Genomic DNA, 55,221 nt, shown 5'->3' with positions numbered 1-55,221 from the left:
TGCTCGTAAAGTCCTCGCCACTTTGTACGGTGATGGGGAGTAACCGCTGATTGCCGGCGGATGTTGAATTTTTTCTGGCAGCCTTCGACAGACGGCGAAGCTGGGCTATAACTAATCTGCTTTTCGCAAGTCATGAGGTAGAACATGAGCGACGATGATCTGGAAAACGACGACCTCGAAGTAGGTGACGAAGACGAGACCGAAGAAGGCCTGGAAGCGGCGGCTGAAGACGTCGCCGACGACGATGGGGCCGATGTACCGGCGCCAACCGCCAAAGGCAAGGCCAAGGCGGCGGTTTCGGTCGACGAGTTGCCGAGCGTAGAGGCCAAGAACAAGGAGCGTGATGCGCTCGCCAAGGCCATGGAGGAGTTCCTGGCCCGAGGCGGTAAAGTGCAGGAAGTGGAGGCCAACGTTGTTGCGGATCCGCCCAAGAAACCGGACAACAAGTACGGCAGCCGCCCGATCTGAGCATCTGCTTCTTGCTTGCTGAAAAAGCCCGCCGTCGCTGCGGGCTTTTTCATGGGCTATAAAAATCTTCAGGCCAGGCGCCGCGGCTCGCTCCCACAATTTGAGTTCTTGTGGCCACAAAACAGGCGGTTCAGGGTTGGCTATGCCACCCCGCCAGCAACCCCGGCAGCTCGGTCAGGCTGCGAATCTCTGCATCCGGTACATGCTCGGCATCCCAGGTTTTACCCGTCGGATTGAACCAGATTGCCCGCAAGCCGGCCTGTTGGGCGCCGGCGATGTCGTCACCCGGATGATCGCCAATGTGCACGGCGGTTTGCGCCGTGGCGCCGCCGCGTTGCAAGGCTTCGTGGAACAGCCGGGCGTCAGGCTTGGCGATGCCGATGTCCTCGGCGCACAGGGCGAACTTGAAATAATCCGCCAGTCCCAGGCGACGTACATCGGCGTTGCCATTGGTGACCACGCCGAGGGCGAAATGGTTGGCCAGAATTTCCAGGGTAGGCTGCACCTCGGGAAAGATTTGCAGTTGGTGACGGGCGTGCAGGAATGTTTCGAACGCTTCGTCCGCCAGCTCCGAGGCTTGCCACTGGTCATAACCGGCGTCCTGCAAGGCACGGAACAGCACTCGTCGGCGCAGTGCGCTGATGCGGTGCTTCAGGCCGGGCTCCTCGCGCAACACTTGCTCGCGAATGGTAAAAAGATGCTCCACCGGCACGCTGCCCAGGTTCGGGGCGTTGTCGGTCAGCCACTGGCGTAAGATGGCCTCGGCACTGGCGATCACCGGGGCGGTGTCCCATAGGGTGTCGTCGAGGTCGAAAGTGATGAGCTCGATGGTCATGATTCGTCGCCCTTGATTCGTTTGGCCCTTGGGTGGGCACTGTCATAGACCGTTGCCAGGTGCTGGAAGTCCAGGTGGGTATAGATCTGGGTGGTCTTGATGTCGGAGTGGCCGAGCAGTTCCTGGACGGCGCGCAGGTCCTGGGAAGACTCCAGCAGATGGCTGGCGAAGGAATGCCTGAGCATGTGGGGATGCAGGTTCTGTCCCAGTTCGCGTTCACCGGCGGCCTTGACCCGCACCTGGATCGCCCGCGGGCCGAGACGCCGGCCTTGCTGGCTGACAAATACCGCGTCGTCGGCCGGGTTGGTCAGCGCCCGCAACGGCAGCCACAGCTCCAGGGCCTCACGGGCTTTGCGGCCAACGGGCAGCAAACGTGTCTTGCTGCCCTTGCCCAGCACCTGGACCATGCCATCGGCCAGGTCCAGTTGATCCAGGTTAAGCCCCGTCAGTTCGGAAAGCCGCAGGCCGGAGGAGTAGAACAATTCGAGAATCGCCTGGTCCCGTCGCGCCAGGAAGTCATCCTCGACAGCGCCTTCCAGCAATTGCAGGGCCCGATCGGTGTCCAGGGTCTTGGGCAACCGGCGTTCGCCCTTGGGCGGTGCCAGGCCGGTGGCGGGGTCGTGATCGCACAGCCCTTCGCGGTTGAGGTAGTGGTACAGGCCTCGCACTGCTGACAACAGTCGCGCCAGGCTGCGGGAGGATTGCCCTTGTTGATGAAGGCGGGCGACCAAGCTGCGCAGGCGCTGGATGTCCAAGGCTGCCCAACTGCCGATGTTTTGCTTCTGGCACCAGGCCAACACTTTTTCCAGGTCGCGGCGATAGGCCGACAGCGTGTGGGGCGACACCTGGCGCTCACTGCGCAGGTGTTCGCAGTAGGCGTCCAGCTGCCGTTCCATCATCAGCGTACCGAGCGCAGTGAACCAGTCATGCGCGGCAGGACCCGGCCGGTGACTTCGGCGATGTAGCTTAAAAACAACGTGCCCACCGAGCTTTTGTAGTGTTGCGGATCACGACTGGCAATGGCCAGCACGCCATGTACGCCCTGGTGGGCGATGGCGACGACAGCGGTGGAGCCGATCTGCTTGCGCTGTTCTTCGCCGAAGAGGAAGTCCAGCTCATGTTCGCGCAGGCTGCCGCTGACGCTCTTGTTCTCCGTGAGCAAGCCGCCGATGGCTGTCTGTGCATCGGCGTGGGTTACCCAGCGCCCCACTGGCATGGCGTTATCGCCAAACAGGATCAGGCTGACAAAAGGCACCTGGAAATCCTGGCGCAGACTGTCTTCGACACTCATCACCAGGTCTTCGAGGGTGTTGGCATCCATGAGCGCCAGAATCAAGCGACGGGTCTTGTCGAAGAGCCGATCGTTATCCCGAGCTACGTCCATCAGGTGCGAAAGACGATGGCGCATTTCGATGTTGCGCTCGCGCAGAATCTTCATCTGATGCTCGACCAGCGACACGGTGTCGCCGCGGCGGTGGGGGATGCGCATCGTCGCCAGCAGTTCTTCATGCTCGACGAAGAAGTCCGGGTGAGCCTCCAGGTACGCGGCCACGGCTGCGGCGTCCGGATGGCTGGGGGATTCGTCGGGCTGCGGGGCTGGAACCTGTGGCTTGTCGGTCATGGGTTTGACTCACTCAAAGACGAACTTGTCCTTCGTATACGCGTACTGCCGGGCCGGTCATCAGCACCGGTTGGCCGGGGCCTGCCCATTCGATGGACAAGCGTCCACCGGGCAGGTCGATCAGTAAAGGCGAATCCATCCATCCCTGACTGATCGCGGCGACTGCCGCCGCGCAGGCGCCGGTGCCGCACGCCTGGGTTTCCCCGGCACCGCGTTCCCAGACGCGCAACTGCGCACGGTGGCGATCGATGACCTGCAGGAAACCGACATTCACCCGCGCGGGGAAGCGCGGATGATTTTCGATCTTCGGCCCCAGCTCATGCACTGGCGCGCTGTTGATATCGCTGACTCGCAAGACGGCATGGGGGTTGCCCATGGATACTGCCGCCAGTTCCACCGTGGTGCCGTCGACCTCCAACTGATAGCTCAAGGCCTGGGCCGGCGCTTCGAACGGAATGTCCTTCGGTGCCAGGCGCGGGGCGCCCATGTTGACGCCGATCTGGCCGTCGTTGCGCACATCCAGTTCGATGATGCCGCTTTTAGTCTCGACGCGAATCTGCCGTTTGGCGGTCAGGCGCTTGTCCAGCACGAATCGGGCGAAGCAGCGGGCGCCGTTGCCGCACTGCTCGACTTCCGAACCATCGGCGTTGAAGATCCGGTAACGGAAGTCCACGTCCGGGTTGTTGGGCGCCTCGACGATCAGCAACTGGTCGAAACCGATACCGGTGTGCCGGTCGCCCCATTGTTTGGCATGCTTGGGCAGAATGTGCGCGTGCTGGCTGACCAGGTCGAGGACCATGAAGTCGTTGCCCAGGCCGTGCATCTTGGTAAAACGCAGCAGCATGGTTTTACTCCGGCAGCAGGCTTTCGCCGGCAAACAACTCGGCTACCGTCTCGCGGCGACGCACTTCAAACGCCTGATCACCGTCCACCAGCACTTCGGCGCAGCGGCCGCGAGTGTTGTAGTTGGAACTCATGACAAACCCGTAGGCCCCGGCCGAATGCACGGCCAGCAGATCGCCTTCTTCCAGCGCCAGCTCCCGACCCTTGGCCAGGAAGTCGCCGGTTTCGCAGATAGGGCCGACAATATCGTAGCTGCGGGCGGCGGTAGCGCGAGGGCGCACCGCGGTGACGTCCATCCAGGCCTGGTACAGCGCCGGGCGGATCAGGTCGTTCATCGCCGCATCGACGATGGCGAAATCCTTGTGCTCGGTGTGCTTGAGGTATTCGACCCGGGTCAACAGCACGCCGGCATTGGCAACGATGTAGCGGCCCGGCTCGAACATCAGGGCCAGGTCGCGACCGTCGAGGCGTTCACGCACCGCCTTGACGTAGTCGGCCACCAGTGGCGGCTCTTCGTCGCGGTAGCGCACGCCGACGCCGCCGCCCAGGTCGATGTGACGCAGGTAGATGCCGCAATCGCTGAGGCGGTCGACCAGCGCCAGCAGGCGGTCGAGGGCATCGATAAAAGGTTCGAGGGTGGTCAGTTGCGAACCGATGTGGCAATCCACGCCCAGCACTTCCAGGTTCGGCAGTTGGGCCGCGCGTACGTACACATCCTCGGCGTCGGCAATGGCGATGCCGAACTTGTTTTCCTTGAGACCGGTGGAAATGTACGGGTGCGTGCCGGCATCAACGTCCGGGTTCACGCGCAAAGAGATCGGCGCGCGGACACCCATCTCGGCGGCGACCAGTTGCAGGCGCTCCAGCTCATCGGTCGATTCGACGTTGAAGCAGTGCACCCCCACTTCCAGGGCGCGGCGCATGTCTTCACGGGTCTTGCCGACGCCGGAAAAAACGATCTTGTCGGCGCTGCCGCCAGCGGCCAGCACGCGTTCGAGCTCACCACCGGAAACGATGTCAAAGCCGGCACCCAGGCGTGCCAGGACGTTGAGTACACCGAGGTTGGAGTTGGCCTTTACGGCGAAACATACCAGGTGCGGCATGCCGGCCAGAGCATCGGCGAAGGCCAGATACTGGGCTTCGATGTGTGCACGGGAATAAACGTAGGTTGGCGTGCCGAAACGTTCCGCGAGTGCGGACAAGGCAACCCCTTCCGCGAACAGCTCCCCGCCACGGTAGTTAAAAGCGTCCATGGCGTTCCCTTAATAAGTGGTGTGGGTATCGTGCGCGTGGGACTTGGATTGCGACGACTTGGCCTGTTCTTCAGGGGATTTGCTGTCGTCGGGCAGGTACAGCGGACCTTTTTGACCACAGGCTGTCACAAGGCAAGCAACCGCGACGAGCGCAGCAAGGGAAGAGATCAGGCGCTTCATGGCGAAATCCTTGAAAATGCGTTAATTGCGCCGGAGTATACCGGCCACCCGGCAGCTTGCCTATGCAACGGGGTTCCCGTCCGGCGCCGGGAGGCTTTTCCCAAAGCCGGCTGTCGTCGGTCGGTATATCCTTTGCAATCGCCGGGAAGCGTCCGTATCTTGCGGCGCTTGAGCATGAGCAGACATTTTCGAGGTTGCCGCAATGAGTTTGACTGAAGCCCGTTTCCACGATCTGGTCGATGCGACCCAGCAAACGCTGGAGGATGTATTCGACGAAAGCGAGCTGGACATCGACCTGGAAAGCTCCGCCGGGGTGCTGACCGTCAAGTTCGAAAATGGCAGCCAGTTGATTTTCAGCCGCCAGGAGCCGTTGCGGCAGCTGTGGTTGGCGGCGGTGTCCGGCGGTTTCCACTTCGACTACGACGAGGAAAGCGAGCGCTGGATGTGCGACAAGAGCGAAGAGCAATTGGGCGAGATGCTCGAGCGCATCGTCAAGCAGCAGGCCGGGGTGGAACTGGATTTCGAAGGCCTTTGACAGCGTGAGCCAGAACACTCCGGCGCGCCCGCCCAAACCGCTCTACAGCAACGTCAGCCCCGCAGTGCCCTCTCCGTGCACCAGCGTGTGCAAGTTGGATGAGCAGAAGGTCTGCCTCGGTTGTTTCCGTCATGTGGAGGATATCCGCGAATGGCGCTCGGCCGATGATGAGCGCCGTCGGGTGATCTGTGCCGAGGCGGCTAAACGCAAATCTCTGGTGTAATCGCCCGCTGTGTGGGAGCAAGGCTTGCCCGCGATGAAGACGACGCGTTCTTCCTGAAATCGAGGCGCCTGTTTCGCGAGCAAGCTTTGCTCCCACAATCCCCGCGCCACAGTAATTCTGCTCCCCATGACAATGGGTAGATTTGGCCCGGGTTGTTTATTTATTGAGCTGTGATAGTGTCCAGCTACGCCTCAACTCATCGAGGCCCGTGAAAACCCCGTCTTTTTGTGGCGGGGTTTTGCTTTTTTCGTGCAGAACAAAGGAGTCTGCCTGAATCATGACCGTACCTTCCATCACCCTTACACGTCTGGACGTACAGCGTCTGGAGCGCCTGATCGATAGCCTTGATGAAACGCTGCCGGGCGTGATTGCGTTGCAAACCGAACTGGATCGTGCCGACACCGTGGTAGGCCACGATGAAGTGCCCGCCGATGTCGTGACCATGAATTCGCGTGTGCACTGCCGCGAAGAAAGCAGCGGCAAGGACTATCACCTGACCCTGGTTTATCCACAGGACGCCAATGCCGACGAAGGCAAGATATCAATCCTTGCCCCGGTAGGCAGCGCACTGTTGGGCCTGAAGGTTGGCCAGCACATCGACTGGCCGGCGCCGGGCGGCAAGACGCTGAAACTGACATTGCTGGCCGTGGAGTACCAGCCGGAAGCGGGCGGCGATTTCCACCTCTAGGCGCTTCAGACCAAGGCCAGCGCCTCGTTCAGGGCGCGTTCCAGGTCAGCCTTGTAACGCAGGTACAAATTACTTGAGCAGGCCCCATCACCCACAAGACCCGAGAGGTCCAGGTCGGTGATGTAGCAGCGATAGCGTTCGGCCTCGCGGCGCTGTTCGACGATCTCCCTGGCGACCACGCGGAACAGCTGGTCGCCATGTTCCAGCTCCGAAAACTCCCGCTGATCGCAATACAGGGTGACGTGCACCTGCCCATGAGTGGCTTTGCCGATGATTGCCTGCACGTCATAGAACGGCTTGTTCACTGGCGTTTGCGGCGCCTGCCGCGCCTCGATCCGCCGTGCCCGCCCGCTGCCCGAGGGCAGGAGCTGGTAGTACAGGGTTTCCAGGGGCAATGGCTGGGTGGCATCCATCGGCAGTAACGCGTCGCGGCGGTACAGCACCGATTGCAGGAAGCGCTGCAGCGGCAGCAGCAGGCTGTGGTCGTCGTGGTAAGGCAGGCGTTGCTGCCACAGGGCATTGAGCTCATCGAGCACGTACAGCTCAGCGTCGTCCTCGTTGACCCGGTAGAACACCTGAATGCACTCGGGCTGCCCCATGGGCAGGATCAGCGCCAGGTCATGGTCCTCCAGAGCCATCGGATCCAGATGCAGAGGGCTGTAGGCCGTCAGCTCCTCGCCCAGGTAATCCATCAGCGCCGACAGGCTGCCCAGGGCCACGTGATTGACCTGGCCCGGCACCAGCTCCAATACGTGGTAGTGCTGCTGGACCTGGAGCAGATAGCGGTGGTTGAGCCTGCTTAGTAGCAGGGTCTGGGCCGTTTCGATGACTTCCTCGACCCGGCGGGCAATGAACTGCGCGCGGTTGTGGCAGAAACAGCGTACCTGCAAACGCGGCTGGCGCTGCGTGACGGGCAGGTCATTGAGGTAATCGCGCAGGCAGTCGAGCAGGGCATGCTCGCCGTCGAAGCGGTTGACCAGCACCTCGTTCCAACTGTTGAGCGTGACCTGATCCAGGGTCAGCACCAGGTTCTCCCGAACCCCGGCGTAGCTCAGGGAGTCCGTGCGCTCGGTGGTCATCAGGATATTGAGGTCGCGATGATGCTTGAGCGGATCGACGCCGACGTTAACCAGTATCAGCACTTCGCTGGGCACGCTGGCGCGCAACAGCTGTTCTTCATCTACCGTGCTCAGCGGCAGGGCGATGGACTGTTGCAGGCTGCCCAGCAGGTTGAACAGCTCAAACTCACTCAGGTCGCTGCTACCTGGGTGCAGCGCAAGGCGCGTACTGCTGTCGATCACACCGTTGCGATGGCACCAGGTCAGCAACTCCAGCAACTCGCGGCAGCGTTTGATCGGTGCGAAGTTTTCCCACTCCAGGGCGTTGAGGCTGCCGTTGTACAGGCCCCACTGGTTCTGCCCGGGTTCTTTCTTGTTCGGTGACTGCACCAGCGTCAGGGTGTCTTCGGCCAGGTCCGGGGCGATGCCGGGGTTGATGAACTCGACTTTGTCGGCCTTGCGTTCGAATGCGGCATACAACCGCCGGCCCAGGACGTTGAGGTCGCGCTTGTTGATCAGGCTGACGGTTTTTTCGGTGCGGGCAAACTGGGTCAGGAAGCGGTAGCTGTAGGTCAGTTCGTTGACCAGCGCCCGCCGTTCGTTGCTGACCTGACGCACTTTCCACTGGCTGCGGCTGTCCAGCAGCGCCAGTTGCCGTGGGTCCCAGCCCCATTCCCGGGCCAGACGCTCAAGCAGAACCCGTTGCCAGCCAGTGCTGCGCCCCTGGCCGGTCAGCTTGCGATTGACCTTCAGGTAAAGCGCCCTGCGCACCAGCTCCAGGCGTTCGGATTCACCTCGGGCGTTGAGGTACTCCTCGATACGACGGTAAACCACCATGTAGGGATCCAGCTCTTCCAGGTCCAGGCGGTTGGCGAACACCGCCTGTTTGAAGCGCAGGCTCAGGCAGCGAACGTCCGGGTGTTCGCTGGCGTAGACTTCGATCAGCAGCAGCTTGAGCACTGATTTGTAGGGCGACTCGATGCCCTTGAACAATTGCCAGAGGCCGGCGCCGATGAATTCTCCCGGCGGGATATAGGCCAGGTGCCCCAGGTTGAGCGTTTCATCGGCGCGGATGAAGCGTTTGGAAATCAGCGTGTGGGTGTACTGCTCATAGTTTTCTTCTTCATACACCGGCACCAGCCACCAGATCGGCGTGCGTCCGGCCAGCCAGATCGCCGTGCGGTAGAACTCGTCCAGCAGCAGGTAATGCTGGGTTGTACCGCAATCGTCGGAACTGAGCTGAGTGTCCCGGTCGCCGCGGACAAAGCGCGCCGGGTCGATCAGGAAAAAATGCGCTTCAGCGCCCTGGGTCGCCGCCCAGGTTTCCAGCAGCAGACATTTTTTGCGCAGTTCGGCCAGTTCGTCCTCGCTCAGGTCCGGACCATGGCAGACCCACACATCCATGTCGCTTTGATCCGCTTGGGCGAGGGTGCCGAGGCTGCCCATCAGAAACAGACCGAGAATCGGTCGCGGCGGATTGCTGCCGTGGCGCGGCTTGTAGGAGAAAGAGCGGGTCAGCCGCTGGGCTTCGGCGAGGACGCTGGCGTCGGGCTCGTAGTTGGACAACCCGGCAGGCGTGCTGCCAGAGACATAGCCGGGCAGTAACGGGTGGTTGACGTGGAAAAACAACGGCAACAGCGTCAGCACGCTTTGCTGGCGGGTCGACAGACCTTCCAGGGCGCGATCCATCCGTACGCTGTTGAGCTTGAGAAAACGTGCGCGCAACTGGCTCAGGACCTTGCGGTCGATTCCCTCGTCCAGATCGGGGCGTATTTCGTGATTGCGGGTCATGTCAGCTCAAACCGGCTCGCGGCGTCGAACGTGGGAGATCACAGGTGGTGGCAGTTTAGCGCCCGAACCCGGGATTTCTTAAGCTGAATGTATGTTTTTGACGTCAGAATTTTTACACAGTGCGCCAGGGCGCCTGCGGAAACCTCGATGAAGGAGATTTCCGTGGGCGACAGGAGGAATCAGGCGGCTTCTTTTACGACGTTGAGAATGGTCAGCAGGCTTTGCACATGCTCGGCGGCATCCCGGCCCAGGCTGGTCAGGTAACCACCGTCGGACTGGGTTATCAGGTCTTTTTCGAACAGGCGTTTAGCGGCAGCGATGGCAGAGGGGGCAGCGGTCTGATGGATTTTCAGGCCTTCCTGGGAACTGTCCAGGTTGAAGAGTGCAAGGATTTCCAGTTCGGCAACCAGCTCAGGGGTAAGCGACATAAGGACTCCAGACTTTCTAGGAATTTGGTCGACAGCGTCACTAAAGTGAGCGCACTCGGCCGAGCTGTCCAGTGTCAGCGTCATGCTTTTTTTGTTTTGGGTGACCGCAGGCGTAATTCGTTGTGGCGAGGGAGCTTGCTCCCGCTGGAGCTCGAAGCGGTCCCAATAGCTTGATGGCTGCTGCGCAGCCGAGCGGGAGCAAGCTCCCTCGCCACAGTCGGTGAGACCTTATTTCTTTTCTGGCGGCAACTCGGGAAGAGCGCGCAACGCCGTTTCGTACCACTGGGTATCGAACGCACGGTCTTCTTCGAGGATCGCGTCAATTTCCACTGCCAGCACATGGGCCATCAGGTTGAGAATTTCTTCGCGCTCGTAACCCACCAGGGTCAATTTATTGAAAACGGCCTTGGCCGCTGGCGGGTTGTCATTTTCGATCTGGTTTTCGATGGCCTGGATCAGCGTGTTCTCGACGAACTCTTCTTCGTCGTTGTCGATGTCGGTTGGCTCGCTCATGGCAGGCTCCTTGGAGAAAGGTCGCCAGTTTACCTGCATTCAGCGCAGTGATGCGCCTGGCAAGAAACGGCTCGGCGGTCTATAACGCAAGGCTGCCAACCCCGCACGGCCTGGAGGCTTTGTCATGCTCAAGCTTTATGGTTTTTCCGTCAGCAATTATTACAACATGGTCAAGCTGGCGTTGCTGGAGAAGGGCCTGCCTTTCGAAGAGGTGCCGTTCTACGGCGCTCAGACCCCCGATGTGCTGGCCATCAGTCCACGGGGCAAGGTGCCGGTGCTCAAGACCGAGCAAGGGTTTATCAACGAAACCAGCGTGATCCTCGAATACATCGAACAAACCCAGCCGGGCAAAGCCCTGTTGCCCAGCGACCCGTTCGAGCGTGCCCAGGTGCTGGCTTTGTGCAGGGAAATCGAGTTGTACATCGAGCTGCCGGGACGGGCTTGCTACGCCGAGGCGTTTTTCGGCATATCGGTACCCGACGCCATCAAGGAAAAGACCAAGACCGAATTGCTGCTCGGGTTCGCCTCGCTCGGCCGTCACGGCAAATTCTCGCCCTACGTGGCGGGTGACAGTCTGAGCCTGGCCGATCTGTATTTCCTCTACAGCGTATCGCTGGCGTGCCAGGTGGGCCGGAAAGTGTTCGATATCGACTTGCTGGCGGATATGCCGGCGGCCAAGGGGCTGATGGAGCGGCTGGAGCAGAACCCGAATGTGCAGCGGATTGCGGCCGACAGGGAGGCAGAGATGCCAGCGTTTTTGGCGATGATTGCTGCCAAGAAGTGAGTTTTGTGGTGTTTTGAAGTGAGTCATCGCGAGCAGGCTCGCTCCCACATTTGATCTCCCTGTGTTCACACATGTGCGTTCACTGAAGATCCACTGTGGGAGCGAGCCTGCTCGCGATGCTTTCGGCTTTTAACGGCTGGCGAGCATCGCCTGGCCGCGCACCACGGCAGCCTTCACCTGGGCAGGCGCTGTGCCGCCGATGTGGTCGCGGGCATTGACCGAACCTTCCAGAGTCAGCACGGCAAACACGTCCTGCTCGATCTGGTCACTGAACTTGCGCAACTCGTCCAGGCTCATCTCCGCCAGGTCCTTGCCGTTGTCCACGCCGTACTTCACGGCATGGCCGACGATTTCGTGGCAATCACGAAACGGCAGGCCACGGCGTACGAGGTAATCAGCGAGGTCGGTGGCGGTGGAGAAGCCGCGCAAGGCCGCTTCGCGCATCACTGCATGCTTGGGCTTGATCGCCGGGATCATGTCGGCAAAGGCCCGCAGCGAATCACGCAGCGTATCGGCGGCATCGAACAGCGGTTCCTTGTCTTCCTGGTTGTCCTTGTTGTAGGCCAGCGGCTGGCCCTTCATCAGGGTCAGCAGGCCCATCAGCGCACCGAACACCCGACCACTCTTGCCGCGTACCAGCTCCGGCACGTCGGGGTTTTTCTTTTGCGGCATGATCGAACTGCCGGTGCAGAAGCGATCCGGCAGGTCAATGAACTGGAATTGCGCGCTGGTCCACAGCACCAGTTCTTCGGAGAAGCGCGACAGATGCATCATCGCAATGCTCGCGGCGGCGCAGAATTCGATGGCGAAATCGCGGTCCGAAACGTTATCCAGCGAGTTGCCGCCCACGGCGTCGAAACCCAGCAACTGTGCGGTGTATTCACGATCGATCGGGTACGTGGTGCCGGCCAGCGCGGCGCTGCCCAGGGGCATGCGGTTGGTGCGCTTGCGGCAGTCCACCAGGCGCTCGTAGTCGCGGCTGAGCATTTCGAACCAGGCCAGCATGTGATGCCCAAACGTTACAGGTTGAGCGGTTTGCAGGTGCGTGAAGCCCGGCATGATGCTCTCGGCCTCGCGCTCGGCCTGCTCCAGCAAGCCTTTTTGCAGACGGGTGATCTCGCCCAGGATCAGGTCAATCTCATCGCGCAGCCACAGGCGAATGTCGGTGGCCACCTGGTCGTTTCGGCTGCGGCCGGTGTGCAGCTTCTTGCCGGTCACGCCGATGCGATCGGTCAGGCGCGCTTCGATGTTCATGTGCACGTCTTCGAGATCGACGCGCCAGTCGAACTGGCCGGCCTCGATTTCAGCCTGGATGGTTTTCAGGCCATCGATGATGCTGTCGCGCTCGGCATCGGTCAGTACGCCGACCTTGGCCAGCATGGTGGCGTGGGCGATCGAGCCCATGATGTCGTGGCGATACAGGCGCTGGTCGAAGTTGACGGAGGCGGTGAAGCGGGCGACGAAGGCGTCGACGGGTTCACTGAAGCGGCCGCCCCAGGACTGATTGGTCTTGTCAGTGCTCATGAATTCGCTCGTGATCGGCTGTGGAAAAAGTAGCGGTTAAAGGCTGCGGCGGATGATAGCAGGGTTGCCGGGACTGGCGCTGGCACTGGTCGGCAGGTTTTTTGCGCACAAGCCGAGCATTTAATGGGTTTTTTGCACAACGATATTTTTCGATTGAGCAATATCGGCGCGGCAACCGTCTACAGTGGACTGTAGGACTTTTACTTTTTCATCCACGGAGCATTGGACGAATAGAAGAGGGGGGCTCGTATTGGTCAGATGGAGTGTTAACAATTCCTACGACGGCGCCGTGCGACAACAGGCCTCAAGCATCGATTGGCAGGCGCGGGTAAAGATAGGTAACCGCCTCGCGGCACTTTTTGGCCCTCGAACGAGTCTTAGCGTGGATCGCGGTGACGGATGTCACTTCCCCTGTCTACGCTATCCTTGTGCGAGACTCACGCAGGAATCCAGCGCAATATGAATGTCCTGATCGTTGATGACGAACCACTGGCCCGTGAGCGCCTGAGCCGAATGGTTGGCGAACTCGAGGGTTACAGTGTCCTGGAGCCGAGCGCCACCAATGGCGAAGAGGCGTTGGCCCTTATTGATAGCCACAAGCCGGATATCGTGCTGCTCGACATTCGCATGCCTGGCCTGGACGGTTTGCAGGTCGCGGCGAAGTTGTGCGAGCGTGAGTCACCGCCCGCGGTGGTGTTCTGCACCACTCGGGACGACTTCCCGCCGGAGGTGCTGCAGGCCGGCGCCGTGGGCTATCTGATCAAGCCGGTCACTGCCGAGGCGCTGGTCGAGGCCTTGCGCAAGGCCGAGCGGCCCAACCGCGTGCAACTGGCGGCGTTGACCCGTCCGGCCGCCGAAAGCGGCAGCGGCCCGCGCAGCCACATCAGTGCGCGCACTCGCAAAGGCATTGAACTGATCCCATTGAATCAGGTGGTCTACTTTATCGCCGACCATAAATACGTGACCTTGCGTCACGAGAGCGGCGAGGTGCTGCTGGACGAACCACTCAAGGCTCTTGAAGACGAGTTCGGTGAACGCTTCGTGCGCATCCACCGCAACGCCTTGGTGGCTCGCGAGCGTATCGAGCGTTTGCAGCGCACACCCCTTGGGCATTTCCAGTTGTTTCTCAAAGGCCTCAATGGCGACGCGCTGATTGTCAGCCGGCGGCACGTGGCCGGCGTGCGGAAGATGATGCAACAGCTTTAGCTTGAGGTTCCAAGGCGTCCAAGCCGTTTAGCGCGTTCCATTTCCAGGACATTGACGGCCAGGGAGGCCTTGGGGTCGTGATTCAAGTCAAAGCGAATTTGACTGAGCTGTTATTATCCGCCGTATCTTTTAAGTACGGATTGATCCATGTCCCCTCGCGAGATCCGCATCGCCACCCGTAAAAGTGCCTTGGCCCTCTGGCAGGCCGAATACGTCAAAGCCCGTTTGGAAGAGGCCCATCCCGGCCTGATCGTGACGCTGGTGCCCATGGTCAGTCGCGGCGACAAGCTGCTGGACTCGCCGCTGTCGAAAATCGGCGGCAAGGGCCTGTTCGTCAAGGAGCTGGAAACCGCGCTGCTGGACAACGAAGCCGATATCGCCGTGCACTCGATGAAAGATGTGCCCATGGACTTTCCGGAAGGCCTGGGCCTGTTTTGCATCTGCGAGCGAGAAGATCCACGCGATGCGTTCGTTTCCAACACGTTTGCAGGCCTCGACGCCCTGCCCGCCGGGAGCGTGGTCGGCACCTCCAGCCTGCGTCGCCAGGCGCAGTTGCTGACCCGCCGCCCAGACCTGCAAATCCGCTTTCTGCGGGGCAACGTCAATACCCGCCTGGCCAAACTCGATGCCGGTGAGTACGACGCAATTATCCTTGCCGCCGCCGGCCTGATCCGCCTCGGTTTTGAAGATCGCATCACGTCGGCCATCAGCGTCGATGACAGCCTGCCGGCCGGTGGGCAGGGGGCGGTGGGTATCGAATGTCGCAGCGCCGACAGCGAGATCCATGCCCTGTTGGCACCGCTGCATCACGACGACACCGCCACCCGGGTCTTCGCCGAGCGCGCCCTCAACAAACACCTCAATGGCGGTTGCCAGGTGCCGATCGCCTGTTACGCCGTACTCGAAGGCGAGCAGGTCTGGTTGCGCGGTCTGGTGGGTGATCCGAACGGTGGCCGACTGCTCAGTGCCGAGGCCCGGGCGCCGCGCCGCGATGCCGAAGCGCTGGGTGTCCGGGTAGCCGAAGACCTGCTCAGCCAGGGTGCCGACGACATTCTCAAGAAGGTCTACGGCGAGGCGGGCCACGCGTGACGGGCTGGCGGCTGCTGCTGACCCGGCCGGTCGACGAGTCGTCGGCCCTGGCGGCTGTCCTGGCCGAGGCCGGGATCTACAGCAGCAGCCTGCCGTTGCTGGATATCGAGCCGCTCCCCATGTCCGACGCCATGGGGGAGACTTTTCAACGGCTGGACCAGTACTGTGCCGTGATTGTGGTGAGCAAGCCCGCCGCACGTTTGTGTGTGGAGCTGCTGCGCCAATATTGGCCCCAGCCGCCAGACCAGCCATGGTTCAGCGTGGGGGCGGCGACCGGGCAGATCCTTATCGATGCCGGCCTCACTGTGTTTTATCCCGACCACGCCGATGACAGCGAAGCCTTGCTGGAGCATCTGGTGTTACGCCAGGCTATCACCCGACCCAATCCCAAGGTTTTGATTGTGCGTGGCGAGGGCGGGCGCGGCTTGCTGGCGGAGCGCTTGCGCGAGCAAGGTGCTAGTGTCGATTATCTGGAACTGTACCGGCGCAGCCTGCCGCATTACCGAGAAGGTGAGTTGGCGGCAAGGGTCAAAGCGGAACGCTTGAACGCGCTGGTGGTCAGCAGTGGGCAGAGCTTCGAGCATCTGCAGCGGTTGGCTGGCGATGAGTGGCCCGCGCTGGCGCGGTTACCGTTGTTCGTTCCAAGCCCAAGGGTTGCCGAGATGGCCCGTGCCGCCGGGGCCCTGACAGTTGTGGATTGCCGTGGCGCCAGTGCTGCGGCTTTGCTGGCGGCGTTACGGGATCAGTCCGTGCCGTTTTCTAATGCAAAGGATGGATACGTGAGCGAAACAGCCTTGCCAAAAGATCAAGACCAACCCGCGATCGATACGCCGGTTGAAACCCCGGCTCCGAAGGCGCCGCGTCGCGGCAACGGGCTGGCCATTGTCGCGTTGTTGTTGGGAGCCGCCGGCGTGGCCGTTGGTGGTTGGGGCGTGTGGCAGGTGCGTCATCTGCAAGCCAATAACCAGCAGCAGGCCAGTCAGGTTCAGGCGCTCAATGATCAGGCCCAGACCCTCAAGCTCAATGAGCAACGCCTGAGTGAGCGTCTGGCTCAATTGCCTGCGGCGCAAGAGCTGGAAGAGCGTCGGCGTCAGGTCGCCCAGTTGCAGGGTGATCAACAACGACTGAACCAGCGCCTGGAAACCGTGCTCGGTGCCAGCCGCAAGGACTGGCGCCTGGCCGAAGCCGAACATCTGCTGCGCCTGGCCAGCCTGCGTCTTTCCGCCCTGCAGGACATCAGCAGTGCCCAGGCCCTGGTCCAGGGTGCTGACGAAATCCTGCGCGAGCAAAACGACCCTGGCTCATTCGCCGCTCGCGAGCAACTGGCCAAGACCCTTGCTGCGTTGCGCAGTACCGAGCAGCCGGATCGTACCGGGCTGTTCCTGCAGTTGGGGGCCTTGCGTGACCAGGTGCTGCAACTCACGGAGCTGGCACCCGAATACAAGGATCGTGGTGAGTCGTTGCTGGGCTTGACCGCCGATGGCGATGGCGCCAGCCGCTGGGCGCAGTGGTGGGACCAGATATCGCGCTATATCCGTATCGATTTCAACGCGGATGAGAATGTCCGTCCGCTCTTGGCCGGGCAGAGTCTGGTGCAGGTGCGCCTGGCCTTGAGCCTGGCCCTGGAGCAGGCGCAATGGGCCGCTCTCAACGGCCAGGCCCCGGTGTACACCCAAGCGCTGGCTCAAGCGCATGATGTGCTCAAGAACAACTTCAACCAGGACAACCCGCAAAGCAAAATCATGCTTGAGCGCGTGGCCGAGCTGGCCAGGCAGCCGGTGACGGTTGCAACCCCGGATCTGACAGGGACCCTGAGCAGCGTTCAGGCCTATCTGGAGCGCCGCAACCTGAACGCCGAAGAGTCGGTCAAGCCGCTGGCCAAACCTGATGAGCAGGAGGCCACGCCATGAAACGCCTCTACGTGATTATGTTCGTGGTCATCGCTGTCGCTGCCTTGCTGGGCGTGGCGATCGCCGAACATTCGGGTTACGTGCTGGTGGCATACAAGAACTTCCGATACGAGGCCGGCCTTTGGGTCACCCTGGCGCTGGTGGCGGTGCTCTGGCTGGTGTGGCGGGGCGTGAGCGCCTTGGTTGGCCTGGTGACGACCTCCACTGGCGTGGTCAACCCATGGTCGCGCCGCAACCGCAGCCGGCGGGTGCAGGTGGCCATCGAGCACGGGCAACTGGACCTGGCCGAAGGTCGCTGGGCCAGTGCCCAGCGCCACCTGCATCGCGCCGCTGAAGCCGAGCGCCAACCGTTGCTGTATTACCTTGGCGCCGCCCGTGCGGCCAATGAGCAAGGTCTTTACGAGCAGTGCGACAGCCTGTTGGAACGTGCCCTTGAACGTCAGCCCCAGGCTGAGCTGGCGATTGCCCTGACGCACGCACAATTGCAGATGGATCGCGGCGACACCGACGGTGCATTGAACACGCTGCAAGCCATGCATGATCGCCACCCACATAACGCCCAGACCCTGCGTCAGTTGCAACGTCTGCATCAGCAGCGCGGGGATTGGTCTGCGGTGGTCCGGTTGTTGCCGGAGCTGCGCAAGGACAAAGTCCTGCCGCCGGCTGAGCTGGCTGAACTGGAGCGTCGGGCCTGGGGCGAAAACCTCACCCTGGCGGCCCACCGTGACGAAGACGGCAGTGTCGGGTTGCAATCGCTTAACCGTGCCTGGCAACAACTGTCGTCCGCACAACGCCAGGAATCGGCGCTGGTGTTGGCCTATGCCGAGCAACTGCGGCAACTCGGGGCGCAGGCCGAGGCCGAAGAGGTGCTGCGGGCGGCGCTCAAACGTCACTATGACAGTCACCTGGCGCGCCTGTACGGGTTGGTCCGCGGCAATGATCCGGGCCGCCAACTGCAAGCGGCAGAAGGCTGGCTCAAGGATCACCCGAACGACCCTGGCCTGCTGCTGACACTGGGCCGCCTGTGCCTGCAAAACAGTTTGTGGGGCAAGGCACGGGATTATCTGGAAAGCAGTTTGCGCCTGCAGCGCAATCCCGAGGCCTGCGCCGAACTGGCGCGACTGCTGGCGCAACTGGGGGATGCCGAGCGCAGCAACCAGCTCTTCCAGGAAGGCTTGGGGTTACTGGATGAGCGCTTGCTGGCCGCGCCACTGCCGGTCCCGGCTCAGGTTTTGGCCACTTGAGAGAGAGTGAGTCGTTCTTGAGGGTTGTATGAATCATTGTGGCGAGGGAGCAAGCTCCCTCGCCACGTGTTTATTGATGCCCCTAATGGCGTTAGCAATGCCTTCGGTAAAGTCCTACAGCAAGCTGCGCTTAATCTTCTCTTGCTTGTCGGGAATTCCCTACACCCCTGGTGAAGTGTCTGCACGGCCCCGCCTTGAAAGGCCGGCGGCCTTTCCTCTACCGTAACGGCCTGTCTCTTCTGTTACGGAACCGCCATGTCTTTGGCTTGCTCACGCTTCTTGTTTTTCATGGCTTTCATCGCCGCCGCTCTGGTTTTTGGTATCGCCAGTTACCTTGAATATGCGGTAGGTCTGACGCCTTGCAGCCTGTGTGTTTTGCAACGGTTGTGCCTGATGCTGTTTTTGATGAACTGTCTCGCCGCATGCCTGCATGGTCCTGCTCAGAAAGGCAGCATCTGCTACGGGGCGATGGGACTGGTTTTCGCGTCGAGCGGGTTGACGCTGGCATGGCGTCAGGTTCTGGTGCAAGGCGACTCGCTGGAGCAGTTGCCCGATTGTATCGATCACCTCAAGGCAGTGAGTTCGTGGTGGGGCGCTGTACATCGTGTACTCGAGGGGGCGATCGACTGCGCGAGCATCACTTGGACCCTGTTCGATCTGAGTCTTCCCGAATGGAGCCTGTTGTTTTTTCTCGCCGTGTCTTTTGTGATGTCCTATCTGTTGCTGCGCCTTGTCTGGAACGCTCTGATACGACCGCTCAGCGGCACAACGTCGCAACTGGTCCGGGTCATGGATTAAACACTTGTATGAACTTTATCTCCTGCGTACCTTGAAGCGGTTGTCGTGCGGGCATAATCTGGCCCGCACGTGTTATCGGATTTATGCCGCTCGATCATGTTGTGTCTGGCTTGTCCCTGATCATTTCAGGCGGTGCGCAGGCTGCGAGGGGCATGACTCACAAGGGAAGAAATCACCATGCTCGAAAGTTGTCAGAATGCTCAGGAACGCTGGGGTGGGGTGCATCTGCTGATCGACCGCTGGTTGCAGGAGCGTCACGAACTGGTTCGGGCCTATGATGCTCTCGGCGACAGGCCTGAAGCGCTGAGTGAAAGCCGCAAGCCGTTGCAGGAGTTCTGCGGTGTGCTGGTCGACTACGTGTCTGCCGGTCATTTCGAGATATACGAACAACTGACGAGTGAGGCCAAGGCCTTCAACGATAAACGTGGCCTGGAGCTCGCCGAGCAAATCTACCCGCGTATCGACGTCATCACCGAAAAACTGCTGGCCTTCAATGACCTGTGTGATGAAGGCAAATGCGTAGCGGAAAAATTCAAGGAACTGGGTGGCTTGCTGCACGAGCGTTTCGAACTGGAAGACTGCCTGATCGAAGTGCTGCACAACTCCCACAAGGAAGAAGCGCCGGCCCAGGCTTGAGGATTTTTGCAGAATCAAAAGAACGGTGCGCATTGCGCACCGTTTTTTTTTGGAGTCAACTTCAGGTCGTCGCGCCCAGCAACTCGATTTCAAACACCAGCGGCGTGAACGGGGGGATGACATCCCCGGCTCCTTCGGCGCCGTAGGCCAGGGTCGAAGGAATGACCAGTCGCCATTTTGCGCCTACCGGCATTTGCGGCAATGCACTGCGCCAACCGTCAATCACGCTGTCGAGACTGAACCACTGCGCTTGTCCGTTGGAATCAAACACGGTGCCGTCTGGCAATCGACCGACATACAACACCTGGACCTTGCCGTGAGGGCCGGCCTTGGCGCCATTGCCGGGCTTGAGTTCGGTCAGCAGAATGCCATCTGCCAGTTGCTGAGCACCGGGCCGGGCTTTTTCCTCATCAAGAAATTTCTGCTCGGTTTTCAGTGCCGCTTCGATCTGCGGTGTCGCCGGTGACGACGTCAGCCGTGCCTGATGGTCGGCCAGTATCTGTTCGATGCGCTCATCCTTGAGGGCCAATGGTTTGCCCAGATAAGCCTGTTGCAGACCCTCGACCAACGCCTGGATCTGCAGGTCGGGCACATCCTGGCGCAGACGTTCACCCAGGCTTGCCCCCAGGCTGTACGCCAGGTCATGAGCGTCGTTTGCGCTGGTTTTTTCTGCGGCCTGAGCCATGGAGCAAACCATGCAAAGGAATAAAAACAAGTGACGCGACATGTAGTGTTCTCCGGCCTCGAATGGAGGGGATTATGCCAGTGCCGATATCCGCAAAGGTGGTTTGCCCCGGCAGTGGGGTAGAAGATTTTTCGTCCCTTGCAACGCAACGTCTTGTGTACTGTCAACATGCCCTAGCGGCGGTTGCAGCAGAGGTCTAGTATGAGCCGCACTCACGTCAGTCAGGAGGTAAACCATGTCGGCCACCAAGAAGCCAGTAAACACTCCGTTGCACTTGCTCCAACAACTTTCGGGCAGTCTGCTCGAGCATCTGGAAAACGCCTGCTCCCAAGCCCTGGCTGATGCTGAAAAACTGCTCGCCAAACTGGAAAAACAACGCGGCAAAGCGCAGGAAAAACTGCACAAGTCGCGCACCAAACTGCAAGACGCGGCCACCGCTGGCAAGGCCAAGGCACAAGCCAAGGCCAAAGACGCTGTGAAAGAACTCGAAGATCTGCTCGATGCCTTGAAGGATCGTCAGTCCGAAACCCGCGCCTATATTCTGCAACTCAAGCGTGATGCCCAGGAAAGCCTGAAACTGGCCCAAGGCGTCGGTCGTGTGCAAGAAGCCGTGGGCAAGGCACTGAGCCTTCGTGCTGCCAAGCCTGCCGCTGCCGCTGTATCGGCCAGAAAACCGGCCGCTAAACCTGTCGCGACAAAAACACCGACCAAAGTAGCTGCCAAACCGGCCGCAAAAGCGCCGGCCAAAGCAGCGAGCAAACCAGCCGCTAAACCGGCTGCGAAAAAACCGGTTGCTGCCAGCGCGGCAAAACCTGCTGCGAAAAAAACCGCCGTTAAAGCTGTCGCCAAGCCGGCGGCCAAAGTGGCGGCCAAGCCAGCCGCTAAACCTGTCGCCAAGCCAGCTGCTAAACCGACCGCTAAAACAGCCGCCGCCAAACCCGCAGCGACAAAAACCGCCGCGGCTAAACCGGCTGCCAAGCCAGCTGCTACAAAAACGGCTGCTGCCAAGCCCGCCGCCAAACCGGCTGCCAAGCCAGCCGCTGCCAAAGCGCCCGCCAAAGTTGCAGCTAAACCCGCTGCCAAGCCAGCCGCTGTCAAAGCACCTGCCAAAGCTGCGGCTAAACCGGCTGCCAAGCCGGCTGCTGCCAAACCCGCCGCGAAGCCTGCCGCCGCCAAGCCTGTGGCCAAGCCTGCTGCGAAACCCGCCGTGAAAACGCCTGCTGCCGCAAAACCTTCGACTGCTCCGGCGGCCAAGCCTGCGACATCGACTCCGGCTCCTGCAGCGACCCCTGCGCCAACCGCCAGCACTGCGACCCCGGCGCTGAACCCGAGCGCCGCCCCGGCGCCGAGCAGCAACACCCCAACCCGCGCTTCCTAAGTGCTGGACGCCGCGACGCGCAGCTGATGCAGCGCGTCGCGGTTCCCTTGGTCGGCGCCCGCCACGAGTCCTTGCAGCCATTGCGCTGAATCTTTGGGTTGTTCCCCAGGCCAGTCCCTGGTCGCAGTCTCCAGTCGCTCCAGCAATCGTCGCTCGGCTTCCAGTTCCAGTCGCTTGACCTGCTCGCGCAGGCTATCGAGTGCCGTGTCTTGAAGGGCGCGGGCTTTCCATTGGCTACGGAGCGTGCGCAAGGGCTGAACGACGTCCGTGTCCCAAGGGCCGACCCATTGCTGAAGCTGTTGCAGTCTTTGTTCAGTGCAGGCTACCCCGCGCTGTTCCAGCCACAGCCCGCAAAGCAGCAGGCAGACATTGGCGCCGGCGCCCTGCAGCGCCAGGCAGGTTTGTTCCACACCAGGCTTGGCGTAGAGGTCGAGGGAAAAGCTCCATAGATCAGAGGACATCGTGCTACTCGCGCCAGTTGCGAGCGAAGCTGGTAGACTCCGCCGCCATTATGATTCGACTTCAGAACCTGACTTTACAGCGTGGCCCGCAACGTCTGCTAGAAGACGCCGAGCTGACCCTGCACGCCGGCCACAAAGCTGGCCTCATCGGTGCCAACGGCGCCGGCAAATCGAGCCTGTTCGCCCTGCTTCGAGGTGAACTGCACCCGGACTCGGGCGATTGCCTGCTGCCCGCCGATTGGCGTATCGCCCACATGCGCCAAGAGGTCGACACCCTTGAGCGCCTGGCGGTGGACTACGTGCTTGACGGCGACCTGCGCCTTCGTCAGGTCCAACGCGACCTGGCGGCGGCCGAGGCGGCACACGATGGCGCCGCACAGGCCCGTCTGCACGCGGAGCTCGACAGCGCCGACGGCTACACCGCCGATGCCCGCGCACGCAAGCTGCTGGCAGGCCTTGGGTTTACCAATGAGCAGATGGACCGTCAGGTTGGGGATTTCTCCGGTGGCTGGCGGATGCGCTTGAACCTGGCCCAGGCCCTGATGTGCCCTTCGGACCTGCTGCTGCTCGATGAGCCCACCAACCACTTGGACCTCGACGCCATCATCTGGCTCGAAGACTGGCTCAAGAGCTATCCCGGCACATTGCTGCTGATTTCCCATGACCGCGATTTCCTCGACGCGGTGGTGGATCATGTCGCCCATGTCGACCAGCGCAAGCTCACCTTGTACCGTGGCGGCTACAGCGCATTCGAGCGGGCCCGTGCCGAACGCCTGGCCCAGCAACAGCAGGCCTACGAGAAGCAGCAGGCGCAGCGTGCGCACATGGAAAGCTACATCGCCCGGTTCAAGGCCCAGGCCACCAAGGCCCGTCAGGCCCAGAGCCGGATCAAGGCACTGGAGCGGATGGAAGAACTGTCCGCGGCCCACGTCGATTCACCGTTTGATTTTGTTTTCCGCGAATCGACCAAGATTTCCAGCCCGCTGATCGACCTGTCGGATGCGCGTCTGGGCTATGGCGACAAGACCGTGCTGGAGAAGGTCAAGCTGCAGCTGACCCCTGGTGCGCGGATCGGCCTGCTGGGCCCGAACGGTGCTGGTAAGTCGACCCTGATCAAGAATCTCTCCGGCGAGCTCGAGCCCCTGGCCGGGCGTCTGACCCGGGGCGAGAACACCGTGGTCGGTTACTTCGCCCAACATCAGCTCGATTCTCTCGACGCCAAGGCCAGCCCGCTGCTGCATTTGCAGCGTCTGGCACCGAACGAACGCGAGCAGACCCTGCGTGATTTCCTCGGTGGTTTCGACTTTCGTGGTGCGCGCATCGATGAGCCGGTACTGAATTTTTCCGGTGGTGAAAAGGCTCGCCTGGCGCTGGCATTGATCGCCTGGGGCCGGCCGAACCTGTTGCTGCTCGACGAACCGACCAACCACCTCGATCTGGAAATGCGCCTGGCCCTCACCATGGCCTTGCAGGAATTCAGCGGCGCGGTGCTGGTGGTGTCTCACGACCGGCATTTGCTCAAGAGCACCACGGATAATTTTTTCCTGGTGGCCGACGGCAAGGTCGAAGAGTTCGACGGTGATCTGGAAGACTATGCCCGTTGGCTGGTGGATTACCGTCAGCGCAACGCACCGGTCAGTACCACGCCGGTTAACCCGGACAAGACCGACAAGAAAGCCCAGCGCCAGGCCGCCGCCGCATTGCGTCAGCAGTTGGCGCCTCACAAGCGTGAGGCCGACAAGCTCGAAGTCGAACTGGGCAAGCTGCATGAAAAACTGCAAAAGATCGAAACCAGCCTCGGCGACAGCGGTCTCTACGAAGCGGCGCGCAAGGATGAGTTGCGCGATCTGCTGGCCGAACAGGCCAGGCTGAAGGTTCGGGAAGCGGAGCTTGAGGAGGCGTGGATGCAAGCCCTGGAACTGCTGGAAAACCTGCAAGCGGAGCTGGAGGCATTGTCCTGATGGAAGCCTTGGCTTTGCCGATACCCGTCATGTGGGTCGAGCCGATCTGGCTCGGTGTGCAAATACTGCTGATCCTGCTGGCCGGCTACATCGCACAGCGTTGCGTGGCGCGGGCCCTCACGGGCCTTGCCGAGCGCTACCCGTTACCGTCCCAGTTGGTGATCATCCTGCGGGGTGTGCTGCGCTGGCTGATCATGGGCAGCGCGGTGCTGGTGGTGCTTGAACGCCTGGGCGTCTCGGCCACGGTGCTGTGGACCGCGCTGTCGGGGTTCGTCGCGGTGGCGGCGGTGGCGTTCTTCGCCATCTGGAGCGTACTGTCCAATCTGTTGTGCGCCATTTTGATCTACACCGTCGGGCCGTTTCGTCTGGGCGATGTAGTTGAGCTGGTGGAGTCCACCGACAAGCCCGGCATCAAGGGGCGGGTGGTGGCCATCAACCTGCTTTACACCACCTTGATCGAACCCGAGGAACTCGGTACGGGCAGTTCCATGGTGCAAGTGCCCAACAGCCTGTTCTTCCAACGTTCAGTTCGACGCTGGCGCGGCAACGAGGCGTTTCCGGTCGGCGGGTTCGTCGAATAAGCGGGTCTCGATTGTTAAATATCTGTGGTCAACCGTCCGGCGGCGCATTAGCTTAGTGGTTTCAACGAATCTGAGCCGAGGTGTGCAATGGTGCTGGAGACATGGCTGGCGTTTTTCGCCGCTTGCTGGGTGATCAGTCTTTCGCCGGGTGCTGGTGCCATCGCATCGATGTCCAGCGGTCTGCAATACGGTTTCTGGCGCGGCTACTGGAATGCCCTGGGCCTGCAATTGGGTCTGGCGTTGCAAATCGTGATTGTCGCCGCCGGTGTCGGCGCGGTCCTCACCGCATCGGCGACCGCGTTTTATGCGATCAAGTGGTTTGGTGTGGCCTATCTGGTTTATCTGGGCGTCAAGCAGTGGCGAGCCATCCCGGGCGATCTCAGTGATGACGCGGCCGTGCGGCCTATCGGCAAGCCTTTGGCGCTGGTGTTTCGCGGTTTTCTGGTCAACATCAGCAACCCCAAGGCATTGGTGTTCATGCTTGCGGTATTGCCTCAATTCATCGACCCGCATGCCCCGCTGATCAAGCAATACCTGATCCTGGGCGTGACGATGGTTTGCGTCGACCTCATCGTCATGGCCGGGTACACCGGGCTGGCATCCAAAGTCCTGCGCCTGCTGCGCACTCCGAAACAGCAGCGTCGAATGAACCGCACCTTTGCCGGGCTGTTCATTGGTGCGGCGGGGTTGCTGGCGACAATTCGCAAAGCCTCGGTCTAACCTGCCGGTTCCAATGTGGCGGGGATAAATCTCCTCGCCACAAAATAATCGCTGAACCGCTTAGCGCAAAATGACCGGCGCGGTATCCCGTGGCAGGTTGTTGCGCGGCGCAGGCTCGCCGGCTTGTTCGTAGTTCGGCCCGCCAAGTTGTTCGCTCAGTTGCCGCGCTACGTCCTCACCCAGGGCCTTGGACACCTCGCGCACGACTCGCGGGCGGTTGAGGTTGATGCGTACGTCCCGGTGATTCAGCAGCTTGGTGTCCTGGCCTTCACCCATGGCGGTGAAGGCCGAGGTGATTTCGTAGGTTTTGGTGTTGATCAGGCTGAAGTCCGCCACCAGGGTCAAGGCGAGCACCGCCGAGTAGCTGTTGGTATTGGCCAGTTCATTGATGTCGCGGGTGAAGTCGATGTCCGATACGGTGCCGAACAGCACGTAATCGGCGCCCTTGAAGTGCCCGGCCTTGATTCGCTTGATCACGTCATAGACGTCGCCCGTGGACGAAGCGGTGTGGGGCGTGCCTTGCACGAGCTGGAACATCCCGCTGCGCAGGATTTCGCCCTTGATGTCGCCGGTGAACTTGCGCAGTTCGCCCTGCTCGATATAGCTGGTGGTGGCTTCCATCTCGTCGTAGCTCGACGAAGCGCTGGCGCTGTAGGGGTTCGCCTGGAAGTTGCTCTGGGCCGAAACGGTGTGGATGTATTCCTCCACCCGTTGCTGGTACGCCAGGTCAGTGACCGCGACTTTCGGGGCCGCCTGGGCGCCGAACGCGCAGGCCAGGGCCATGATGCCGATCCATGTGCGCATGGTTTAGCGCTCCGTGGTCTTGCGGATTTCTTTCTCGTCCATCCACTCGGCCAGACCGCTTTCGACGTCGATCAATTGCAGGCTGAATTTGTAGAAGACGTCCTTGTAGTCGCTGCTGCGCTTGACGATCGAGCTGATGGAGCCTTCGAGGCGGTATTTGGCCGCGATCATGTTGCCGGTCTTGGCCACGGTGCTTTTCTTGTACAGGCCGCTCTGGTTTTGCAGCTTGAGCTGGTCAACCTGGCTGTCCATGGCGTTGTTGTCGCTGGCGAAACGTGCCGCACCGGTCTTCATCAATTGGGTCTTGATGCTGGTGGTGATCTCGCGGGTGTCGATGTACTCGCTGGTCTTGTTCTTCACGTCATAGACCTGAACCACCGGGCGGCCCTGCAGAATGCCGGACTGGGCCAGGGAGCGGGTCATGGACTCGGCGATCATTTGCAGATCGGTGGAACCGAATTCGTTGGTCACGGTTTCCACGGCCTTGGTGTCGCCGTAGCTGATGTTCTTGTTGCCCAGGACCGGAGAGTTGTTGGCACAGCCGCTGACCAGCAGGGCGGCAAGGGCGAGGGATGAAATGCGTACAAACATGGGAGTGCTCTCGAAAGCTGAAAAATTAGGGTTAACGCGTGGTGCCAGTCAGTAGAGCCTTTTGTGGGAGCGAGCCTGCTCGCGATAGCGGTCTGTCAGCCAAGCGCATTGCTGGTTGATGCATTGCTATCGCTAGCAAGCTCGCTCCCACAGGTGTGTGGCTCAAGGCGTATTGATTTCCAATCGGAAATCCACAGCCTTGGGGGTCGGTGCGATAGCCGGCAGGAAACTGGTTTGTTCGCCGTACAGCGTCAGGCTTTTCCAGGTTTCTTCCTCGGCAACCGGAAAGCCTTCCGGTCCCAACCAGGCAAAGCGGTAGTACATCGTCTTGTTGTTGAAGCTGGTGTTGCTCAACTGCACATTGACGGTCAGGTAGCCGTTTTCCCGGGCCACGCGCATGGCGCCGACCACGATGTTTTTCTGCTTGCCCATGGCCACGACTTTGCTGGCGGCGCTGCCCGGCTCCGGCGGCGCAGGGGTGGCGCAACCGGCCAGCAAGGCCAGGACACCGAGGGTGATCAGTTTTAAACGCATTTGAACAAGACTCCGTTCTTAAGGTTGCTTGATGCTGGCGACGGCGGTCGGGTTGGTGCTCGGGATCACCTGGGCGGCCAGGCCACCGGCGAAGACCTGATTGCCCACCGCCCGCAGGCTGATGACCTGGTAACGCTGATCGACGGTAACCTTGACCACCGAACCGCCCACCGCGCTCGGCAAGGTGACGTGGTGTTCACCTTTTTTCAGGCGCAGACGCACCACTTGGGTGTAGTCCGGCAGGGTGCGCCAGGTCCGGGTGTCCGCGCCTTCCAGCACGGCCGAGGTCAGGCCCACCGCGAGGCCGGCCAGGGGATTGGTTTCGTTGATCTGTTTTTGCGCCACGCCACGGGTGATCGCGCGCACGGTTGTGCGCAGGATGATGCCGGGCATGTCGTCGCGCAGGGCGCGGCGGGACATGGCTGTGGTGCTGTTGAGCTGGGTCAGGTCCAGTTGACGACCGTCGACACCGATTTGAGTGAACGTGGCGGTGGAGGTGTCAGGCTTGATCAGGGGAAATGACAGTGGCGTGATCACCACATTGCCGCTGATGGGCAGGGGCAGGGGAATGCGGATCGAGTCCCGTGACGGCGCCAGGCCGCTCTGCACCACAATCAGGATGTCGCTTTCATCCTTCTTGCCAGCGGGCTTGTCGAGGTTGATCAATGCCTGCTCCAGCAACGGCGTATTCGGACGCAGTTCGGCGGCTTTGCGATAACCCGGAGCGGCCAGGTCTTTTTCGCCCAAGGCTTCATAGACGAACCCGGCCAGGTAATGGCTGAACGCACTCTGATAGCTGTTTTTCAGGCTGATCACTTCCGGCGCGTCGAGGCTGGCCACCGGGTAGCCCTGCAGGTCCTTGTACTCGGTCTTGACCCCTTGCTTCTCGGCGTCTTCCTCGCGCTTGAGGTATTCCTTGTCCCGCAGGTCGGCAATCACCGCTTCGCGCTCGTGGGTTTTCTTGATCTGCATCCGCGCGCCGTCGAAGTCGTTCACGGCCAGCTGGTTCAGGGCCATCTGCGTGGTTAGCATGACCTTTTCGTAGTCATAGCCTTCGTAGCGTCGAACTTTATCGTTGACCAGAAAGCTGCCGAACTGTGCCAGATATTTGCCTGTGTCGAGCTTGACTGCATCTTCCCACTGACCCACCTGCTGATCGGCGCTGGACCAGGCAGCCTGACTGCCGGGCAGGTCGCCCTTGGCGCGCAACAGTTCGCCTTTTTCGAAGAAATACAGCAGGTCTTTGTCTTGGCTGGTGTTGTTCTTCTCCAGCAGGGTCAACGCCGCGTCGACGTTGCCGGAAGCCAGTTGCTGATTGGTCTGGGCCAATTCGCTGTCGTAGTTGCGAAACGCAGAGCAGCCAGACAACAAGGTGATCGCGCCGAGGGCGATCGAAAGAGCGGCACGGGATGCCATGAATACTTCTTCCCTGAGGTATCAGCCGGGGGTGCGGGTCGGGCTGGGACGATCCACGGACGAGCGCTGGGCGCTGTCGGTTCCTCATAACCGGAGGAGCTTTTATGCCTTCGGACAATAAGAGGGCGGCGGGATTATAAACATGGCCGTTGGCTATGTAATGGCTTTTTAATCTCGTAATGCAGTTTTTGTGACATCACTTCCAAGCGTGAAGATCCGATGAAATCTGCTTCAGAAACACATCAACCCTTGAGTCAAGGTCATTGGAAGTGAACAATGTGTTACTTCTTATTTCCATCTGAGAGTCATTCATGACTGCCCCGTACCGTTTTCTGGCCTGGCTAGCGCTGCCGTTGTTTGCGCTATGCAGCGCCAATCTATTGGCCGACACCCTGGAGGGCGCCCCCCAGGCGCTGCATTTACTGGATTACATCGGGGCGGATTATCCGGCGACGGTGCAGGCGGGCAAGGTTGTCGACGAGTCTGAATACCGCGAGCAACTGGAATTTACCCAGCGCCTGGAAGGGCTGATCGTTGCGCTGCCAGCCAAACCTGAAAAAGCAGAGCTGACACAAGGCGTCGGCGCCTTGCGCAGCGCCATCACCGCGCATCAGGACGGCGATGAGGTCGCCCGCCTGGCGCGGCAACTGGGGGCCCGACTGGCGGTGGCGTATGAGGTCAGTCAGGCGCCGGTGATCACCCCGGACCCGGCCCGCGGTGCGCCGCTGTATGCGCAAAATTGCTCGGTGTGCCACGGTGACAGCGGGGCTGGCGACGGTCCTGCCGGTGTCGGCCTGGAGCCTGCACCCGCCAACCTGCGCGATGGGGCGCGCCTGGATCATCTGAGTCTCTACGCGATCTACAACACGCTTGGCATGGGCGTCGAAGGCACTGACATGCCGGCCTTTGCCGATCAGCTCGACGACCGTCAGCGCTGGGACCTGGCGACGTACATCGCCAGCTTCAGCGCCGACCCGGCGACCGCTAAAAGCGGACAGACCTTCAACCTCGCTGATCTGGCGCGCCAGACACCGGCCGAAATCCTCGCGGCGCAGGGCCCTGAAGCGGCAGCCACCTTTCGTGCCCAGCGTGCCCAGCCGCCACAAGTGCAGCGTGGCCCGGCGCAGTTGCTCGACTACACCGCCACCACCCTGGACAAGAGCATCGCGGCGTATCGCGCCGGTGATCACGACCAAGCCTATGACTTGTCGGTAGCCGCTTACCTGGAAGGTTTCGAGCTGGTGGAAAGTTCGCTGGATAACGTCGATGCCAATGTGCGCAAGGACACTGAAAAAGCGCTGATGGCCTACCGTCAGTCGTTGCAGGATGGCTTGTCGGTCGAGCAGGCCGAGCAGCGCCTGGACGCGGCCAAGGCCAAGCTGACGGAGTCGGCGGATCTGCTGGGTGGCGACGGTTTGAGCTGGTCGCTGAGCTACATCTCGGGCTTGCTGATTCTGCTTCGCGAAGGGCTGGAAGCGATTCTGGTGCTGGCGGCGATCCTGGCGTTCCTGCGCAATACCGGTCAACAGTCAGCGGTTCGCAGCGTCAACGTCGGTTGGGGGCTGGCGCTGCTGGCTGGTCTGGCCACCTGGGGGCTGGCCGCTTATGTGATTGACGTCAGCGGTGCCCAGCGCGAATTGCTCGAAGGCGCAACGGCCTTGTTTGCCAGTGTGATGGTGCTGTGGCTGGGTGTGTGGATGCACGACCGACGTCACGCGGCGGCCTGGCAGGATTACATCAAGAGCAGTTTGGTGGGCGGCGGCGGACGTTTCGGTTTTGCGATCCTGGCGTTTTTCTCGGTCTATCGCGAGCTGTTCGAAGTGATCCTGTTCTACGAAACCCTGTGGCTGCAAGCCGGTCCCGCCGGGCATGATGCCGTATTGGCTGGCGGCGCCACGGCGCTGGTGCTGTTGGTGGGGTTGGCCTGGGTGATTCTGCGCGGCTCGGCGAAACTGCCGCTGGCGTTGTTTTTCAGCATCAATGCCGGATTGCTCTGCGCGCTGTCGGTGGTTTTTGCCGGTCATGGCGTGAAGGCGCTGCAGGAAGCCGGGATCTTTGGCACCCGTCCGGTGGCGTTCTTCGATTTCGACTGGCTGGGCATTCACGCCGATGCTTATTCCTTGGCCGCCCAAGTGGTGGCGATCGTGGCGATTGTGGTGTTGTACGGGCGCAGTCGGGTGGCGGAGAAGCGTAGGGTCCAGGTTTCCTGAACAGCATTCGCTGCGCTCATAATCGCGGGCAAGCCTTGCTCCCACAGTCAGTATTCGCCTGTGGAAGCAAGGCTTGCCCGCGATGCTTTTAATTAGAGGAAAAACTCAATGCGTGTATGGATCGACGCCGACGCCTGTCCCAAGGCCGCGAAGGAACTGGTGGTCAAGTTCGCCTTGAAACGCCGCTTCGAAGTGGTGCTGGTGGCCGGCCAACCGCAGATCAAGCCGGCCTTGGCCTGCGTGAAGCTGATCGTGGTGCCCAGCGGGCCTGACGCGGCGGACGATTACCTGGTGGAGCATGCCGTACCGGGTGAGCTGGTGATCTGCAGCGACGTACCGTTGGCTGACCGGCTGGTGAAGAAGGGGGTTGCGGCACTGGATCCGCGGGGCAAGGAGTTCGATGCGCAGAACATGGGTGATCGGCTGGCGGTGCGCAACCTGTTCACCGACTTGCGTGAGCAGGGCCATATGGGCGGCGGGCCGGCAGCGTACAGCGAGCGGGACAAGCAAGGGTTCGCCAATGCGCTGGATCGGATACTGACGCGCTTGGCCCGAACTTCCTGAGTCTTGCTCGGACCTCTTGTGGGAGCGAGCCTGCTCGCGATGACGGTGTGTCAGCAAACAGATACATCAACTGAACTGACGCCATCGCGAGCAGGCTCGCTCCCACATTGAAGGGTGGTGTTACTCGTCATTCTCGTGAGTCAACTCCAGCACCCGGTCCACCAGTTTATTGATCCCCGAAGCCGCTTCGCTGATGTTCTGCGCCAGCATGTAGGCCGGCGTGCTGACCAGCTTGCGCGCAGTGTCTTCGACGATATCGGTGACAGCGCAGTCTTCGTGGATGCCGCCCATTTTGGTAACGGCGGCGGCAGTGTCGGTATCTGTGCCAATGGTACAGGTCACCCCCGGACCATAGATTTTTGCCGCCAGGGCCGGGGAAATGCAGATCAGCCCCACCGGTTTTCCGGCCTCGGCAAAGGCTTCGGTCAGCGCCAGAACCTCCGGCTGGACGGAGCAGCCCGCGCCTTCGACGGCAAAGTTGGAGAGGTTCTTCGCCGCGCCGAAACCGCCAGGCACGATCAGCGCGTCGAAGTCCTCGACGTTGGCTTCGCGCAAATCCTTTACATTGCCCCGAGCGATCCGGGCGGACTCCACCAATACGTTGCGGCTCTCGGACATCTGCTCGCCGGTCAGGTGATTGATGACCTGCAACTGCGCGATGTCGGGGGCGAAACACTGCACCTGTGCGCCGCGCTGGTCGAGGCGCAGCAAGGTGATCACGCTTTCTTGGATCTCTGCACCGTCATACACGCCACAGCCGGAAAGGATCACTGCAACTTTTTTGCTCATGGGCTTTTCTCCAGATTCATGGCGTTAAATGTCCACTAATTTGTCACTCGTTGCCATAGGGTTATCGAGCAGCTACACCTAATCTGCCGACTATCTCCCTGCTTTGTCTGCTCGGGTTGCGTCATGAATTTCATTCTGTATGCCGTGCCGTTTTTCTTTGTGCTGATTGCCGTCGAGTTGCTGGCCGACCGCTGGCGGGGTGTGAGCCATTACCGCGTGGCAGACGCCATCAACAGCCTGAGCACCGGCGTGCTCTCCACCACGACCGGTTTGCTGACCAAGGGCGTGGGGTTGGTGACCTACGCGTTTGCCTTGGAACACCTGGCCGTTATCCACTTGTCTGCCGACCAGGCCTGGGTCTGGGTATTGGCCTTCGTGTTCTACGACTTCTGTTATTACTGGCTGCACCGCATGGGCCATGAGCGCAACATCCTCTGGGCGGCCCATTCGGTCCATCATCAGAGCGAGGACTACAACCTCTCCACGGCGTTGCGCCAGACCAGCACCGGGTTTGTGTTGAGCTGGATTTTCTACCTGCCGCTGGCGGTGGCCGGCGTGCCGCTGGTGGTGTTCGTCAGCGTGGCGGCGTTGAATCTGCTGTATCAGTTCTGGGTCCACACCCAACACATCCCCAAGCTCGGCTGGCTGGAGTGGTGTTTCGTTACGCCGTCCAATCATCGCGCCCACCATGCACAGAACCCTCTTTACATGGATCGCAATTACGGCGGGGTGTTCATTATTTGGGACCGTCTGTTTCGCACCTTTCAGGAAGAAGACGCTAACGAACCGGTGATTTTTGGCGTGACCACGCCGCTGGCGAGCTGGAATCCGTTGTGGGCCAACCTGCAGTTCTATGCGCAATTGTGGGCGGATGCGCGACGGGCAGAGCGCTGGCGAGACAAGCTGCGGATCTGGTTTATGCCCACCGGTTGGCGTCCGGCGGATGTGGCGGCGCGGTACCCGCTGAACAAGCCGGACCTGAGTCAGTTCCGCAAATTCGAGGTGCCGCTGGACGGCCGCCAGCAGTGGTACGTGGCGTTGCAGTTCTGTACCTACATTGCGCTGGGCAGTTACTTGATGAACCTGGAGAACAGCCTGTCGGTTGCTGCCCTGGTGTTGGGTTGGGGCACGGTGGCGCTGGGTTTGTTTGTGTTGGGCGTGGCCCTGGAGAATCGCCCGTGGGCCCTGAGGCTGGAGCTGTTGCGGCTGGTCCTGAATTTACCACTGGTGTGGCTGGCGCCGCTGGTGGGGTTGTGGCCGGCCAGCCCCGTGGCCTGGGTTGGGTTGCTCAGCTACAGCCTGCTCAGTGGCATCGGGCTGTATTGCTGTCGCAGCCGGGTCACTCGGCTGGCGTCGTAGGCTCGTGGGTCCTGGCTTGCTCCAGCCGTTCGGCTTCGAGGACTTTCCTGGCCAGCCGTGCATTCTTGATACGTCGACGCAGCCACAGGCACAACCCCAGCACGAGCAGGGCACCGAGTACCCACAATTCATATTTCTTGATGCTGCCCAGCATGCCTTCGAGCACCGCGCCGAAGTGGTACGCGGCGGCGGCCAGGGCAGTGGCCCAGATCGCCGCGCCGATACCGTTGAGCAACAGATAGCGGCCCGGCGGATAGCCCGACAGCCCGATGGCCACCGGCATGACTGTGCGCAAGCCGTAGACGAAGCGAAAACTCAGGACCCAGATGTCCGGATGCCGGCGAATGTGCTCCAGCGCCCGATCGCCCATCAACTGCCAGCGAGGTTTTCGCGCCAGTAGCCTGCGGCCGTGCTTGCGCCCCATGAAGTACCACAACTGATCGCCCGCGTAGCTGCCGCAGAACGCCACCACCACCACCAGATTGATGTCCATGTAGCCACGGAACGCCAGGAAGCCTGCGAGCACGAGGATGGTTTCGCCTTCGAAGAACGTGCCGATAAACAAGGCCAGGTAGCCGAAGTCATGGAGAAATTGCTGGAGCATTGTCTGGGTGCTGGCGAAATGAACGCGCAGCCTAACCCTTCGGACACATTCAGGAAAGTATCGAGATGTGTCTCGACGTGAACATTTCCTGCAACGACAATGACTGCGACGACGGGACGCAGGTGCACATATCTGTCATCTGTTCGTCATAATGGCCGTCTATAACTGTCACGCTCGCCCGTCAGCGCGGGCTCAGGAGTCTGCCGTGAGCTTTACCCCCGCCAATCGTCTGTTCCCCGCTACCCGTCTGCGTCGCAATCGCCGTGATGAGTTCTCTCGTCGGCTGGTGCGTGAAAACGTGCTGACCACTGATGACCTGATCCTGCCGGTGTTCGTGCTGGACGGTGAGAACCGTCGCGAGGCCGTGGCCTCGATGCCCGGGGTAGAGCGCCTGACCATCGACCTGTTGCTTGAAGAAGCCGCCAAGTGGGTCGAGCTGGGTATTCCGGCGCTGGCGCTGTTCCCGGTCACGCCTGCCGGGCTCAAGTCCCTGGACGCCGCCGAAGCCTGGAACCCCGATGGCATCGCCCAGCGCGCGACCCGTGCCCTGCGTGCCCGTTTCCCGGAACTGGGCGTGATCACCGACGTGGCGCTGGACCCGTTCACCACGCATGGGCAGGACGGCATTCTCGATGAAGAAGGCTATGTGCAGAATGACATTACCGTCGATGCACTGGTCAGGCAGGCGTTGTCTCACGCCGAGGCCGGTGCCCAGGTGGTGGCGCCGTCGGACATGATGGACGGTCGCATCCAGGCGATCCGTGAGGCGCTTGAAGTGGCCGGTCATGTCAATGTGCGGATCATGGCCTACTCGGCCAAGTACGCCAGCGCCTATTACGGCCCGTTCCGTGATGCGGTCGGCTCGGCGCTGAATCTGGGCAAGGCCAACAAGGCCTCTTATCAGATGGACCCGGCCAACAGCGAGGAAGCCTTGCACGAAGTGGCGGCGGACTTGTCAGAAGGGGCTGATATGGTCATGGTCAAGCCGGGCATGCCTTACCTCGACATTCTTTGCCGGGTCAAAGACGAATTCAAAGTACCGACCTTTGTCTATCAGGTCAGCGGCGAGTACGCCATGCACATGGCGGCAATCCAGAACGGCTGGTTGGGCGAAGGAGTGATCCTTGAGTCCTTGACCGCTTTCAAACGTGCAGGAGCTGATGGCATCCTGACTTACTTTGCTGTGCGCGCCGCCCAATTGTTACGAGAGCAGAAATAGCCTCCCAGGAACTTGTGATGAATACCGAAGGACTCTCTGAAGTTGCCGTAAAAGACGCTCAGCCCGTGGTCGAGCAGGTCGCCGAAACACCGCCGGAGCATGAGGCCGTGCCTACGCCGCCGGTGGTGCCCGAGGCCCCCGTGGCCCCTGCGATTGTCATTCCCAACCTGGATGACAGCAGCCTGTACATCCATCGCGAGCTGTCGCAACTGCAGTTCAACATCCGCGTGCTGGAGCAGGCGCTGGACGAGTCCTACCCGCTGCTGGAGCGGCTCAAGTTCCTGCTGATCTTTTCCAGCAACCTGGACGAGTTCTTCGAGATTCGCGTCGCCGGCCTGAAAAAGCAGATCACCTTCGCCCGTGAACAGGCCGGTGCCGACGGCCTGCAGCCGCATCAGGCTCTGGCCCGAATCAGCGAGCTGGTCCACGGCCACGTTGACCGCCAGTACGCGATTCTCAATGACATTCTGTTGCCCGAGCTGGAAAAGCATCAGGTTCGCTTCATTCGTCGGCGCAACTGGAACACCAAGCTCAAGACTTGGGTGCGCCGCTATTTCCGCGACGAGATCGCCCCGATCATCACCCCGATCGGCCTCGACCCGACGCACCCGTTCCCGCTGCTGGTCAACAAGAGCCTGAACTTCATCGTCGAGCTCGAAGGCATCGACGCCTTCGGTCGCGATTCCGGCCTGGCGATCATCCCCGCGCCACGCTTGTTGCCGCGCATCATCCGCGTGCCGGAAGACGTCGGCGGCCCCGGTGACAATTATGTGTTCCTGTCGTCGATGATCCACGCTCACGCCGACGACCTGTTCCAGGGCATGAAGGTGAAGGGTTGCTACCAGTTCCGCCTGACCCGTAACGCCGACCTGTCGGTAGACACCGAAGACGTCGAAGACCTGGCCCGCGCCCTGCGCGGCGAGCTGTTCTCGCGCCGCTACGGTGATGCGGTGCGCCTGGAAGTGGCCGACACTTGCCCCAAACACCTGTCCGACTACCTGCTCAAGCAGTTCAACCTGCATGAGACCGAGCTGTATCAGGTCAACGGTCCGGTCAACCTGACCCGACTGTTCAGCATCACCGGTCTGGACAGCCATCCGGAACTGCAATATTTGCCGTTCACGCCACAGATCCCGAAGTTGCTGCAAAACAGCGAGAACATCTTCAGCGTGATCAGCAAGCAGGACATTCTGCTGCTGCACCCATTCGAGTCGTTCACGCCCGTGGTCGACCTGCTGCGCCAGGCGGCCAAGGATCCCCACGTATTGGCGGTGCGCCAGACCCTGTATCGCAGCGGCGCCAACTCGGAAATCGTCGACGCCTTGGTGGACGCGGCGCGTAACGGCAAAGAGGTCACGGCAGTGATCGAATTGCGGGCGCGCTTCGATGAAGAGTCCAACCTGCAACTGGCCAGTCGTCTGCAAGCGGCCGGTGCGGTGGTGATTTATGGTGTGGTCGGCTTCAAGACCCACGCCAAGATGATGCTGATCCTGCGGCGCGAGGCCGGCGAGATCGTGCGTTACGCCCACCTGGGCACCGGCAACTATCACGCCGCCAACGCCCGTCTGTACACCGACTACAGTCTGCTGACCTCCGACGATGCCTTGTGCGAAGACGTCGGCAAGCTGTTCAGTCAGTTGATCGGCATGGGCAAGACCCTGCGCATGAAAAAACTGCTGCACGCGCCGTTCACCTTGAAAAAGGGCATGCTCGACATGATTGCCCGGGAGACGCAGTTCGCCCTGGACGGCAAGCCGGCGCACATCATCGCCAAATTCAACTCGCTGACCGATCCGAAGATCATCCGCGCGTTGTACAAGGCCAGCCAGTCGGGCGTGCGCATCGACCTGGTGGTGCGCGGCATGTGCTGCCTGCGGCCGGGTATCCCGGGGGTTTCCCACAACATCCATGTACGCTCGATCATCGGCCGCTTCCTGGAACATACCCGGGTGTTCTACTTCCTCAACGGTGGGGAGGAGCAGATGTTCCTGTCCAGCGCCGACTGGATGGAGCGCAACCTCGACAAGCGCGTCGAGACCTGCTTCCCGGTGGAAGGCAAGAAGCTGATCCTGCGGGTCAAGAAGGAGCTGGAAAGCTACCTCACCGACAACACCCACAGCTGGAGCCTGCAATCGGACGGTCGCTATATCCGCAACACGCCGACCGGCAACCAGAATGCCCGCAGCGCCCAGGCGACATTGCTGGAGCGCTTGGGCAGCCCGTTGCTGACGGTTCGTTAAGAGGTAGAGGCAGGCTTAGCTTTTGTGGCGAGGGGATAAATCCCCTCGCCACAATGGATTGCAGCTAAGCCCCGATTCCAGTGAGCAATCAGTGGATGTTCAGCACAATCCCGACTCGGGTAAGCCATTCGGCTTCCTGGGCGAAGTCAGCCTGGGTCAGTTGGTTCTCTTCCAGCCAGCCTTCGGGAAACAGCACATCCAGTTGAGCTCCGTCGGCGCGCAGGACCACCTGGGGCATTTCCTGGGTACCGCGGATGTGGTGGAACAGGATCGCAAAGCGCAGCAGCACGCACAGACGAATCAGTTTGATGCCGTCATTGCCGAACTCGGCGAATTTATCCCTGGGAATATTGCGCCGGTGGCCACGCACCAATAGCGCGAGCATCTGCTGGTCTTCGCGGGAGAAGCCTGCCAGGTCCGAATGCTCGATCAGGTAGGCGCCGTGTTTGTGGTAGTGATAGTGGGCGATGTCCAGGCCCACCTCATGCACCTTGGCGGCCCAGCCCAGCAATTCGCGCCAGACCCCGTCGTTCAGATCCCAGTCGTCGGCCACCTGGTCGAAGGCGTGCAGCGCTTTGCGTTCGACCCGTGCGGCCTGTTCCTGATCGACGTGGTAACGCTCCATGAGCGAGCCCAGGGTGCGCTCACGGACGTCTTCATGGTGATGGCGCCCGAGTAGGTCATAGAGCACGCCTTCGCGCAGGGCACCCTCGCAGTGGTCCATGCGTTGCAGTTCGAGGGCGTCGAAAATCGCTTCGAGGATCGCCAGGCCCGCCGGGAAAATCGCCCGGCGGTCAGGCTTGATGCCTTCGAAATCGATTTTGTCCGAGTCGCCGAGCTTGAACAGCCTGCGCTTGAGCCAGGCCAGGCCTTCGGCGTTGACCTCGCCAGTGCCATGGCCGCCGGCCTTGAGGGCCAGGCCAATGGCGCGAATGGTGCCCGAGGAGCCAATGGCTTCATCCCAGGTCAGGCGGTGCAGGGCATGTTCGATGCTCATGATTTCCAGACGAGCCGCCGTATAGGCCTGGGCGTAGCGCGCCGGGGTGATCTTGCCGTCGCGGAAATAACGCTGGGTGTAGCTGACGCAACCCATTTGCAGGCTTTCGCGCAGCAGCGGCTCGAAGCGCTGGCCAATGATGAATTCGGTACTGCCGCCACCGATGTCCGCCACTAGGCGTTTGCCCGGTGTGTCTGCCAGCGTATGGGAGACACCGAGGTAAATCAGACGGGCTTCTTCACGCCCGGAAATGACTTCCACCGGATGGCCGAGGATCTCTTCGGCGCGGTGGATGAATTCGCCGCGGTTGCGCGCCTCGCGCAATGCGTTGGTGCCCACGATCCGTACCGCGCCCAGGGGCATGCCGTTGATCAGTTGGGCGAACCGCTTGAGGCAATCGAGCCCGCGCTGGATGGATTCCTCGCTCAGCTGGCGCTCTTCGTCGATGCCGGCGGCCAGTTGGACCTTCTCGCCGAGCCGCTCAAGAATTCGGATTTCCCCGTTCTGGGCCTTGGCGACGACCATGTGGAAGCTGTTGGAGCCCAGGTCTATGGCTGCGATCAGGGACAGATTCTTGGCTTGGGATGGCGGCATGGTCAAAAAGTCTCGGTCGATAACCTTGCCATCCTGCCACGATCAACCGCTTACGCCAACGCAAAGGCGACCGCTTCGCGTCAATCGCGAGCAGGCTCGCTCCCACAAGTGACCGAGTCGCGATCGAAGTGGGAGCGAGCCTGCTCGCGATGAGGCCAGAAACGGCGCAGCAGAACCTCAGGTCGCCGACTCGACCGTCCCGATAAAATTCGCCAGTTCCACCGTCTGCGGATCGGCGAACAGCACCTTGGGGTCCCCCGTCTCATGCACCTTGCCCTGGTGCATGAACACCAGCTTGTCCCCTACTTCACGGGCGAAGCGCATCTCGTGGGTGACCATGATCAGGGTCATGCCATCCTTGGCCAGCTGTCGCACCACGCCGAGCACTTCATTGACCAGTTCCGGGTCCAGGGCGGAGGTGATTTCGTCGCACAGCAGTACTTTTGGCGACATCGCCAGGGCGCGGGCGATGGCGACCCTCTGTTGCTGGCCGCCGGACAGGCGGTCCGGAAAGGCGTCGAATTTCTCCCCGAGTCCGACTCGCTCCAGCATCTGACGTGCCAATTCAGCCGCTTTGGCCTTGGATACTTTTTGAACAACCTGCGGCGCGAGCATCACGTTCTCACCGACGGTCAGGTGCGGGAACAGGTTGAATTGCTGGAACACCATCCCGACTTTCTGCCGCAGGCTGCGCAGATCGGCGCGGCCGGCGTCGAGGTATTCGCCGTCGACTTCAATCACGCCGTCGTTGATCGACTCCAAACCATTGAGGGTGCGCAAGAGGGTGGATTTGCCCGAACCGCTGCGACCGATGATCGCCACGACCTGGCCTTCCTCGACGCTCAGGTCGATGCCTTTAAGCACGTGGTGATCGCCGTAGTATTTATGCAGGGCGGAAATTCTAAGCAGAGGCATGCAGTCTCCTTTCCAGGTAGCGCGCACTGAGGGACAAGGGGTAGCAAAGCAGGAAGTAACCGAGGGCCACCAGGCCGTACACCATGAACGGCTCGAACGTGGCGTTGGCGAGCATGCCGCCGGTCTTGGTCAGTTCGGTAAAGCCAATGATCGAGGTCACTGCCGTGCCCTTGACCACTTGCACCGAAAACCCCACGGTCGGCGCCACGGCGATGCGCAAGGCCTGGGGCAGGATCACGTAGCGCAACTGCTCCAGCGGGTTGAGGGCCAGGCTCGCCGAGGCTTCCCACTGGCCGTTGGATATCGCGTCGACGCAGCCACGCCAGATCTCCGCCAGATAGGCACTGGTAAACAGCGTCAAGGCAATCGCCGCTGCCATCCACGGCGAGATTTCCACCCCGGCCAGGGCGACGCCGAAGAACACCAGGAACAGCTGCATCAACAGCGGTGTGCCCTGGAACAGCTCGATGTAGGTGCGAGCAATATTGCGGGGCAGGGCGCTTTTGGAAATGCGCAGCACCATCACCAGCAAGCCGATCACGCCGCCCCCGATAAACGCCACCAGCGACAATGCCAGGGTCCATTGCAGGCCCGTGAGCAGGTTGCGCACCACGTCCCAGAAAGTGAAATCGCTCATTGGCTGCTCCTGGCAATGTAGCGGCGCCCCACCCAGTTCAGGAACTGGCGGATCAACAGCGCCATGCACAAGTAGATCAGCGTGGTCAGTGCATAGGTTTCGAACGCGCGGAAATTACGGGACTGAATGAAGTTGGCGGCAAAGCTCAGCTCTTCAGTGGCGATCTGCGAGCAGACCGCCGAGCCGAGCATCACGATGATGATCTGGCTGCTCAGGGCCGGCCAGACCTTGCCCAGCGCCGGCAGCAGCACCACATGACGAAAGGCTTCGAAACGGCTCATTGCCAGAGCCGCGGCGGCTTCCAGCTGCCCACGCGGAATGGCCTGGATGCCGGCGCGGATGATCTCGGTGGAGTAGGCTCCGAGGTTGATCACCATTGCCAGTACCGCTGCCTGCCATTCGGATATCTGCAAACCCAGGGACGGCAGGCCGAAGAAAATGAAAAACAGCTGCACCAGGAATGGCGTGTTGCGGATCAGCTCCACGTACACGCCGAAGATCGCCGCGAACGGACGAATATGCCACGCCCGCACCACGGCACCGACGATGCCCAGGCCAACCCCGAGCAGCGCGCCGATGGCCGTCAACTCCAAGGTGAACAAGGCACCGCGCAACAGCAGCTCGGTGTTCTGCACCACCGGCATAAAATCGAACTGATAAGCCATGCTCAACCTCTCAGGCGACGGTCAGAGATCGGCCGGCAGCGGCTGCTTGAGCCAGGTCTGGGAGTTTTTCTCCAGGCTGCCATCGGTCTTGGCAGTGGCCAGGATCTGGTTGACCTTGTCCAGCAGCGCCGGCTCGTTCTTGTTCACGCCCACATACACTGGCGAATCCTTGAGTTTTACTTTCAGCGCCGGGACGCGCTTGGGATTGCGTTCGCTGATTGCGACCATCACCACGTTGCCGCTGGCGATCAGGTCCACCTGACCGGCCAGGTAGGCGGCGATGGTCGAGTTGTTGTCTTCAAAGCGTTTGATCGTGGCGCCTTGGGGAGCGACCTTGGTCAGCTCGATGTCTTCGATGGCGCCGCGGGTGACGCTGATGGTCTTGCCCTTGAGGTCGTCCAGGCCATTGATGGCGGCGTCGGGCGGGCCGAATACCGCGAGGTAGAACGGCGCGTAGGCGCTGGAGAAGTCGATGACTTTTTCACGCTCGGGGTTCTTGCCCAGGCTGGAGATCACCAGGTCAACCTTGCCGGTGGTCAGGAACGGAATGCGGTTGGTGCTGTTGACCGGGGTCAGTTCAAGCTTGACCTTGAGCTGATCGGCCAGCAGTTGCGCGGTGTCGATGTCCAGGCCGCGCGGCTTCATGTCCGGGCCTACCGAGCCGAACGGCGGGAAGTCCTGGGGGACTGCGACTTTGAGGGTGCCACGCTTGACCACGTCTTCCAGGCCGTCCGCTTGAGCGGGCAGATGAGTGAGCATCAGGCTGGCGAACAGGGCGGTAAGCAGGGCGCTGTAACGCTTGATCATGGCGAATCTCCGCATCGGTGATGTGATTTCTGCGTTCGGACAGAGCACAGGCCATGCCAAGCTGGTTTTTAATCTGCCAAAGCCACGGTTTTACTGGCGGAATGAGGTCTTACTGGTCTGAACAGTTGCGCCGCGTTTCGCACCGTTATCGAGCGTTGGTATTTGCCGCCGAACCCAAGTGGAGCACGACTTGCCGGGCGCGGCGTTTAGCTTTACAACTGGTCGCTCACTGGCCCGGTTCGTCTGAAAAACCATGAATTCCATCTCTCGCGCAGTGCCCGAAGTGGCGCTGCAAGCCATCCGTAAACTGATCGTCGATGAAGGCTTCGCTCCCGGGGATGCGCTGCCGTCGCAGCGGGACCTGGCGTTGCAACTGGGGGTGAGTCGCGCCTCGCTGCGTGAAGCGCTTTCATCGTTGAGTGCGCTGGGCGTCATCAGCGTACAGCCGGGCAAGGGTGTGTTCGTGCAGTCGTCGGTGGAGGTTTCGCGCAGCGAACTGGCCCCGGGCTGGCCGTTCGCGGCCCAGGCTTCGCCGGTGGATATCTTCCAGTTGCGTTATGCCCTGGAGGGTTTCGCGGCCGGGTTGGCGGCGGTGACGTTGAGCGCCGATGAACTCGACACATTGGAGGACAACGTCGAGGCCATGCGTCGGGAGCTCAAGGCAGGGGATTTCGACGCAGCGGCGCGGCTGGATTTCGAGTTCCATCGGCGCATCCTGCAGGCCAGCGGCAACCAGGCGATGCTGAGTATTCTCACCGCCAGCGCCGACATCTTCCTGGAGAGCCAGAAACTGCCGTTCATCAGGGCGGAGCGGGCGATGGAGACCTGGCAGGAGCATCGCAAGATCCTTCGGGCCCTGGCCCGTCGCGCTTCGGGTGGCGCGCAAAAAGCCATGCAGGAACACGTACGTAACGCCGCACTGCGCACCGGAATTTCCTTCGTGGCCCCGGCTGCCCCATGACGGGCGTCATACCTAAATACATCAGACACCATAGCGAGACTCAATCAACTGCGGCTTCCTGAACCCGGTAAGGGCAGCTATGATGGGCCACGTTTTTTTGCTGACAATCCCGGAGATTCCATGAGCAGCGATCTGATCAAACATGTTAGCGACGCTAGCTTCGAGGCTGACGTACTCAAGGCCGAAGGCGCGGTACTGGTCGACTATTGGGCTGAGTGGTGCGGTCCATGCAAAATGATCGCCCCGGTCCTGGACGAAATCGCTGACACCTACGCTGGCAAGCTGACCATTGCCAAGCTCAATATCGACGAGAATCAGGAAACCCCGCCCAAGTATGGCGTGCGTGGTATCCCGACGCTGATGCTGTTCAAGAACGGTAATGTCGAAGCCACCAAGGTTGGCGCACTGTCGAAGTCGCAACTGGCTGCTTTCATCGACGCCAACATCTAAGCGCCGAATGCTGTTGAAAAAGCCCCGCTAATCGCGGGGCTTTTTTCGTTACTCGGGGCTAGACGCTCGCAAACCCAGGTGTTACATTCGGCCCCGCACTGGTTTCTCCTTTGCCCCCTGCAAGCCGTCGCCGACGCACTCCTTTCGAATAAGTACGCGATCCTGTCGCCTTCTCCGCGGCGCGGCCTCATTAAGCCAAAAGCTTAATTTCCCCCCTCCATAAATGATTACGTCATTCCTATATGAATCTGACTGAACTCAAGCAAAAGCCGATTACCGAACTGCTCGAATTGGCCGAACAGATGGGCATAGAAAATATGGCCCGTTCGCGCAAGCAGGACGTGATTTTCTCCCTGCTCAAAAAGCACGCGAAAAGCGGCGAGGAAATCTCCGGTGATGGCGTGCTGGAGATTCTCCAGGACGGCTTCGGCTTTCTCCGCTCCGCAGACGCTTCCTATCTTGCCGGCCCAGACGATATCTACGTCTCGCCGAGCCAGATCCGTCGTTTCAACTTGCGCACCGGTGACACCATCGTTGGCAAGATCCGCCCTCCGAAGGAAGGCGAGCGTTACTTCGCGCTGCTCAAGGTCGACACGATCAACTTCGATCGTCCGGAAAACGCGAAGAACAAGATTCTCTTCGAGAACCTGACCCCGCTGTTCCCGACCGTGCGCATGAAGATGGAAGCCGGTAACGGTTCCACCGAAGACCTCACCGGCCGGGTCATCGACCTGTGCGCACCTATCGGCAAGGGCCAGCGCGGTCTGATCGTGGCGCCGCCGAAAGCGGGCAAGACGATCATGCTGCAGAACATCGCGGCCAATATCGCTCGTAACAACCCTGAAGTTCATCTGATCGTGCTGCTGATCGACGAGCGTCCGGAAGAAGTGACCGAGATGCAGCGCACCGTGCGCGGCGAAGTGGTTGCCTCGACGTTCGACGAGCCGCCGACCCGCCACGTGCAGGTTGCCGAAATGGTGATCGAGAAGGCCAAGCGCCTGGTCGAACACAAGAAAGACGTGGTGATCCTGTTGGATTCCATCACCCGTCTGGCCCGTGCCTACAACACCGTGATCCCGAGCTCCGGCAAGGTGCTGACCGGTGGTGTCGATGCCCACGCCCTGGAGAAACCGAAACGTTTCTTCGGCGCCGCGCGCAACATCGAAGAAGGCGGCTCGCTGACCATCATCGCCACCGCGCTGGTTGAAACCGGCTCGAAGATGGACGAAGTGATCTACGAGGAATTCAAAGGCACCGGTAACATGGAACTGCCTCTGGATCGCAAGATCGCTGAAAAGCGCGTCTTCCCGGCCATCAACATCAACCGTTCCGGCACCCGCCGCGAAGAGTTGCTGACCGCCGACGACGAGCTGCAGCGTATGTGGATCCTGCGCAAGCTCCTGCATCCTATGGATGAAGTCGCTGCCATCGAGTTTTTGGTCGACAAGTTGAAGCAGACCAAGACCAACGATGAGTTCTTCCTGTCGATGAAACGCAAGTAATCGATCAGGCAGGGCAGCAAAGCCGGGGAAACCCGGCTTTTTGCTATCCGTGCATTCACTATTTTGAACGGGCGGCGTTAAACTCGGGCCCCCGAACGCCACGGCTACCATGAGGCTTTTGCATGCAGTATCGCGACTTGCGCGACTTTATCAGCGGTCTGGAACAGCGCGGCGAACTCAAGCGCATTCAGGTGCCGGTGTCCCCCGTACTGGAAATGACCGAGGTCTGCGACCGTACGCTGCGAGCCAAAGGCCCGGCGCTGTTGTTTGAAAACCCGACCGGTTATGACATCCCGGTGCTGGGCAACCTGTTCGGCACGCCGGAGCGCGTGGCCTTGGGCATGGGCGCCGAAGCCGTCAGCGAATTGCGCGAGATCGGCAAGCTGCTGGCGTTTCTCAAGGAGCCTGAGCCGCCCAAAGGCCTGAAGGATGCGTGGTCCAAGCTGCCGATCTTCCGCAAGATCATTTCCATGGCGCCGAAAGTCGTCAAGGACGCCATCTGCCAGGAAGTGGTGATCGAAGGCGACGATGTCGACCTGGCAATGTTGCCGGTGCAGACCTGCTGGCCGGGCGACGTGGGGCCGCTGATTACCTGGGGCCTGACCGTCACCAAAGGTCCGAACAAGGACCGTCAGAACCTCGGTATCTACCGTCAGCAGGTCATTGGCCGGAACAAGGTCATCATGCGCTGGCTGAGCCACCGTGGCGGTGCACTGGATTACCGGGAATGGTGTGAAAAACATCCTGGGCAACCGTTTCCGGTGTCCGTGGCCCTCGGCGCGGACCCGGCGACCATTCTCGGCGCTGTCACGCCAGTGCCTGACAGCCTCTCCGAATATGCTTTCGCCGGGCTGTTGCGTGGCAACCGCACCGAACTGGTGAAATGCCGCGGCAACGACCTGCAAGTGCCGGCCACTGCCGAGATTATTCTTGAAGGCGTGATCCATCCCGGCGAAATGGCCGATGAAGGTCCGTATGGCGACCACACCGGCTACTACAATGAAGTCGACAGCTTTCCGGTGTTCACCGTCGAGCGCATTACGCATCGGATCAAGCCGATTTACCACAGTACCTACACTGGCCGTCCGCCTGATGAGCCGGCCATTCTCGGGGTGGCTCTGAACGAAGTGTTCGTGCCGATCCTGCAGAAGCAATTTCCCGAGATCACCGACTTCTACCTGCCGCCGGAAGGCTGCTCTTACCGCATGGCCGTGGTGACCATGAAGAAGTCGTACCCGGGGCATGCCAAGCGAGTCATGCTGGGGGTCTGGTCGTTTTTGCGACAGTTCATGTACACCAAGTTCGTTATTGTCACTGACGACGATATCAACGCACGAGACTGGAACGACGTGATCTGGGCTATCACCACGCGCATGGACCCCAAGCGTGACACGGTGATGATCGAGAATACGCCGATCGATTACCTCGACTTTGCCTCGCCGGTGTCCGGCCTGGGGTCGAAGATGGGACTCGATGCCACGCACAAATGGCCCGGTGAAACCACCCGTGAGTGGGGCCGGGTGATCGTCAAGGATGAAGCCGTTACCCAACGGATCGATGCCATCTGGAATCAGTTAGGAATAGATTGATGCGTGTAACCTTGCAGCCTTCCGGGGCGGTGTTGGATATCCGGCCCGCCGAGCGGATTCTCGATGGCGCGCGACGCCTGGGCTACGAGTGCCCGCAAAGCTGCCGCAATGGCAACTGCCATGTCTGTGGTGCGCTGTTAGTGGAAGGCCGCGTGGAGCAGGCGGGTGAAGTGCGCGATCACGGTGAGATTTTCACCTGCATTGCCGAGCCCCTGGAGGACTGCGTGGTGCTCTGGGATGGCGTGCTGTCACCGGGCGAGTTGCCGGTGCGCAGCCTGGCGTGCCAGGTCACTGAATGCGCCGACGTGGGCGGTGATGTCTGGCGAGTACGCCTGCGCGCGCCGGCGGGCAAGCCGCCGCGCTATCACGCGGGGCAGTACCTGATGATCGAGCGGGAGAATGGCGAGAAATCGGCGTTTTCCCTGGCCTCGGCGCCGCATTCGGGGCGCGAGCTGCAATTGCACGTATTAGTGCGCGAAAACAGTGCGCAGACATTGTTGGAGCAACTTCAGCGTAACCCCAATGTGCGCATCGAAATGCCCTTTGGCGACACCCATTTGTCCGAGTTGCCGGAGGGCCCACTGGTGTTGATTGCCGCCGGTACCGGCATGGCGCAGATGCACAGCCTGATCGAACATTGCCGCGCAGCGGGTTTCAAACACCCGGTGCATCTGTATTGGGGGGTGCGGCGTCCGGAAGATTTCTATGAAATCGAGCATTGGGATGAGTGGAAAAAACTGCCGAACCTGTATCTGCACAAAGTCGTCAGCGACCTGTGCGGCTGGACAGGTCGTTGCGGGATGCTTCACGAAGCTGTGTGCGAGGACATCAGCAATCTCAAGGATGTGCATGTCTACGCCAGCGGTTCGCCGGCCATGATCTATGCCACGCTCGATGCCTTGGTAGAGGCCGGAATGGACGCCCACCAAATGCGCGCCGACGTGTTTGCCTATGCGCCGCGCTCTTGAGCCGCGCTCTTGAGCGGCTCTTGAAGCTTGATTGAGGTCTGTTTTTTGTAGCGAGAGGATTTCAGCTTTGTGGGAGCGAAGCTTGCTCGCGAAACAGGCACCTCGGTCTCTGAAAGACAGCATCGCTCTCATCGCGGGCGAGCCTTGCTCCCACAGGGTCATATACCTGGCGATATATCGATTCGATATTTAGTACGCACACTAGATGTCGTTAAGGTATATGCCTGAGCTTCAGGCATTCATGGCATCCAACTTGCCTTGATTCTGATCAGCGTCAGTGTCATGACGGCGCTACCAACTTCCGACCCGCGAGGAGCCAACTGCTACCGGCCATGACCGCTATCGAATCCGCCTTTGCCAGCGCCCCATACCCGCCACGCCTCGACCTGGGGCCGCAGCTGACCCATGAGCAGCTGCGCACGTCGATGCAATCGACCATGAGTCTGCACCAGGGCGGGCCAGTGTGGTTGTTCGCTTATGGTTCGTTGATCTGGCGGCCGGAATGCACGGCGGTGGAACGGGTGCGCGGCCGCGTCCACGGTTATCATCGCGGTTTGTATTTGTGGTCTCACGAACACCGTGGCACCCCCGAATTGCCGGGGTTGGTGTTTGGGCTGGATCGCGGCGGTTCGTGCAGCGGTTTTGCCTATCGATTGCCGCAGGACAATCTTGAGGATTCGCTGTTCGCCCTGTGGCAGCGCGAGATGCCGTTCCCGTCCTATCGTCCGCACTGGCTCAGTTGCCGTCTCGAAGATGGCAGCCGGGTGCAGGCCTTGGGGTTTGTGCTGGAGCGGCACCTGCCCAGCTATGCCGGCAACTTGCCGGATCATGTGCTGAGCCAGGTGTTCGAAAGCGCCTGTGGGCGCTATGGCACCACTCGCGATTATGTCGAGCAGACCATCCACGCCCTGCGCAGCCACGCCATGCCAGACCGGAATCTGGAGGCGCGGCTCAAACGCTGTAAATCAGCCCTGGATCAGGCCACCGCTTCGCGGCTCTGACTGGCGATTTGCTTGTGCCACAAGGTTGGCGCGAGGAACGCCATCGCCAGCAGGCAAGCACCCACCAGCAATACAAAACCACCGTTCCAGCCGAAATGGTCCACCGTGTAGCCCATGGCAGCACTGGCCGCGACCGAGCCGCCCAGGTAGCCAAACAGCCCGGTGAAACCTGCGGCGGTGCCAGCGGCCTTTTTCGGCGCCAGTTCCAGAGCCTGCAAACCGATCAGCATCACCGGGCCGTAGATCAGAAAGCCAATGGAAACCAGGGCGATCATGTCCACGGTCGGGTTGCCGGCCGGGTTCAGCCAGTACACCAGTGTCGCCACGGTCACCAGCGCCATGAACACCATGCCCGTCAGGCCCCGGTTGCCGCGGAAGATTTTGTCCGACATCCAGCCGCACAGTAACGTGCCGGGGATGCCTGCCCACTCATACAAAAAGTACGCCCAGGAGGTTTTATCCACCGTGAAGCCTTTGGCTTCCTTGAGGTAGGTGGGCGCCCAGTCCAGCACGCCGTAGCGCAGCAGGTAAACAAAGACGTTTGCCATGGCGATGTACCAGAGCATTTTGTTGCGCAGCACGTACTTGACGAAGATTTCCTTGGCGCTGAACTCGTTCTCGTGACTGGCGTCGTAGCCTTCCGGGTAATCGTTCTTGTATTTTTCGATCGGCGGCAGGCCTACCGATTGCGGGGTGTCGCGCATGGTCGCGAAGGCAAACAGCGCCACCAGTAGCGCCACGGCCGCCGGTACATAAAACGCCGCATGCCAGTCATTGAACCAGCCCATCCCCAGCAGGAACAACGGCCCAATCAAGCCACCGCCGACGTTATGCGCCACGTTCCAGACGGACACCACACCGCCGCGTTCTTTCTGCGACCACCAGTGCACCATGGTCCGGCCACTGGGTGGCCAACCCATGCCCTGGGCCCAGCCATTGATGAACAACAGGATGAACATCATGGTTACGCTGGATGTTGCCCAAGGCGCGAAACCGAAAATGAACATCACCCCCGCCGAGACCAGCAAACCGAATGGCAGGAAATAGCGCGGGTTGGAACGGTCGGACACCAGGCCCATCAGGAACTTCGAAAGCCCGTAGGCGATGGCAATGGCCGACATGGCCAGGCCCAACTGACCCCGGGTGTAGCCCTCGTCGATCAGGTATGGCATGGCCAGGGAGAAGTTTTTGCGCAGCAGGTAATAACCGGCGTAGCCGATGAAGATGCCGGCGAAAATCTGCCAGCGAAGGCGTCGGTAGGTGCTGTCTATTTTTTCTTCAGGCAGGGGCGCCTGATGTACGGCAGGACGAAAGAAAGCAAACATTCAAGGGCTCCAGATTCTTGTTATGACTGCGGATGCGAATGTTACAGTTTCGTTACCGAAAATAGCATCGCTTCTCATCACTTAAACAATGGGAATTTCCCTGAATGAATGTTCTTAAATGAACATGTCGCTCAGACATACGCCGATGGCGTTGTAGGAATTGCCTTGTAAGGTCTCTTTACTCCTGCACTCCATCGTTGCGGGACAAGAAAGTAGGAAACGTCCTTCAACCAACACAGAAGTCTCGCCATTCAACTAATGAGCCTCGCTCTTTACACTTCACGTTTCTGCCGGAGCTGGCATTCAGGTGAGGAACGGTATGAGGGGGTGTGCTGTGATGCTGCTGTGCTTGGGCAGTGCGAGTTGGGCCGCTCAGGTTTTATGGGTGCCCGAGAACAATCCCGAGCCAGCCTCCCCGGCAGCGCAGACGCAAGCCGTGGAATCGTTGGAATTCCATCCGGAGGGCGAGCCGATCGATGCAGACAAATTGGCCGAGGCCTGGAAGTGCTCGGACATCAACGTGCATGGCGCCAACCATGGGTGCAGAAGTTGCGCTCGTTCCATTACACGCGCCGCTACGTGTCCGATGTGTTTTTCGGCAAGTAGATGCCGGGCGCCGGGCGTTTTGCCTTGATCGCCAGATTCAATCGTCACGCGGTCCGCCGCTTTTGGCACGCGGACCGCTTGATTGACTATCAACGCACCTGCACCACCACCTTCCCCACGGCTTTGCGCTGGCCCAGGTCATTGATCGCCTGGGCGGCGTTGCTCAATGGATACACCTGCGAGACCAGTGGCTTGAGCTTGCCTTCGGTGAACCAGCTAAACAATTGCTGGAAGTTGGCGGCGTTGTCCTGGGGTTGGCGTTGGGCGAAGGAGCCCCAGAACACGCCGACCACGGCGGCGCCCTTGAGCAGGGCCAGGTTTACCGGAAGCTCGGGGATGCGTCCGCTGGCAAAGCCGACCACCAATAGCCGGCCGTTCCAGGCGATGGCGCGAATGGCCTGGTCAAACAGATCGCCGCCCACCGGGTCGTAAATCACATCGGCGCCTTGGCCGTCGGTGAGGCGTTTGATTTCATCCTTGAGGCTGGTTTCGCTGTAGTTGATCAGTTCGTCGGCACCGGCAGCCTTGGCCACGGCCAGCTTCTCTGCACTGCTGGCGGCGGCAATCACCCGGGCGCCCATGGCCTTGCCGATCTCCACGGCCGCCAGGCCGACGCCGCCCGATGCACCGAGCACCAGCAGGGTTTCGCCGGGTTGCAGGTTGGCCCGTTGCTTGAGGGCATGCATCGACGTGCCGTAGGTCATGCTGAAGGCGGCGGCGGTGTTGAAGTCCATGGACGAGGGGATGGGCAACACGTTGTAGCCTGGCACGGCCACCTGTTCGGCAAAGCTGCCCCAGCCGGTCAACGCCATGACCCGGTCACCGACCTTCAGGTGGCTGACCTTTTCGCCCACGGCGCTGATGACGCCCGCTGCTTCGCCGCCGGGGGAAAACGGGAAGGGTGGTTTGAATTGGTATTTGCCCTCGATGATCAGCGTGTCAGGGAAGTTCACGCCGGCGGCATGCACATCCAGCAGCACTTCGTTCTTCTTCGCGACGGGGCTGGCGACGTCTTCCAGCACCAGCGATTCGGCAGGACCGAATTCTTTGCACAGCACGGCTTTCATCAGGGCTATTCCTTTGGGAGTGATGGCCGATAAGTGTAGGTGTGAGAGTCAATGGGTCAACGAGCATGCCCTGCCCTGATAGCCGGCCATAAGCTTGTGCTTGAACGGCGGGTCGGTATGCTGGGCCGCAAACCGTATGAGGAGTCGAATGTGAAAGCGTGGATCATGTTGATGCTGGCCCTGTCGTTGCCTGTGACGGCAATGGCCGAGGAAGCCAAAGAAGGCGAGGCGCCGAAGGTCAGTTACATCACCCTCAGCCCGCCGTTCGTGGGCAACTATGGCTTGGACGGCTCGGCAAAGCTGAGGGTGTACAAGGCCGATGTGGCCCTGCGTGTCACGGGGGATGCCGCCGCTGCGGCGGTGAAGGCCAACGAGCCGCTGATCCGTAATCAGCTGGTTGCGCTGTTCGCCCAACAGACCACCGAGGCCATGAACAATATCGAAGCCAAGGAAAAACTGCGTCAGGAAGCCTTGAAGCAGACCCAGCAGATCATGAACGACGAAACCGGCAAGCCGATGGTGGATGACCTGTTGTTCAATAACCTGATCATTCAATAAACCCGCTCGATCGCAGCCTTTGGCAGTGCCCGGATCCTCAGGCGCTACCCAAGGCTGCTTTTTTTCGTCAAGACGCCAGGCTTTTGCGAAACCGGCCCAGGGCGATTGCGAAGAACAACAGCCCGATCGCCGCCAGTGCCAGCAGGTCTGGCCATACCACGCTAACGCCTGCATCACGGAACAGGATCGCCGCGCTGAGGCTGACGAAATGGGTCGAAGGCGAACCTTGCATCACCCATTGCAACCATTGCGGCATGCTGTCCAGCGGCGTGCTGCCGCCCGACAACAGCAGCATCGGAATGATGACCGGGATCGACAGTAAGCCGAACTGGGGCGTCGAACGGGCAAGGGTGGCGAGAAAAATACCCAGGGCGGTGCTGGCGAACAGGTAGAGCGCAGTCACCAGCAGGAAGAGCAGCATGGAGCCGGCGAGCGGAACGCCCAGTGCGAACTTGACGATGATTTCCAGCGACGCCCAGGTACATAGCACCACCACCAGCATGTTGCTCCAGATTTTCGCCAGCATGATTTCCAAGGCCGTGAGCGGCAGCACCAGCAAGTGATCGAGGGTGCCGTGCTCGCGCTCGCGCAACAGCGCCGTGCCCGTCAGGATGATGGCCAGGATCGTGATGTTGTTGACGATCTGGATCACTGCGAGGAACCAGCCACCTTCCAGATTGGTATTGAACAGCGAACGAGTGGTCAATCTCACGGGCGTTTGTTCGCTCGCTTGTGCCTGGCCGGCATAGGTCGTCAGTTCCTGTTGGAAAATCCGCCCGATGTAGCCGGCTCCCATGAACGCCTGGCTCATGGCCGTGGCATCGACGTTGAGTTGCAGCGTCGGTTCGCGTCCTGCGAGCAGGTCGGCCTGGAAGTTGGCGGGCACGTTGATGACGAAGGTGTAGCGGCCATTGTCCATGACCTTGTCCAGTTCGGCGTAGGGCAGTGCCACCGGGCTCTGGAACTCCGGCGGTTGCAGGACCAGGGCCAATTGGCGCGAGAGATGGCTCTGGTCTTCGTCCACTATTGCGACACTGGCGTTGTGCACGCCGATCACCGAACCGGCGGCCGGCATGTAGATCGCCACGGTGAAGGCGTAGCCCAGGAACAGCAGCAGAACGGAGTCGTAGCGCAGGCTGGTCAGTTCCTTGAGCCCAAGACGCCAGATATGTGAAAGCGTATGCATCAGGCCTCCTGCTTCTTCAGCATGATCAGGCTGAGCCCGGTGAAGCCCAGGAAAAACCCGAACAACGCCAGGCATTGTGGCCATAGCTGGCGCAGATCAAGGGCCTTGGTGAAGGTGCCGACGGCGATGTCGAGGAAGTGCCCGGCGGGAAACAGCTGGCCCATCACCGAGGCTGCACCGTCCAGGGATGAGCGCGGCACGATCAGCCCTGAGAACTGGATGGTCGGGAGGCTGGTGATGATCATGGTGCCGAGGATCGCGGCGATCTGGGTGCGGGTGAATGCCGAGATCAACAGCCCCATGCTGGTGGTCGCCAGCACATAGAGCAGGCCGCCCAACGCCAGCGTCAGGGCGCTGCCCTTGAATGGCACGCCAAACAGCCAGCGGTTCATCGCGGTCAGCAGGGCCAGGTTGATCAGGCTTACCGCCAGGTAGGGCACTTGTTTACCCAGCAGGAACTCCAGGCGGGTCAGCGGCGTAGCGTAGAAGTTGGTGATCGAGCCCAGTTCCTTTTCCCGCACGATGCCCAGCGCCGTCAACATGGCCGGAATGAATGCGAGGATCAGCGCCATGACCCCTGGGCCGATGGCGTTGACGCTGACCACGTCCTGGTTATAACGAAAGCGTGTCTCCAGCTTCGCGCTGGGTTGCCGGGAGGGCGCGCGACTGCTGGATTCAGCCAGTTGCTCAAGGTTGCCCTGGTGCACCGCCTGGACGTAGTTGCGACTGGTCTCGGCCCGAAACGGTATGCCGCCATCCAACCAGGCGCCCACTGTCGGTTGGCGGCCGGCGTAGAGGTCTCGACCGAAGCCGGGGGGGATTTCCAGGGCCAGCTTGATCTCCGAGCGCTGCAAGCGTCGGTGTAGCTCCTTTGCATCGCGGATGATCGGTCGTTCTTCGAAGTAGCGCGAGCTGCGGAACGCCTCCAGGTAGGCACGGCTTTGCGGGCTCTGATCCTGGTCATACACGGCGAAGGCCAGTTTCTCCACGTCGAGGGAAATACCGAAGCCGAAGACCACCATCATGAACAATGCCCCCAGCAGGGCGAATGCCATCCGCACTTTGTCGCGCAGCAACTCCTTGCCCTCCCGGCTGGCGACGGCCCACAGGCGACCGAGGCTCAGGCCGCGCCGGTCCCGGGGCGCGCCGGCGTTCTCAAGGGTCACTGGGGCGGCGTCTTGCTGCGTTTCGCCCTGGGCGTTTTCCAGGCAGGTGACGAACGCGGCTTCCAGCGTCTGACCGCTGAACTGCGCTTGCAAGGCCGCTGGCGTGTTGCAGGCCAGGACCTTGCCGGCGTGCATCAGCGAAATGCGATCGCAGCGCTGGGCCTCGTTCATGAAGTGCGTGGAAAGAAAAATCGTCACACCTTGCTCGCGAGACAACTCGATCAACAGTCGCCAGAAATCATCCCGCGCGGCCGGATCGACGCCTGAGGTCGGCTCGTCGAGGATCAGTACTTCCGGGCGATGCAAAACCGCCACCGCCAGGGACAGGCGCTGCCGCAGGCCCAGTGGTAGCGCCCCGGACGTTTGGTCCGCCAGTTCCTGGAGATTGAAGCGCTGGATAAGCTCATCGATGCGCTGGCGGCTGTCTGTAGTGGGCAGATCGAACAGCTTGGCGTGCAGCTCCAGGTTTTGGCGCACGCTCAAT

At 60.8% G+C, this 55,221-nt stretch carries 55 protein-coding genes and 1 pseudogene (2 of these 56 only partly in view); 29 read left to right on the top strand and 27 right to left on the bottom strand.

What is annotated here, in order from left to right:
• Both T3A99_RS11905 and sutA read left to right on the top strand, forming a co-directional pair.
• Nucleotides 1-43, top strand: partial view of a secondary thiamine-phosphate synthase enzyme YjbQ gene (locus T3A99_RS11905; RefSeq protein WP_274091177.1) — the 3' portion only. 383 nt of this gene lie to the left of the window's left edge; only the last 43 of its 426 coding nucleotides appear in the window; the start codon falls outside the window, past its left edge; it ends in the stop codon at nucleotides 41-43.
• Between the two features lie 101 nt (nucleotides 44-144).
• Nucleotides 145-468, top strand: a complete 324-nt coding sequence (sutA, locus tag T3A99_RS11900) for a transcriptional regulator SutA (protein WP_014340827.1) — start codon at nucleotides 145-147, stop codon at nucleotides 466-468.
• Between the two features lie 130 nt (nucleotides 469-598).
• On the opposite strand, the gene T3A99_RS11895 is transcribed toward sutA, so the two are convergent.
• From T3A99_RS11895 to lptM, 6 genes are read right to left on the bottom strand one after another with little or no spacing between them, the layout of a single operon-like run.
• Nucleotides 599-1,303, bottom strand: a complete 705-nt coding sequence (locus T3A99_RS11895; RefSeq protein ID WP_107321366.1) for an HAD family hydrolase — start codon at nucleotides 1,301-1,303, stop codon at nucleotides 599-601.
• Nucleotides 1,300-2,199 (bottom strand): tyrosine recombinase XerC, encoded by a 900-nt coding sequence (gene xerC, locus T3A99_RS11890; RefSeq protein WP_076383081.1) that lies wholly within the window; start codon nucleotides 2,197-2,199, stop codon nucleotides 1,300-1,302. Before xerC ends, T3A99_RS11895 begins: the two co-directional genes overlap by 4 nt.
• Nucleotides 2,200-2,201: 2 nt before the next feature.
• On the bottom strand, nucleotides 2,202-2,924 hold the full coding sequence (locus T3A99_RS11885) for a DUF484 family protein (protein WP_047226135.1): 723 nt from the start codon (nucleotides 2,922-2,924) through the stop codon (nucleotides 2,202-2,204).
• A 13-nt stretch (nucleotides 2,925-2,937) separates the two neighbouring features.
• Complete coding sequence (gene dapF, locus T3A99_RS11880; protein WP_047226134.1) at nucleotides 2,938-3,768, bottom strand: diaminopimelate epimerase; 831 nt, start codon at nucleotides 3,766-3,768, stop codon at nucleotides 2,938-2,940.
• A 4-nt stretch (nucleotides 3,769-3,772) separates the two neighbouring features.
• A complete protein-coding gene (gene lysA, locus T3A99_RS11875; RefSeq protein ID WP_047226133.1) occupies nucleotides 3,773-5,020 on the bottom strand; it encodes a diaminopimelate decarboxylase in 1,248 nt (415 codons plus the stop codon).
• A gap of 9 nt (nucleotides 5,021-5,029) precedes the next feature.
• A complete protein-coding gene (gene lptM, locus T3A99_RS11870) occupies nucleotides 5,030-5,200 on the bottom strand; it encodes an LPS translocon maturation chaperone LptM (protein ID WP_047226132.1) in 171 nt (56 codons plus the stop codon).
• 202 nt (nucleotides 5,201-5,402) lie between these two features.
• On the opposite strand from lptM, the gene cyaY reads away from it, so the two are divergent.
• The 3 genes from cyaY (at nucleotide 5,403) to rnk (ending at nucleotide 6,646) form a co-directional block, all read left to right on the top strand.
• A complete protein-coding gene (gene cyaY, locus T3A99_RS11865) occupies nucleotides 5,403-5,735 on the top strand; it encodes an iron donor protein CyaY (RefSeq protein ID WP_047226131.1) in 333 nt (110 codons plus the stop codon).
• Between the two features lie 4 nt (nucleotides 5,736-5,739).
• Nucleotides 5,740-5,958 (top strand): DUF1289 domain-containing protein, encoded by a 219-nt coding sequence (locus T3A99_RS11860; RefSeq protein WP_047226130.1) that lies wholly within the window; start codon nucleotides 5,740-5,742, stop codon nucleotides 5,956-5,958.
• A 277-nt stretch (nucleotides 5,959-6,235) separates the two neighbouring features.
• On the top strand, nucleotides 6,236-6,646 hold the full coding sequence (gene rnk, locus T3A99_RS11855; protein WP_047226129.1) for a nucleoside diphosphate kinase regulator: 411 nt from the start codon (nucleotides 6,236-6,238) through the stop codon (nucleotides 6,644-6,646).
• Nucleotides 6,647-6,651: 5 nt separating this feature from the next.
• On the opposite strand, the gene T3A99_RS11850 is transcribed toward rnk, so the two are convergent.
• The 3 genes from T3A99_RS11850 to T3A99_RS11840 all read right to left on the bottom strand — a co-directional run bounded on the left by T3A99_RS11850 (nucleotide 6,652) and on the right by T3A99_RS11840 (nucleotide 10,436).
• Complete coding sequence (locus T3A99_RS11850) at nucleotides 6,652-9,495, bottom strand: class I adenylate cyclase (protein ID WP_047226128.1); 2,844 nt, start codon at nucleotides 9,493-9,495, stop codon at nucleotides 6,652-6,654.
• A gap of 179 nt (nucleotides 9,496-9,674) precedes the next feature.
• Nucleotides 9,675-9,923 (bottom strand): TIGR02647 family protein, encoded by a 249-nt coding sequence (locus T3A99_RS11845; RefSeq protein WP_047226127.1) that lies wholly within the window; start codon nucleotides 9,921-9,923, stop codon nucleotides 9,675-9,677.
• Between the two features lie 228 nt (nucleotides 9,924-10,151).
• A complete protein-coding gene (locus T3A99_RS11840; protein ID WP_076383078.1) occupies nucleotides 10,152-10,436 on the bottom strand; it encodes a hypothetical protein in 285 nt (94 codons plus the stop codon).
• 124 nt (nucleotides 10,437-10,560) lie between these two features.
• Here T3A99_RS11840 and T3A99_RS11835 point away from each other — a divergent pair, with 124 nt between their 5' ends.
• Nucleotides 10,561-11,220, top strand: a complete 660-nt coding sequence (locus tag T3A99_RS11835) for a glutathione S-transferase family protein (protein ID WP_160893871.1) — start codon at nucleotides 10,561-10,563, stop codon at nucleotides 11,218-11,220.
• A gap of 129 nt (nucleotides 11,221-11,349) precedes the next feature.
• Here the strand turns inward: T3A99_RS11835 and argH are convergent, their stop codons facing one another.
• Nucleotides 11,350-12,744 (bottom strand): argininosuccinate lyase, encoded by a 1,395-nt coding sequence (argH, locus tag T3A99_RS11830; RefSeq protein WP_047226124.1) that lies wholly within the window; start codon nucleotides 12,742-12,744, stop codon nucleotides 11,350-11,352.
• Between the two features lie 459 nt (nucleotides 12,745-13,203).
• Here argH and T3A99_RS11825 point away from each other — a divergent pair, with 459 nt between their 5' ends.
• The 7 genes and pseudogenes from T3A99_RS11825 to T3A99_RS11795 all read left to right on the top strand — a co-directional run bounded on the left by T3A99_RS11825 (nucleotide 13,204) and on the right by T3A99_RS11795 (nucleotide 19,627).
• Nucleotides 13,204-13,950 carry a LytR/AlgR family response regulator transcription factor gene (locus T3A99_RS11825; RefSeq protein WP_047226123.1) on the top strand — a complete coding sequence of 249 codons (747 nt, stop codon included), beginning with the start codon at nucleotides 13,204-13,206 and terminating at the stop codon, nucleotides 13,948-13,950.
• A 147-nt stretch (nucleotides 13,951-14,097) separates the two neighbouring features.
• The gene (gene hemC / locus T3A99_RS11820; RefSeq protein ID WP_322834320.1) at nucleotides 14,098-15,039 is read left to right on the top strand and encodes a hydroxymethylbilane synthase; all 942 of its coding nucleotides are present in this window, start codon (nucleotides 14,098-14,100) and stop codon (nucleotides 15,037-15,039) included.
• Nucleotides 15,036-15,782 (top strand): annotated as a pseudogene (locus T3A99_RS11815) (uroporphyrinogen-III synthase); the annotation flags it as partial. The gene hemC and the pseudogene T3A99_RS11815, both read left to right, overlap by 4 nt.
• A 36-nt stretch (nucleotides 15,783-15,818) precedes the next feature.
• Nucleotides 15,819-16,949 (top strand): uroporphyrinogen-III C-methyltransferase, encoded by a 1,131-nt coding sequence (locus T3A99_RS11810; protein WP_231990615.1) that lies wholly within the window; start codon nucleotides 15,819-15,821, stop codon nucleotides 16,947-16,949.
• Nucleotides 16,946-18,193, top strand: a complete 1,248-nt coding sequence (locus T3A99_RS11805) for a heme biosynthesis protein HemY (protein WP_047226121.1) — start codon at nucleotides 16,946-16,948, stop codon at nucleotides 18,191-18,193. The genes T3A99_RS11810 and T3A99_RS11805 overlap by 4 nt, the downstream gene beginning before the upstream one ends.
• Before the next feature lie 255 nt (nucleotides 18,194-18,448).
• Entirely contained in the window at nucleotides 18,449-18,991 is a 543-nt protein-coding gene (locus tag T3A99_RS11800; RefSeq protein WP_047226120.1) for a disulfide bond formation protein B, read from the top strand.
• Between the two features lie 177 nt (nucleotides 18,992-19,168).
• Entirely contained in the window at nucleotides 19,169-19,627 is a 459-nt protein-coding gene (locus T3A99_RS11795; RefSeq protein WP_047226119.1) for an Rsd/AlgQ family anti-sigma factor, read from the top strand.
• A gap of 61 nt (nucleotides 19,628-19,688) precedes the next feature.
• Here T3A99_RS11795 and T3A99_RS11790 read toward each other — a convergent pair whose 3' ends face one another.
• A complete protein-coding gene (locus T3A99_RS11790; protein WP_322834319.1) occupies nucleotides 19,689-20,354 on the bottom strand; it encodes an FKBP-type peptidyl-prolyl cis-trans isomerase in 666 nt (221 codons plus the stop codon).
• Nucleotides 20,355-20,547: 193 nt separating this feature from the next.
• On the opposite strand from T3A99_RS11790, the gene T3A99_RS11785 reads away from it, so the two are divergent.
• Nucleotides 20,548-21,690: an AlgP family protein gene (locus T3A99_RS11785; protein WP_107321371.1), complete on the top strand. Its 1,143-nt coding sequence runs from the start codon at nucleotides 20,548-20,550 to the stop codon at nucleotides 21,688-21,690.
• Here the strand turns inward: T3A99_RS11785 and T3A99_RS11780 are convergent.
• Entirely contained in the window at nucleotides 21,687-22,151 is a 465-nt protein-coding gene (locus tag T3A99_RS11780) for a TIGR02444 family protein (RefSeq protein WP_288911870.1), read from the bottom strand. The two genes, T3A99_RS11785 and T3A99_RS11780, sit on opposite strands and share 4 nt — an antisense overlap.
• Before the next feature lie 50 nt (nucleotides 22,152-22,201).
• Here T3A99_RS11780 and T3A99_RS11775 point away from each other — a divergent pair, with 50 nt between their 5' ends.
• From T3A99_RS11775 to rhtB, 3 genes are all read left to right on the top strand, one after another.
• Nucleotides 22,202-24,112 carry an ATP-binding cassette domain-containing protein gene (locus T3A99_RS11775; RefSeq protein ID WP_047226115.1) on the top strand — a complete coding sequence of 637 codons (1,911 nt, stop codon included), beginning with the start codon at nucleotides 22,202-22,204 and terminating at the stop codon, nucleotides 24,110-24,112.
• The gene (locus T3A99_RS11770) at nucleotides 24,112-24,693 is read left to right on the top strand and encodes a mechanosensitive ion channel family protein (RefSeq protein ID WP_047226114.1); all 582 of its coding nucleotides are present in this window, start codon (nucleotides 24,112-24,114) and stop codon (nucleotides 24,691-24,693) included. The genes T3A99_RS11775 and T3A99_RS11770 overlap by 1 nt, the downstream gene beginning before the upstream one ends.
• Before the next feature lie 87 nt (nucleotides 24,694-24,780).
• Nucleotides 24,781-25,413: a homoserine/homoserine lactone efflux protein gene (gene rhtB / locus T3A99_RS11765; RefSeq protein ID WP_047226113.1), complete on the top strand. Its 633-nt coding sequence runs from the start codon at nucleotides 24,781-24,783 to the stop codon at nucleotides 25,411-25,413.
• A 60-nt stretch (nucleotides 25,414-25,473) separates the two neighbouring features.
• Here rhtB and T3A99_RS11760 read toward each other — a convergent pair whose 3' ends face one another.
• The 4 genes from T3A99_RS11760 to T3A99_RS11745 all read right to left on the bottom strand — a co-directional run bounded on the left by T3A99_RS11760 (nucleotide 25,474) and on the right by T3A99_RS11745 (nucleotide 28,758).
• Nucleotides 25,474-26,217, bottom strand: a complete 744-nt coding sequence (locus tag T3A99_RS11760; protein ID WP_047226112.1) for a hypothetical protein — start codon at nucleotides 26,215-26,217, stop codon at nucleotides 25,474-25,476.
• 3 nt (nucleotides 26,218-26,220) lie between these two features.
• The gene (gene lpoB / locus T3A99_RS11755) at nucleotides 26,221-26,808 is read right to left on the bottom strand and encodes a penicillin-binding protein activator LpoB (protein WP_173407497.1); all 588 of its coding nucleotides are present in this window, start codon (nucleotides 26,806-26,808) and stop codon (nucleotides 26,221-26,223) included.
• 162 nt (nucleotides 26,809-26,970) lie between these two features.
• Nucleotides 26,971-27,342, bottom strand: coding sequence for a YcfL family protein (locus T3A99_RS11750; RefSeq protein WP_047226110.1), 372 nt, complete (start codon nucleotides 27,340-27,342; stop codon nucleotides 26,971-26,973).
• A gap of 18 nt (nucleotides 27,343-27,360) precedes the next feature.
• Nucleotides 27,361-28,758, bottom strand: a complete 1,398-nt coding sequence (locus tag T3A99_RS11745; protein ID WP_047226109.1) for a COG3014 family protein — start codon at nucleotides 28,756-28,758, stop codon at nucleotides 27,361-27,363.
• Between the two features lie 311 nt (nucleotides 28,759-29,069).
• On the opposite strand from T3A99_RS11745, the gene T3A99_RS11740 reads away from it, so the two are divergent.
• On the top strand, nucleotides 29,070-30,968 hold the full coding sequence (locus T3A99_RS11740) for an FTR1 family protein (protein WP_322834318.1): 1,899 nt from the start codon (nucleotides 29,070-29,072) through the stop codon (nucleotides 30,966-30,968).
• 108 nt (nucleotides 30,969-31,076) lie between these two features.
• Nucleotides 31,077-31,532, top strand: coding sequence for a YaiI/YqxD family protein (locus tag T3A99_RS11735; protein WP_047226107.1), 456 nt, complete (start codon nucleotides 31,077-31,079; stop codon nucleotides 31,530-31,532).
• Between the two features lie 120 nt (nucleotides 31,533-31,652).
• On the opposite strand, the gene elbB is transcribed toward T3A99_RS11735, so the two are convergent.
• A complete protein-coding gene (gene elbB, locus T3A99_RS11730; protein WP_322834317.1) occupies nucleotides 31,653-32,321 on the bottom strand; it encodes an isoprenoid biosynthesis glyoxalase ElbB in 669 nt (222 codons plus the stop codon).
• Nucleotides 32,322-32,444: 123 nt separating this feature from the next.
• On the opposite strand from elbB, the gene T3A99_RS11725 reads away from it, so the two are divergent.
• Entirely contained in the window at nucleotides 32,445-33,680 is a 1,236-nt protein-coding gene (locus T3A99_RS11725; RefSeq protein ID WP_047226105.1) for a sterol desaturase family protein, read from the top strand.
• Here the strand turns inward: T3A99_RS11725 and T3A99_RS11720 are convergent.
• Nucleotides 33,661-34,284, bottom strand: a complete 624-nt coding sequence (locus T3A99_RS11720) for a DedA family protein (protein ID WP_047226104.1) — start codon at nucleotides 34,282-34,284, stop codon at nucleotides 33,661-33,663. The two genes, T3A99_RS11725 and T3A99_RS11720, sit on opposite strands and share 20 nt — an antisense overlap.
• A 205-nt stretch (nucleotides 34,285-34,489) precedes the next feature.
• Between T3A99_RS11720 and hemB the strand changes: the two genes are divergently transcribed.
• On the top strand, nucleotides 34,490-35,503 hold the full coding sequence (gene hemB, locus T3A99_RS11715) for a porphobilinogen synthase (protein ID WP_047226103.1): 1,014 nt from the start codon (nucleotides 34,490-34,492) through the stop codon (nucleotides 35,501-35,503).
• A 17-nt stretch (nucleotides 35,504-35,520) separates the two neighbouring features.
• A complete protein-coding gene (gene ppk1, locus T3A99_RS11710; RefSeq protein WP_076383067.1) occupies nucleotides 35,521-37,743 on the top strand; it encodes a polyphosphate kinase 1 in 2,223 nt (740 codons plus the stop codon).
• 88 nt (nucleotides 37,744-37,831) lie between these two features.
• Here ppk1 and ppx read toward each other — a convergent pair whose 3' ends face one another.
• From ppx to T3A99_RS11685, 5 genes are all read right to left on the bottom strand, one after another.
• Nucleotides 37,832-39,334 (bottom strand): exopolyphosphatase, encoded by a 1,503-nt coding sequence (gene ppx, locus T3A99_RS11705; RefSeq protein WP_047226101.1) that lies wholly within the window; start codon nucleotides 39,332-39,334, stop codon nucleotides 37,832-37,834.
• Between the two features lie 177 nt (nucleotides 39,335-39,511).
• A complete protein-coding gene (locus T3A99_RS11700) occupies nucleotides 39,512-40,249 on the bottom strand; it encodes an amino acid ABC transporter ATP-binding protein (protein WP_047226100.1) in 738 nt (245 codons plus the stop codon).
• Nucleotides 40,236-40,886, bottom strand: coding sequence for an amino acid ABC transporter permease (locus T3A99_RS11695; protein WP_076383065.1), 651 nt, complete (start codon nucleotides 40,884-40,886; stop codon nucleotides 40,236-40,238). Before T3A99_RS11695 ends, T3A99_RS11700 begins: the two co-directional genes overlap by 14 nt.
• Nucleotides 40,883-41,551: an amino acid ABC transporter permease gene (locus T3A99_RS11690; RefSeq protein WP_092452819.1), complete on the bottom strand. Its 669-nt coding sequence runs from the start codon at nucleotides 41,549-41,551 to the stop codon at nucleotides 40,883-40,885. Before T3A99_RS11690 ends, T3A99_RS11695 begins: the two co-directional genes overlap by 4 nt.
• Before the next feature lie 21 nt (nucleotides 41,552-41,572).
• Nucleotides 41,573-42,358: a transporter substrate-binding domain-containing protein gene (locus T3A99_RS11685; protein WP_076383064.1), complete on the bottom strand. Its 786-nt coding sequence runs from the start codon at nucleotides 42,356-42,358 to the stop codon at nucleotides 41,573-41,575.
• Nucleotides 42,359-42,611: 253 nt separating this feature from the next.
• Here T3A99_RS11685 and T3A99_RS11680 point away from each other — a divergent pair, with 253 nt between their 5' ends.
• The 6 genes from T3A99_RS11680 (at nucleotide 42,612) to T3A99_RS11655 (ending at nucleotide 48,829) form a co-directional block, all read left to right on the top strand.
• Nucleotides 42,612-43,319 (top strand): FadR/GntR family transcriptional regulator, encoded by a 708-nt coding sequence (locus T3A99_RS11680; RefSeq protein WP_047226096.1) that lies wholly within the window; start codon nucleotides 42,612-42,614, stop codon nucleotides 43,317-43,319.
• Nucleotides 43,320-43,439: 120 nt separating this feature from the next.
• Complete coding sequence (gene trxA / locus T3A99_RS11675; protein ID WP_047226095.1) at nucleotides 43,440-43,769, top strand: thioredoxin TrxA; 330 nt, start codon at nucleotides 43,440-43,442, stop codon at nucleotides 43,767-43,769.
• A gap of 242 nt (nucleotides 43,770-44,011) precedes the next feature.
• Nucleotides 44,012-45,271: a transcription termination factor Rho gene (gene rho, locus T3A99_RS11670; RefSeq protein WP_025216061.1), complete on the top strand. Its 1,260-nt coding sequence runs from the start codon at nucleotides 44,012-44,014 to the stop codon at nucleotides 45,269-45,271.
• 122 nt (nucleotides 45,272-45,393) lie between these two features.
• Nucleotides 45,394-46,860: a 4-hydroxy-3-polyprenylbenzoate decarboxylase gene (gene ubiD, locus T3A99_RS11665; protein WP_039590257.1), complete on the top strand. Its 1,467-nt coding sequence runs from the start codon at nucleotides 45,394-45,396 to the stop codon at nucleotides 46,858-46,860.
• Nucleotides 46,860-47,828, top strand: a complete 969-nt coding sequence (locus T3A99_RS11660; protein ID WP_076383063.1) for a CDP-6-deoxy-delta-3,4-glucoseen reductase — start codon at nucleotides 46,860-46,862, stop codon at nucleotides 47,826-47,828. The genes ubiD and T3A99_RS11660 overlap by 1 nt, the downstream gene beginning before the upstream one ends.
• 332 nt (nucleotides 47,829-48,160) lie before the next feature.
• Nucleotides 48,161-48,829, top strand: coding sequence for a gamma-glutamylcyclotransferase (locus T3A99_RS11655; RefSeq protein ID WP_047226092.1), 669 nt, complete (start codon nucleotides 48,161-48,163; stop codon nucleotides 48,827-48,829).
• On the opposite strand, the gene glpT is transcribed toward T3A99_RS11655, so the two are convergent.
• Both glpT and T3A99_RS11645 read right to left on the bottom strand, forming a co-directional pair.
• Nucleotides 48,805-50,154: a glycerol-3-phosphate transporter gene (gene glpT / locus T3A99_RS11650; RefSeq protein WP_047226091.1), complete on the bottom strand. Its 1,350-nt coding sequence runs from the start codon at nucleotides 50,152-50,154 to the stop codon at nucleotides 48,805-48,807. The genes T3A99_RS11655 and glpT overlap by 25 nt on opposite strands.
• 695 nt (nucleotides 50,155-50,849) lie before the next feature.
• On the bottom strand, nucleotides 50,850-51,827 hold the full coding sequence (locus T3A99_RS11645) for an NADPH:quinone oxidoreductase family protein (protein WP_076383061.1): 978 nt from the start codon (nucleotides 51,825-51,827) through the stop codon (nucleotides 50,850-50,852).
• Nucleotides 51,828-51,977: 150 nt separating this feature from the next.
• Between T3A99_RS11645 and T3A99_RS11640 the strand changes: the two genes are divergently transcribed.
• Complete coding sequence (locus tag T3A99_RS11640; protein ID WP_047226193.1) at nucleotides 51,978-52,385, top strand: flagellar basal body-associated protein FliL; 408 nt, start codon at nucleotides 51,978-51,980, stop codon at nucleotides 52,383-52,385.
• Between the two features lie 67 nt (nucleotides 52,386-52,452).
• On the opposite strand, the gene T3A99_RS11635 is transcribed toward T3A99_RS11640, so the two are convergent.
• Together T3A99_RS11635 and rbbA are read right to left on the bottom strand one after the other, a co-directional pair.
• Nucleotides 52,453-53,571 (bottom strand): ABC transporter permease, encoded by a 1,119-nt coding sequence (locus tag T3A99_RS11635; RefSeq protein ID WP_047226089.1) that lies wholly within the window; start codon nucleotides 53,569-53,571, stop codon nucleotides 52,453-52,455.
• Nucleotides 53,571-55,221 carry the 3' portion of a ribosome-associated ATPase/putative transporter RbbA gene (gene rbbA / locus T3A99_RS11630; RefSeq protein ID WP_322834316.1) on the bottom strand. It continues 1,073 nt past the right edge of the window, so the window shows 1,651 of its 2,724 coding nt (coding positions 1,074-2,724); its start codon lies beyond the right edge, outside the window; its stop codon occupies nucleotides 53,571-53,573. Before rbbA ends, T3A99_RS11635 begins: the two co-directional genes overlap by 1 nt.

This window comes from Pseudomonas sp. N-137, assembly GCF_034555295.1.
GTDB lineage: Bacteria > Pseudomonadota > Gammaproteobacteria > Pseudomonadales > Pseudomonadaceae > Aquipseudomonas > Aquipseudomonas rhizophila.
The sequence above is the reverse complement of the archived record's forward strand: the minus strand, read 5'-3'. Positions and strand labels throughout refer to the sequence as shown.

Bases quoted from the DNA above. Each gene is read 5' to 3' on its own strand.
- sutA (WP_014340827.1), top strand. From the start codon at position 145: ATGAGCGACGATGATCTGGAAAACGACGACCTCGAAGTAGGTGACGAA.
- T3A99_RS11895 (WP_107321366.1), bottom strand. From the start codon at position 1,303: ATGACCATCGAGCTCATCACTTTCGACCTCGACGACACCCTATGGGAC.
- xerC (WP_076383081.1), bottom strand. From the start codon at position 2,199: ATGGAACGGCAGCTGGACGCCTACTGCGAACACCTGCGCAGTGAGCGC.
- T3A99_RS11885 (WP_047226135.1), bottom strand. From the start codon at position 2,924: ATGACCGACAAGCCACAGGTTCCAGCCCCGCAGCCCGACGAATCCCCC.
- dapF (WP_047226134.1), bottom strand. From the start codon at position 3,768: ATGCTGCTGCGTTTTACCAAGATGCACGGCCTGGGCAACGACTTCATG.
- lysA (WP_047226133.1), bottom strand. From the start codon at position 5,020: ATGGACGCTTTTAACTACCGTGGCGGGGAGCTGTTCGCGGAAGGGGTT.
- lptM (WP_047226132.1), bottom strand. From the start codon at position 5,200: ATGAAGCGCCTGATCTCTTCCCTTGCTGCGCTCGTCGCGGTTGCTTGC.
- cyaY (WP_047226131.1), top strand. From the start codon at position 5,403: ATGAGTTTGACTGAAGCCCGTTTCCACGATCTGGTCGATGCGACCCAG.
- rnk (WP_047226129.1), top strand. From the start codon at position 6,236: ATGACCGTACCTTCCATCACCCTTACACGTCTGGACGTACAGCGTCTG.
- T3A99_RS11850 (WP_047226128.1), bottom strand. From the start codon at position 9,495: ATGACCCGCAATCACGAAATACGCCCCGATCTGGACGAGGGAATCGAC.
- T3A99_RS11845 (WP_047226127.1), bottom strand. From the start codon at position 9,923: ATGTCGCTTACCCCTGAGCTGGTTGCCGAACTGGAAATCCTTGCACTC.
- T3A99_RS11840 (WP_076383078.1), bottom strand. From the start codon at position 10,436: ATGAGCGAGCCAACCGACATCGACAACGACGAAGAAGAGTTCGTCGAG.
- T3A99_RS11835 (WP_160893871.1), top strand. From the start codon at position 10,561: ATGCTCAAGCTTTATGGTTTTTCCGTCAGCAATTATTACAACATGGTC.
- argH (WP_047226124.1), bottom strand. From the start codon at position 12,744: ATGAGCACTGACAAGACCAATCAGTCCTGGGGCGGCCGCTTCAGTGAA.
- T3A99_RS11825 (WP_047226123.1), top strand. From the start codon at position 13,204: ATGAATGTCCTGATCGTTGATGACGAACCACTGGCCCGTGAGCGCCTG.
- hemC (WP_322834320.1), top strand. From the start codon at position 14,098: ATGTCCCCTCGCGAGATCCGCATCGCCACCCGTAAAAGTGCCTTGGCC.
- T3A99_RS11805 (WP_047226121.1), top strand. From the start codon at position 16,946: ATGAAACGCCTCTACGTGATTATGTTCGTGGTCATCGCTGTCGCTGCC.
- T3A99_RS11800 (WP_047226120.1), top strand. From the start codon at position 18,449: ATGTCTTTGGCTTGCTCACGCTTCTTGTTTTTCATGGCTTTCATCGCC.
- T3A99_RS11795 (WP_047226119.1), top strand. From the start codon at position 19,169: ATGCTCGAAAGTTGTCAGAATGCTCAGGAACGCTGGGGTGGGGTGCAT.
- T3A99_RS11790 (WP_322834319.1), bottom strand. From the start codon at position 20,354: ATGTCGCGTCACTTGTTTTTATTCCTTTGCATGGTTTGCTCCATGGCT.
- T3A99_RS11785 (WP_107321371.1), top strand. From the start codon at position 20,548: ATGTCGGCCACCAAGAAGCCAGTAAACACTCCGTTGCACTTGCTCCAA.
- T3A99_RS11780 (WP_288911870.1), bottom strand. From the start codon at position 22,151: ATGTCCTCTGATCTATGGAGCTTTTCCCTCGACCTCTACGCCAAGCCT.
- T3A99_RS11775 (WP_047226115.1), top strand. From the start codon at position 22,202: ATGATTCGACTTCAGAACCTGACTTTACAGCGTGGCCCGCAACGTCTG.
- T3A99_RS11770 (WP_047226114.1), top strand. From the start codon at position 24,112: ATGGAAGCCTTGGCTTTGCCGATACCCGTCATGTGGGTCGAGCCGATC.
- rhtB (WP_047226113.1), top strand. From the start codon at position 24,781: ATGGTGCTGGAGACATGGCTGGCGTTTTTCGCCGCTTGCTGGGTGATC.
- T3A99_RS11760 (WP_047226112.1), bottom strand. From the start codon at position 26,217: ATGCGCACATGGATCGGCATCATGGCCCTGGCCTGCGCGTTCGGCGCC.
- lpoB (WP_173407497.1), bottom strand. From the start codon at position 26,808: ATGTTTGTACGCATTTCATCCCTCGCCCTTGCCGCCCTGCTGGTCAGC.
- T3A99_RS11750 (WP_047226110.1), bottom strand. From the start codon at position 27,342: ATGCGTTTAAAACTGATCACCCTCGGTGTCCTGGCCTTGCTGGCCGGT.
- T3A99_RS11745 (WP_047226109.1), bottom strand. From the start codon at position 28,758: ATGGCATCCCGTGCCGCTCTTTCGATCGCCCTCGGCGCGATCACCTTG.
- T3A99_RS11740 (WP_322834318.1), top strand. From the start codon at position 29,070: ATGACTGCCCCGTACCGTTTTCTGGCCTGGCTAGCGCTGCCGTTGTTT.
- T3A99_RS11735 (WP_047226107.1), top strand. From the start codon at position 31,077: ATGCGTGTATGGATCGACGCCGACGCCTGTCCCAAGGCCGCGAAGGAA.
- elbB (WP_322834317.1), bottom strand. From the start codon at position 32,321: ATGAGCAAAAAAGTTGCAGTGATCCTTTCCGGCTGTGGCGTGTATGAC.
- T3A99_RS11725 (WP_047226105.1), top strand. From the start codon at position 32,445: ATGAATTTCATTCTGTATGCCGTGCCGTTTTTCTTTGTGCTGATTGCC.
- T3A99_RS11720 (WP_047226104.1), bottom strand. From the start codon at position 34,284: ATGCTCCAGCAATTTCTCCATGACTTCGGCTACCTGGCCTTGTTTATC.
- ppk1 (WP_076383067.1), top strand. From the start codon at position 35,521: ATGAATACCGAAGGACTCTCTGAAGTTGCCGTAAAAGACGCTCAGCCC.
- ppx (WP_047226101.1), bottom strand. From the start codon at position 39,334: ATGCCGCCATCCCAAGCCAAGAATCTGTCCCTGATCGCAGCCATAGAC.
- T3A99_RS11700 (WP_047226100.1), bottom strand. From the start codon at position 40,249: ATGCCTCTGCTTAGAATTTCCGCCCTGCATAAATACTACGGCGATCAC.
- T3A99_RS11695 (WP_076383065.1), bottom strand. From the start codon at position 40,886: ATGAGCGATTTCACTTTCTGGGACGTGGTGCGCAACCTGCTCACGGGC.
- T3A99_RS11690 (WP_092452819.1), bottom strand. From the start codon at position 41,551: ATGGCTTATCAGTTCGATTTTATGCCGGTGGTGCAGAACACCGAGCTG.
- T3A99_RS11685 (WP_076383064.1), bottom strand. From the start codon at position 42,358: ATGATCAAGCGTTACAGCGCCCTGCTTACCGCCCTGTTCGCCAGCCTG.
- T3A99_RS11680 (WP_047226096.1), top strand. From the start codon at position 42,612: ATGAATTCCATCTCTCGCGCAGTGCCCGAAGTGGCGCTGCAAGCCATC.
- trxA (WP_047226095.1), top strand. From the start codon at position 43,440: ATGAGCAGCGATCTGATCAAACATGTTAGCGACGCTAGCTTCGAGGCT.
- rho (WP_025216061.1), top strand. From the start codon at position 44,012: ATGAATCTGACTGAACTCAAGCAAAAGCCGATTACCGAACTGCTCGAA.
- ubiD (WP_039590257.1), top strand. From the start codon at position 45,394: ATGCAGTATCGCGACTTGCGCGACTTTATCAGCGGTCTGGAACAGCGC.
- T3A99_RS11660 (WP_076383063.1), top strand. From the start codon at position 46,860: ATGCGTGTAACCTTGCAGCCTTCCGGGGCGGTGTTGGATATCCGGCCC.
- T3A99_RS11655 (WP_047226092.1), top strand. From the start codon at position 48,161: ATGACCGCTATCGAATCCGCCTTTGCCAGCGCCCCATACCCGCCACGC.
- glpT (WP_047226091.1), bottom strand. From the start codon at position 50,154: ATGTTTGCTTTCTTTCGTCCTGCCGTACATCAGGCGCCCCTGCCTGAA.
- T3A99_RS11645 (WP_076383061.1), bottom strand. From the start codon at position 51,827: ATGAAAGCCGTGCTGTGCAAAGAATTCGGTCCTGCCGAATCGCTGGTG.
- T3A99_RS11635 (WP_047226089.1), bottom strand. From the start codon at position 53,571: ATGCATACGCTTTCACATATCTGGCGTCTTGGGCTCAAGGAACTGACC.